Origin of the sequence: Amycolatopsis camponoti (assembly GCF_902497555.1) — a bacterium.
Classification (GTDB): domain Bacteria; phylum Actinomycetota; class Actinomycetes; order Mycobacteriales; family Pseudonocardiaceae; genus Amycolatopsis; species Amycolatopsis camponoti.
In genome coordinates this window covers 1012970-1067865 of record NZ_CABVGP010000003.1, presented here as the reverse complement: position 1 = coordinate 1067865, position 54896 = coordinate 1012970, and the positions used below count along the sequence as shown (strand labels likewise).

The window sequence follows — 54896 nt, the reverse complement described above, 5'->3', positions numbered from 1 at the left end:
CTTCCCCCAGTGAAGGCGGCCGGTACTGGCCGCCTTCGCCCACTTCGGCCCAGTCGGCCGCCCCGCAGATGTGAAGTATCACGCGCTGAATCGTCCCACCACGGCGTTCCGGCGGCGGTGTCTCGTGCGCCACATAAGGCCTGGTTGAACGCTCACCGAGACGGTTTCCGGCCACCGGAACACACCGACGGTCCGGTGCTTTCCGACGGCGGCCGGTGGGGAGCGGCAGTCCCTGGCTGGCGCGGTGGGGCGGAACGAAGCCGCCGTGAGCGAGGTCGTGGGCCAGCTCGGCGAGGTCGGAACGAGAGCGCCTCGAGCGGCGGTCGTGCGCCGGCGCGGTGAGGCCGAATCAGAACCGCCGCCGAGCGGGGTGCTCGGCGGCGGTCTTGGGCTGGTGCCCGATGGTCGTGGCGGCGCGGTCAGCGCAGGGTGAGCTGGCGGCCGATCAGGCCGTCGCGGGCGCGGCGCTCTGCCGCGTTCAGCGGTTCGGTGTCGAGGGACTTCAGGGCCGTCTCGAGGCGGATACCGAGGGCGTCCTTCGCCTCGGCCCACTCGCGGGCGTGGGCCTCGGGGTCGAGGTCCCAGACCGGGACCAGCAGGCCGTGTGCGCGGAACGAGCCGGCGTAGCGGGAGCCTTCGCCGAGGCCGAGCTCGCCGGCCGCGGACAGCCGGGCCAGGGCCTGGAGCAGCAGGTTCTCCGGCTCCGGACGGACCCAGCGCAGGTGCGCCTTCTCGCCGGCGAGGACCCAGTAGGCACCGTGGCCGAGGCGCTCGGTCGGCATGATCGCGGCGTTCGCACGCTCGAGGGAGACCGCGACGTCACCGGTGGCGTCCGCGTCCTCCGGCAGCCACCAGGCGAAGTCCTTGTGGAGCGTGACGTCGAGCTCGGCGCCCGGCGTCAGCAGATCCTGGAGGCGGGCGTGCTCGTCGGCGGACGGCGGGGTCGTCGTGTCCGGCACGCCGAGGACGTCGCCCTCCTTCGCGTCCAGCAGCCACTTCAGCGAGCGGCCGAGGTCGCGGCTGATGTCGGAGGAGCGGGTCTGCACCTGCAGGCCGACGTACCGCTCGCCGTCCGAGCGGACGAACGCGGCCGCGGCCATCGGCAGCACAGTGCCGAGGGTGACGTCGCCGCCGTCGGCGAGGGTCAGCTTGGCCGTAGCGGACGGCACGAACTCGCGCAGTGCGATCAGCTCGGGCTCCGCCGCCAGCCCCTCGAACGGCTGGCCGACGAAGACGTCGCGCACCTTCGGCTTGCGGTCCGTCGCCTGCTTGGGACCCTTCTTGCGCGCGCCCTTGCCCACTGCTGCCTCCTCTGGCTCGGCTTCGAACGCTATCGAAGGGTTAGTCTCGCGACGTGTTCGACCCCCGCGATCCCGCGTTCCTGGAAGACCCGTACCCCGCGTTCGCCGCACTGCGCGAGCAGGGCGACGTCCATTTTCACGACGAGCTCGGCCTGGCCGTGGCGGTGTCGCACGCCGCGTCGTCGGCCGTGCTGCGGCATCGCGGGCTGGGCCGGATCTGGCAGGACGCGCAGCCGCTCGAACGGTTCGCGTCGTTCAACCTGCTGCACCGCAACTCGCTGCTGGAGAACGAGCCGCCCGCGCACACCCGCCTGCGTCGCCTGATCGCGGGCGCGTTCGGCCGCGGCCACGTGCAGCGGCTGCGTCCGATGGTCGCGACGCTCGCCGACCGGATGGTCGACGACCTCGCGGCCGCGATCGCCACCGACGGCAGCGCGGACCTCCTCGAGCACCTGGCCCAGCCGCTGCCGGTCGCGGTGATCGCCGAGCTGCTGGGCGTCCCCGGCACCGACGGGCCGCGGATGGTCGAGCTGTCCAACGCGATCGTGAAGATGTACGAGTACGGCTTGCCCGAGGACGGCCGCGACGCCGCCGAGCGGGCGGCCGCCGAGTTCGTCGAGTACGTCCGGTCGGTGGCCGCGGCTCGCGCCGACGCCCCGGGCGACGACATCATCAGCGACCTCCTGCGCAGCGAGCTGACGCCGGACGAGCTGGTCGCGACCGCGGTGCTGCTGCTGATGGCCGGTCACGAGGCGACGGTCAACGTGCTCGGCAACGGCATCACGGCGCTGCTCACCCACCGGGACCAGTGGGAGCGCTTGCTGGCGGCTCCTTCCTTGCTGGATTCGTGCGTCGAGGAACTGATCCGGTTCGACGCGCCCCTGCAGCTGTTCGAGCGGACGGCGACCGAGGACGTGTCGATCTGCGGACATGTCGTCCCGCAGGGGCAGAAGATCGGCGCGCTGCTGGGTGCCGCGGCCCGAGATCCGAAGGTGTTCGACGCGCCGGACACCCTCGACATCGGACGGACGCCGAACGCGCACCTCGGCTTCGGCCTGGGGATCCACTACTGCGTGGGTGCTCCTCTCGCTCGGGTGGAGATCGCCGCGGCGTTGAGTGCGTTGGCCGCGAAGCTGCCGGGATTGCGGCTCGCCGAGACTCCGCGCCGGCGGCCCGAGTTCGTGATCCGGGGGCTGCGGGAGCTTCGCGTCACCGTGTGAGCCGGGTCCGGGGCGGATCTCGCGTGCTTGAAGGAGCATCACGTGTGATTGGGAGGGCATCACGCGTGATTGGGGAGGCATCACGGGGGTTCATGGGGTTACTCCGGTGAAGAGGTCTGTTTCCAGGTTGGGGCCTGGGGTTGGGTGGGCGAGGTGGTAGTCCTCGTAGGGCCAGGCTTCTCGTTCGATTTCGCGTGAGTGGGCGAAAAACGGATGGGCCGGGTCGACTTGGGTCGCGTGGGCCAGCAGGGCTCGGTCGCGGGTGGCGAAGTGGGATTCGCAGCGGATTCGGGTGGTGACCGGCAAAGCCGGCTCGAGCGGGAGTTCCGCCAGGACGTCCGTCATCGCGGACTCCAGGCCGGCGGCCAGGGTCGCGTCGTGGAGGGCTTGGAACCAGGCTCGGCTCAGGGTGGCTTGGTAGTAAAGCTTGGCTGGACGCCATGGGGCGCCGGTGCCTGGATAGCGGGTGGAGTCGGCGGCCGCGGTGAAGGCTTCGAGCGTTACCTCATGGGTGCGGATGTGGTCCGGGTGGGGGTAGCCGCCGGTTTCGTCGTACGTGATCACGACGTGGGGGCGGAACTCGCGGATCAGCGCGACCAGTGGGGCAGCCGCCGCGGAAAGCGGGATGGCGGCGAAGCAGCCGTCCGGTAAGGGTTCGCCTTCGCCGGGCAGGCCGGAGTCGACCAGCCCGAGGAAGCGCTGGCGAATACCGAGGATTTCGGCTGCGGCGGCCATCTCGCGACGGCGGATCGCCGGGAGGCCGGCGCGGTTTTCCGGGGTGTCGACGGCCGGGTTGAGGATGTCGCCGCGCTCGCCGCCGGTGCACGTGGCCACCAGGACGTCGACGCCTTCGGCCGCGTACCGGGCGAGGGTGGCCGCGCCCTTGCTGGACTCGTCGTCGGGGTGGGCGTGGACGCTCAGGAGGCGGAACGTCATCGGATGCTCCTTCGGGGCTTCCCCCAGAATATTGGGTCGAACCTCAGATTAGGTCCGACCCACTGAGTAGGTCAAGCACAATCTTGGGTCCGACCCACTAGAGTGACGGCATGAGCGAGGGACTCCGGGCCCAGAAGAAGCACGAGACCAGGAAGACCATCTCGGACGTGGCGACGAAGCTGTTCATCCGCAACGGCTTCGAGGACGTGACGATCGCGGACATCGCCACCGAGGCGCGGGTCGCCAAGATGACCGTCACGAACCACTTCCCGCGCAAGGAAGACCTGGTCTTCGACATCCGCGCCGACTTCGCGTCCTGGCCGGCCAGCCTGGTCCGCGACAGCGTCTTCCACGACACCCGCGAGCTCTACTTCGAAGCACTGGGGGCCGAGCACGCGCTGGTCGGCTTCTCGCGCCCGGGCTTCGTGCGGATGATCAAGGAGAGCCAGGTCCTGACGAACGCCCTGCACGAGATGCACCGCGAGCGCGAAGCGGCGCTCACGCACCTGCTGATCCGGCGTCACCCCGAGCAGGGGCTCGAGCCCGTGCTCGCCGCCGCCCACCTCGCCACCGTGCTGCGCGTGCTCTTCCAGGAGGTCTTCGACCGGACCCTCGAGGACGAAAAGGGGATCTCCGACGCGCTGTGGCCCACCGCCGAACTGGCTTTCGACCAGCTGGAACCGGTGCTGGGCCGGTACTAGCGCGCGGCGCCGGAAGGCCGTGCGGTGCGCAGCTCGGGCTCCGGAGCGCCGGCCACCTTCAGCACGCGCATCGAGCGCACGGCCCGCGCGTCCGACGGCGCCAGCAGCGCCGTGAACCGCCGCACGACCATGGCGGTCATGACCGCCAACGAGGCCGCGGCCAGGTCGGTCAGCGCGACCAGGACGACGCTGTCGGCCATCGACTGGACGTCGTCGCGGAAGCGCCAGACGATCGTCACGCCCAGCAGGACCCAGTTGAGCAGCCAGGCGCCCCACCACACGAGCACCTGCCGCGACGGCTTCGGCCGGACGTCGCGCGCGCGGCCCAGCACCGCGTGCTCCAGCTCGCCGGCGATCGACAACGCCATCGGCAGGTTGGCCAGCGGCACGAGGACGCCGACCAGCACCTGCCACACCGGCCGGGGCGGGTCGTCGCCCGAGACGTCAGCCGCCGCCCGGCGGGCGACCAGCAGCCACCAGAGCGTCAGCGCGGCGGGCAGCAGCGCGAGGATCGAAGCGAGCAGGCCGGCGGTGAGCACGAAACCGTCGGAAAACGCCACCACCGAACGGTTCAGCGCGGACTCGCGGCCCTCGACGAGCAGCACGTACCGCCAGACCTCCGCGCCGGCGGCGACCACGGCGAGGACGGCGAACGCGAACAGGACACCGATCAGGCTGCGGCTGAGCACCGGCAGCCGGTCGATCGGGCGGACCTCGTCCGACGCCGTGCCAGGCACCGAAGTCGGGCGGCGCCAGACCAGGTTGGGGAAACCCCAGCGCGGCGGCACCGGGTACGACGGCGGCCCGTAGTACCGCTCGGGCGGCGTCACGCGGCGACGCGGCCACGCGCCCGGCGGCGGGGACGCCACCCAGCGCAGCTTCGGCCGGTGCGCGGGACGGTGCTGGTACGGGTACGGCTCCGGCTGGGCGGCCAGCGTCCGGCCCCTCAGCTGCTGGGCGCTCGGCGGCGGGGTCTGGCGCGGCCAGTACCCAGGTGGAGGAGGCGGACCCGGCTGCAAGGCTAGATCACTTCGGGATCGATGCCGGGGTGCTCGCCGACCATCGGCCGGCCTTCGCGCTGCCACGCGCCCATGCCGCCGGCGACGTTCACCGCGTCCCAGCCGCTCTGGTTGAGCCACGACGTCGCCCGCGCGGACCGGCCGCCGCTGCGGCAGATCACGTGGATCGGCTGGTCGTCGGGCAGGTCGGCCAGCTCGCCTACGCGGGCGGGCAGCTCCCCCATCGGGATGTGCACCGCGCCGGGCGCGTGCCCGGCGGCCCACTCGTCGTCTTCGCGGACGTCGAGCAGCACGAGGCCGTCCTTGGGCAGGTCGCGGACCTCGGCGGTCGGCAGTTCAGCAGGGCTCACCACGATCTCCATGCTGCCATGTCGGGGCGTTGCCCGCGCGTGAGGTGGACGGACGGGCGGGCGGAACGGGGCATCACGCGTGATCCGGGAGGCATCACGCGTGATTGGAGGGGCGACACGGCGGGGCCTTCCGCGCGGTGCGGAAGGCCCCGGCCGCGGTCAGTGCTGGACGGCCTTCTCGGCGCCCGCGCCGGTCAGTGCGCGGACCTCCATTTCGGCGTACTTGGCCTTGTTGCGCTCCTTGGACAGGACCGTGCCGAGCCAGCCGAGCAGGAACGCCGCCGGGATCGAGACCAGGCCCGGGTTGTCGAGCGGGAACCAGTGGAAGTCGACGCCCTGGATCATCGACGCGCTCTTGCCCGTCTTCGCGTCGACCGGCTTGCCCGAGACCGCCGGCGAGAAGACGATCAGCACGATCGTGACGACGAGGCCGCCGTAGATCGACCACAGCGCGCCCTGCGTGTTGAACCGCTTCCAGAACAGCGAGTACAGGATCGTCGGCAGGTTGGCCGACGCCGCCACCGCGAACGCCAGTGCCACCAGGAACGCGACGTTCTGGCTCTTCGCCAGGATGCCGCCCGCGATGGCCAGCGCGCCGATCACCAGCGCCGTGATCCGGGCGACGCGGACCTCGCCGCCGGTGGAGACCTGGCCCTTCTTGATCACGCTCGCGTAGACGTCGTGGGCGAACGACGCCGACGCCGTGATCGTCAGGCCGGCGACCACCGCGAGGATCGTCGCGAACGCGACCGCGGAGATGAACCCGAGCAACACCGGCCCGCCGAGTTCCAGCGCGAGCAGCGGGGCCGCCGAGTTCGTCGTCCCCGGGGCCTTGGCGATCTTGTCCGGCCCGACGATCGCGCCCGCGCCGTAGCCGAGCACCAGCGTGAACAGGTAGAACACGCCGATCAGGACGATCGCCCAGACCACCGAACGACGGGCGTCGCGAGCAGTCGGGACCGTGTAGAAGCGCATCAGGACGTGCGGCAGGCCCGCCGTGCCGAGCACCAGCGCGATGCCGAGCGACAGGAAGTCGAGCTTCGTGGTGCCCGTCTTGCCGTACTGCTTGCCCGGGTCGAGCAGCGCCGCCCCGCCCTTGCCACCCTTGTCGACCGCGGCCTGGAACAGGTCGGACAGGTTGAAGCCGTACTTGCCGAGCACCCACAGCGTCATCGCGAACGCGCCGACGATCAGCAGCGCCGCCTTGATGATCTGCACCCAGGTGGTGCCCTTCATGCCGCCGATCAGGACGTACAGGATCATGATCACGCCGACGACGGCGATCACGACGTCCTGCCCCGCCTCGCCCGAGATGCCGAGCAGCAGGTTGACCAGGCCACCGGCGCCCGCCATCTGCGCGAGCAGGTAGAAGAACGACACGATCAGCGTCGAAACCGCCGCCGCCGCGCGCACCGGCGTCTGCTTCATGCGGAACGCGAGGACGTCGCCCATCGTGAACTTGCCGGTGTTGCGGAGCAGTTCCGCGACCAGCAGCAACGCGACGAGCCACGCGACCAGGAAACCGACCGAATAGAGGAAGCCGTCGTAGCCGTTGACGGCGATCGCGCCCGCGATGCCGAGGAACGACGCCGCCGAAAGGTAGTCGCCGGAAATCGCGATGCCGTTCTGCGGACCGGTGAACGCCCGGCCGGCGGCGTAGTAGTCCGACGCCGTCTTCGTGTTGCGACTGGCCCGGAACACGATCACCAGTGTGATCGCGACGAAGACCAGGAAAATGATGATGTTGAGGGTGGAGTTGCTGCCCTCCACGCCCGCGGCGACGGTCATTTGCGCGGCTCCCCTTCGATCTCGGCGCGGATCCTGTCGGCGACCGGGTCGAGCTTCCGGTTGGCGTAGCGCACGTAGAGGCCCGTGATGACGAACGTCGAGACGAACTGCAGGAGGCCGAACACCAGGCCGACGTTGATGTTGCCGACGAGCTTGGTGCTCATGAAGCCGTGCGCGTAGTCGGCGAGGAGCACGTACAGCAGGTACCAAAGCAGGAACAGCGCGGTCATCGGGAACACGAACACCCGCAATCGGCGGCGCAGGTCCGTGAATTCGGGACTCCCCTGGATGCTCTCCCAGTCGGTCTGCGGCTCCGCGCCACCGACGTCGTGTTCGGTGCTGCTCACAGCGGATCTCCACCTTCCCGTTTTTCGTACTGGTCGTACTGGTAGAAACCAACGGAACGTATGGGTCAGCTGTGTAGCTCGTAATCCCTCGATCGGGTAATACTTTCTTACTGACTGTCAGCGCATTACTTTCGGTGCCTACCCCGACCGGCGATTCGCGTCTTTTCTTCGGCTTGTCCGAATCGCGCGACCGCCCTGTCCCGCATGAAACCGAGCGGATCGGGGGCGTGCAGCCGCAGCATGATGTCGTGCACGTGGTCCGGGCGCCCGTACCCGGTCGCCCGGCTGACGAAGTACGTCGTCACGAAGGCGACCGGCACGGTGATCAGCGCCGGCTGGTTGACGAACCACGGCGCCCAGCCCCCGGTGTAGCCGCTCACGACGTTGACGATCAGCGCGGCCAGCACGAGACCGCCGCCGACGAACATCCCGGCCAGCGCACCCGGCCAGGACAGCTTGCGCCACCAGATGCCCAGCACCAGCAACGGGCTGAACGTCGACGCCGCGAGCGCGAACGTCAGCCCGATCGACAGCGAGATGTCCTCCGGCCGCAGCGCGACCGCCAGCGCGATCGGGAACAGCGCGACCAGCCCGGTCGCGACGCGGAAGTCGCGGACCCGGCCGGGCAGCAGGTCGGTCGACACCACCCCGGCGACGCTCACCAGCAGCCCGGACGTGCTGGACAGGAACGCCGCGAACGCGCCGGCCGCGGTGACCGCGCCGAGGATCTGGCCGCCGACCCCGGGCAGCATCGCCGAGGGCAACCGCAGGATCGCCGCGTCCGTCTTGCCGGTGACCAGCAGCTCCGGGACGTACATCCGGGACAGCGCGCCCAGCAGCGTCGGGAACAGGTAGAACAGGCCCAGCAGCAGCAGGACGTGCACGGTGGTGCGGCGCGCGGCCTTGCCGTCGGGGTTGGTGTAGAAGCGGACCAGCACGTGCGGCAGGCCCATCGTGCCCAGGAACGTGGCGAACATCAGCGAGTACGTCTGGAGCAGGTCGGTGAGGCTGCCCGACCCCGGGTGCAGCCAGTTCGCGTTGTCCGCGACCGAATCGCTGACCACCGGCACCGGCGTGCCGGCCAGGAACTTCAGCGTGGTGCCTTCGGAAACCGTGTGCGGGGCCAGCGGGGTCCAGTGCGTCGGACCGGCGGCCGGGCCGTTGTCGGTGCGGCCGTACGCGTACAGAAAGGTGTCCGAAGTGACGTGCAGGGTGACGTCGGTCTGGACGTCCACTGTGGTGTCGCTGGTGAACACCGGCGGTGCGGCCGCGCCGAGGGGACGGAAGCCGTCCGGGCCGCCGCCGGCGAAGAAGACCATGCACAGCACGAACGCGGGCACCGAGATCGCGAACAGCTTGAGCCAGTACTGGAAGGCCTGGACGACGGTGATCGCGCGCATGCCGCCGGCGATCACGTTGAACGCCACCACGATCATCACCGCGATGGCGCCGGTCCAGACCGGCACCGGCAGGATCGTCGCCAGCGTCAGGCCCGCGCCCTGCAGCTGCGGGACCATGTAGAGGATCCCGATGAACACGACGAACGCCGTCGAGAACCGGCGGAGGCCCTTCGAGCCGAGCCGCATCTCGACGAAGTCGGGCAGCGTGTACGCGCCGGAGCGCCGCAGCGGCGCCGCGACGAAGAGCATCAGGGCGAGGTAACCCGCGGTGAAGCCGATCGGGAACCACAGCGCGTCGGCGCCGTCCTTGAGCACGATCCCCGCGATGCCGAGGAACGATGCCGCGGACAGGTATTCACCGGAGATCGCGGCGGCGTTGCGGCGGGACCGTACGGTCCGCCGGGCGACCAGGAAGTCGTGCGTGCTCGTGGCCGAACGCGAAGAGCGGTGACCGAGGAAGAACGTCACCACGGCGACCAGCACGATGCCGGTCAAGGCCCACGGGTTCAGCTGCACGGGGGAATCCTCGCACGAGTCGTGCGGAAACTAGTTTTCGATCATGTCCACGAAAGCGCGTTCGTTGCGTTCGGCCAGGCGGTTGTACCAGATGCCCACGCCGAACAGGAACGGGAACGGCAGGACGCCGAGGATCAGCCAGGCCACCGGGATGCCGACCAAGCTCAATCGGGAGAACCCAGGAACGAGGTAGAACAGCACCGGCAGCGAACCGAACACGACGACGACGAGGCCGGACAGCAGCAGCGCCGTCCGCAGCTGGACCTTGACCAGGTGGTCCTTCACGAGCAGCTTTCCCCAGCTGGTCTGCTCTTCCAGCTCGACGCGGGCGCGCAGGCTACCGCTGCCGCGACGCTGGTCGTTGAGGATCACTCGCTCGCGCTTGGGCCGGGTGTGGTGTTCCGGCTTGGGCGACGGCTCGTCCTCGGGCGCCGGCGGAAGCGGCTCGACGACGGCCTGGTCCGTCGGCTGCGGGAGCGGCCGCTGCTGGCGGACGCGCCGGCCGAGCGTCGGATCGGGCTCTCGCACGCCGTTCGCGCGGCGCTCGTAGAAGTCGTCGGTCATGACCGGTTCCCGGCTCAGCCGTTCCGGCCCGAGCCGACCAGCCGGTCCTTCAGCGCCCGGGTGTGGCGCCGGCTCACCGGCAGCACCTTCTCCTCGTTGCCGATCACGACCTGGTAGCCGCCCTGGCCCATCCGCAGCTCGGTGATGAGCGGCAGCGCGACCAGGAACGACCGGTGGATCCGGACGAATCCGGCTTTCTCCCAGCGCTCTTCGAGCTGGGCCAGCGGGATGCGGACCAGGTGGCTGCCTTCGGTGGTGAACAACCGCGCGTAGTCGCCCTGCGCCTCGACCCAGCGGACCGAGGAGCGCGGGATGAGCTTGGTGGTGCCCGCCAGCTCGACCGGGATGACCTCGTCGTCGTTCTTCACGCCCGGCTCGCCGCCGAGGGCGCCCGGTGCCGGCGCCGCGGCGGAGGCCAGCTTCTCGATCACGCGCGTGATCGCGCGGTCGAGGCGGTCCTGCTGGTACGGCTTCAGCACGTAGTCCAGGGCGCCGAGGTCGAAGGCGTTGACCGCCTCCTCGGCGTGCCCCGTGACGAACACGAGCGCGGGCGAGGGCCGGAGCGCGGCGAACACGCGCGACATCTCCATCCCGGACAACCCGGGCATGTCGATGTCGGCGAAGACCGCGTCGACGATCGGCAGGCCACGCTCCTTGCGGTCGCGTAGTCTCGGGTCGTCGGTCGACAGCAGCCGCAGCGCCTCCGACGCGTCGATCGCCGGGAACACCTTCGCGACGTGGGGGCTGTTGCGCAGGCAGTGGACTAGTTCGTCCAGACCTCGAGGCTCGTCGTCCACAGCCAGGACCACGAGCTTCCGGGTGTCATCGTGAGCACTCACAGTGAAACGCATCCTGCCCATTGCCGAGTGCAATGTCCAGCCCCCGTCTGCCTGAAGTGGCGGGACCCCGCCGGTGACGCCGCCACCAGCGGGGTCCCTCGCTATCAATGCACGAACGTGAACCAGTTGAGGTTCACGAAGTCGGCGGGCTGGCCACTCGTGAAGGTGACGTACACGTTGTGCACGCCGGTCACCCCGCTGATGTTCGCCGGGACGGTCCGCCAGCTCTGCCAGCCGCCCGTGTTGCCGACGGCGAAGCTGCCGATCGGGGCGTTGGACAGGCTGTCCAGCCGGACCTCGACCAGACCGCTGACCCCGCCCGCGGCCCCGGACGCCACGCGCGCCTGGAAGTTCGTCGCCGCGGTGCTCCCGAAGTCCACGCCGGGGTAGAGCGCCCAGTCGCCGTTGCCGGCCGGGCCGATGTTCTGGCCGCCGCCGGTGTCGGTGGTCGTCTGCTTGGCCAGGCCGTTCTGCTGGGTGTAGGACTCGGCCTGGATGGTGCTGTACGCGCTGCCGCCGTTCCCGGGCGGAGTCGTAGTGGTCGGCGGGGTGGTGGTCGTCCCGCCGCCGTAGCCACGGGTGGTGACCGTCACGTAGTCGACGACCATCGGACGGCTCGGCACGATCCCCGGCCCCGGCGTGGTCGTGCCGGAGTTGTTGTTGGGGAACGCGCCGCCGATCGCCACGTTCAGCAACACGAAGTAGCCCTGGTGGCTGGTCATGTTCGCCCACGTGGTCGCGTCGACCTGGTTCTGGCTGACCGAGTGGAACTGCTGCCCGTCGACGAACCAGCGGAACACCTGCGGGCTGACGCTCGCGTCCCATTCGAAGCGGTAGGTGTGGAAGGCCGACTGGCAGCTGCTGCCGGGGCAGGCGCGGTTGGCGACGATGCCGGTGGTCTCGTTGCACGGGCCGCCCGGGTTGACGCCGCAGTGCAGCACGCCCCAGACGGAGTTGATCCCGTTGACGTTCTCCATGATGTCGAACTCGCCGACCGCGGGCCAGTTCCACCAGTTGCCGCGGTAGGGGCCGCCGAGGGCCCAGAACGCGGGCCAGTAGCCGAGCGCGGCCGCGCCGGTGACGTTCGGCATCTGGATCCGGCTTTCGATCCGCAGGACGCCGCCGGCCGGGGGCTTGAAGTCGGTGCGCTGGGTTTCGATCCGCGCGGACGTCCAGTTGCCCGAGCCGTCGCGCAACGGCGTGATGCGGAGGTTGCCGGCGCCGTCCTGGGCGAGGTTCGACGTGCTCGACGTGTAGTTCTGGATCTCGCCGGTGCCCCAGTTGCCGGGGCCGCCGGGGTAGGCGTGGCCGGTGTCGATGATCCAGTTCGAGCCCGACGGCAAGGTGTTCGCGCCGCCGGTGAAGTCGTCGGCGAAGACGGTGGTCCAGCCCGAGTCGGGCGGCGGGATGGACGCGGCGGCGGGCAGGGTCAGCGGGACCGCGATGAGCGCGGCGCCCAGCACGGCACCGATGGCGAATCTTCGGGAGTGGGGCATCGGGTACGACCTCCTCGTCGTCCGGATTTGTTGCCGATCGCAACAAAGCCCGTTCACGAGGAAACCCGACGCCCCACGTCACTTCCAGAGGCGTTACGCAGGAAGAGTGATTCAGGTCACAAAGTCTGCCCGGAAGTACTCAAACCGGACAGAGGACTCAGAGGCCGAAGCGGGACCACGCCGCCTTCTGCGTCACCGCGTCCAGGACCGCCGACGCCGCGGCCGGTGCGCCGATGCCGAGGCGCGCGAGCAGGGCCTTCTTCGGCTCCGCCACCGAGATGTCGGCGTCCGGGTAGCGCTCGGTGATGATCTGGCGGAGGCTGCCCACGCCGTCGATCAGGCCGAGCTCCTGCGCCTTGGCGCCGAGCCAGACGTCGCCGGTGAACAGGTCGTCGGTGTCGGTCAGCCGGTCGCCGCGGCGCTCCCTCACCCAGCTCACGAACAGCTCGTGGAGCTGGCTGTGCATCTTCTTCAGCCACTCGACGTCTTCGGGCTTCTCCGGCGAGAACGGGTCGAGCCGGGACTTGTTCGCGCCCGCCGTGTGCAGCCGGCGCTCGATGCCGAAGCGTTCGAGCAGGCCGGTGAACCCGAAACCGCCGCTGATCACGCCGATCGAGCCGACCATCGACGTCCGGTGCGCGTAGATCTCGTCCGCCGCGCAGGCCAGCCAGTACCCGCCCGACGCGGCGACGTCCTCGCAGAACGCCAGCACCGGGACACCCTTTTCGTCCGCCAGCTGCCGGATCCGCTCCGCGACCAGCCCGGACTGCGTCGGCGCGCCGCCCGGCGAGTTGATCAGCAGGGCGACCGCCTTCAGCCGCTCGTGACCGAACGCCCTGGTCAACGCCGTCTCGACGGTGGCGAGGTTGATCGCGCCCCTGGCCAGTGGGGACGGCGACGGCGTGATCACGCCGTGCAGCTTCACCACGGCCACGACGTCCTTGCGCTCCACGCGGTCGGCGAGCACCGGGATCCGCGAAGCCAGCTTGTCCGTAACGCTCATAACGCCAGGCTAGCCGGATTTTTCGGGGGTCCGGGTGGCGAAGCCCCCGGCCCCCGGATGTCACAGCGGGATTCAGCCCATGGGGAGGATGCCGGAGCGCGTGCCGTTGACGCCGTTCACCTCGGCACCGTTGAGCTGGGCCGGGCCGCCCTGCGATGGCACGTCGGCCGGCGCGGCGTCGTTTTCGGAGCTGTAGTCCGGCATGTTCGGGCGGACACCGGGGACGAACTTCGGCACCCGCAGCGTCACCTTCATGCCGGCCCCGGGCGCGGTCTCGACCATCACCGCGTAGTCGTTGCCGAAGACCTGCTGCATGCGCTGGCTGATGTTGCCGAGCCCGACGTGCGCGCCGGTGCTGTGCGCGTTCTTGACGTCCTTCAGCCGCCGCGGGTCCATGCCGATGCCGTCGTCCTCGACGCTGATCAGCGCCTCGGTGCCGTGGTCCTGCGCGATCACCGTGACGCAGCCGCCGCTGGGCTTGCTGGCCAGGCCGTGCTTGACCGCGTTCTCGACGAGCGGCTGGATGATCAGGAACGGCACGACGACGCTGAGCACCTCGGGCGCGATCTTCATCCGCACCTCGAGCCGGCCGCCGAAGCGGGCGTTCTCGATGGTCAGGTAGCGGTCGATGTTGCGCAGCTCCTCGGCGAGCGACGTGAACATGCCCGACGAGCGGAACGAGTAGCGCGTGAAGTCGGCGAAGTCCTGAAGCAGCTCTCGCGCCTCTTCGGGGTCCGTGCGGATCAGCGCGGAGATCGTGTTGAGCGCGTTGTAGACGAAGTGCGGCGAGATCTGCGCGCGCAGCGCCTTGATCTCCGCCTGCTGGAGCTGCTGCTTCGACTCGTCGAGCCGGGACAGCTCGAACTGCGTGCAGACGAACTGGGCGACGGCGTCGGCCATCTGCACCAGCCGCCCGCGGGTGCGGCCGACGACGATCAGCGCCGCCTCGGTCTCGCCCTCGACCAGCAACGGCACGATGACGGCGGTCTTCATCCGGCAGGTGCCACGGTGGTTGCAGGGCATCCGGTCGTGCGCGACGACCTCGCGGCGGTGCTTGCGGATGGCCGCGCCGATCGCGTCGACGAGGTCGACGTAGTGCTCGTTCGCCTCGCCGTCCCAGGACAGCAGCGTGCCCTCGCTGTCGGTGATGCCGACGGCGACGCAGTCGAGCATCTGCAGCAGCTGGGTGGTGATCTTGTCGGCGGCGTCCTCGTCCAGGCCGGAACGGAGGTTCGGCGCGGCCTTCGACATCCGGTGGACCGCCTGCAGCATGGCGTCCTCCACCACGCTCGCCGGCTTGCGCTGCTTCACGAGCAGGATGATCACCACGATGCCGAGCAGGACCGCGACCCCCCAGGGGACGACCTGCGCAAGCGGAAACCCGGACACGGCGTCCATGCTCTGCGCTCGACCAACCGGGTGCAAGGCCTGATCCCACTTTCTGTCCAACTGTGATGACCGAGGGTTGGAGTGACCCTACTAAGAGTCGGTTGACCGGCCGGCCGATCACTGTCCGCAACACGCTGGAGGGGCGTCCTGTTCCACCGGATCCGGGGAAAGTGCCAGGAAGAGGGCGGTTTCGCTGACGGCGATCACAACGCCGCCGGGGTTCGGGCGGCCGGCGGCACAGCGCGTGCGGCCGATCGGGGGAATCCCGGTGCGTGACGTGGCGACCACGGATGTCACCCGGCTATTTGAGCAGCCGCGACATCCGGCGGTCGGCCAGTGGCTTGCCGTTCGTCTGGCAGGTCGGGCAGTACTGGAACGACTTGTCGGCGAACGAGATCTCGCGGATCGTGTCGCCGCAGACCGGGCACGGGAGGCCGGTGCGCGCGTGGACGTGCAGGCCCGAGCGCTTCTCGCCCTTCAGGCGCGCTGCCTTCTGGCCGACCGAGCGCTTGACCGCGTCCGCCTCGATCTCGACGATCGCCTCGGCCAGGGTCTCCAGCGCGCCGTCGTCGAGCTTGCCGATCGTCGCGTACGGGGAGAGCTTCGCGCGGTGCATGATCTCGTCGGAGTACGCGTTGCCGATGCCGGCGATCAGCGACTGGTCGGTCAGCGCCCACTTCAGCCGGGTGTTCTTCCCGGCGAACAGCTCACGCAGCTGCACGGCGTCCAGCGAGAGGGCGTCCGGACCGAGGCGCGCGACGCTCGCGATCTCCTGCGGGTCCTTCACGACCCACACCGCGAGCCCCTTCTTCGTGCCCGCCTCGGTGAGGTCGAAGCCGGGCCCGGTCGCGGACTCGAGGTGCACCCGCAGCGAAATCGGGCCCTTGCCCGGCTTGAGCGGCGCCGCGGCCAGGCCGTCGGACCAGCGCAGCCAGCCCGCGCGAGCCAGGTGGACGACCAGGTGCAGATCACCCGCGACGACGTCGAGGTGCTTGCCGTGCCGGGTCGCGCCGGTGATCTCGCGGCCGTGCAGGTCGGTCCACGGCGGGGTCGCCGTCTTCAGGACGCTGAGCGATGCGACATCGATGCGGAAGATCGTCCGGCCGACGGCGTTCTCGCGCAGGTGGTGCGCCAGGGCTTCGACCTCGGGCAGTTCGGGCATGCCCCCAGTTTCACCCCTTCGACCGATTTCCGGTACCGGCTACTCGACCGGGTGCAGTGGCCCGTCGAAGTCCGGCAGCGAGTGGCGCTGGATCGTCTTGGAGATCTTCTTGACCTCACCCTGCACGGTGAACATGCCGCGGATGGTGCCGACCCAGCGCTCGGACGGCCGGTCGCCGGTCATGTCGCCTTCGGTCTCCGCGACGACCGTCCACGGCCGGCGCAGGATCCAGCGCAGCGGGAAGAAAAGCACTATGAGCAGCAGCGCCAGCAGCACCCACGCGGGGATGTTGACCTCGTTCGGCGTCCACACGACGAGGATCACGGCCAGCAGCGCGGTGACCACGATCATCGCGATGCCGGGACCGTAGCTGCCGGCGACGTCGTGCTCGAAGTCGTCGGCCGTCGCCGGAGCGCGCCATTCCATCTGGGCACGGACCACCCAGTCGCGGCCGTCTTCGCCGCGTACCAGCCGGTTCATTCAGTTGCCTCCCGGGGCGCCCGCAGGGTGAGCAGCACAACGGTACCGTGCCCGGGCTCGCCCGCGCGAGGGAGGAATCGGACATCCCACCCGGCGAAGATGATCACCGCAGTTCAGGGAGCCGGCGAGGTGGCGGACGTCGAATCCGCCGATTCGCCCGAACCAGTGACGCCGGACGCCCGGCTCGGCCACGGCTTCCCCGACGTCGGCGTCACCGTGGTCGACGGCTCGGTGGACGACGGCTCGCCGGCGGTCGGCTCCGGCTTGACCGGCACCGTCGTGGTCGTCGTCGTGTTCTCCGGCGACAGCTCGGGCGCGTTGGCGCTCTCCGGCACCGTCTCGTCGCTGGACTTCGTCATCTCGGTGGTGGTCGAGTCCAGCCGCGGCGAGGTCTCCGGGTGGTCGGGCGCGCTGAAGGTCGAGGACGACAGGTCCTCGCGCGGGGTCTCGCCGTTCGTGCCCGGGTCCGCCCCGGTGCCGACGCCTCCGGCCGGGACGTCGCCCGCCGGTATCGACGGCACCTCGTTCACGCCCAGCTGACGGCTGCCGGTGCGCTGCCGAGCCGGGATGGCGACCCCGGTGCCGCGGCCGTTGAGCACGCCGATGCCGATCCGCGGGTCCTGCCGTGGCTGCGGGGGCGGCTGCTGGTGCGACTCGGTCGGCGGCACCACCACGAGCTCGGGCGCGCCGCCGGTCAGCCCGACGTCCTGCACCGGCGTCGTCCCGAACAGGACGGGACCTGCGGCGACGCCGACGGCACCCACGGCCGCGGTCGACGCCAGCGCGAGCCCGACCTTGACCTTCGACCCGACCAGCACGCCCTTGAGCGTCGCGCCGAGCCCGGTCAGCACGCCGCCGCCGCTAGCCGCGGCACCCGCCGCCGGCACCAGCAGCACCAGCACGCCGGCGTGCGCACGCAGCGACGAGCAGACGTCGCGCAGCTCGTCCTGGGTCGCGCGGCACGACGGGCAGCCGTGCAGGTGCGCCTTGATCCGCTCGGCTTCGGCGCCGGTGACGCTGCCCGCGGTGAACCCGCCGAGCTTCTCGACGACCGCGCGGCACGAGTCCGGCCCGCGGTTCACCGAAAGGTGTGCCTGCAGGTACGCCGCGCGCAGGCCTTGGCGGGCCCGCCGGGCCAGCGCCGCGGTGGCGTTCGCGCTCAGCCCGAAGTGGGTGGCGACCATGGCGGGCTGCTCGCCCTCGACCTCGGTCTGCCACAGCACGGTCCGCCAGCGCTCGGGCAGGCTGGTGAACGCCGTCGTGATCAGGGTGTGCTCGGCCGTGCGGGCGTGCGTGTCGGCACCCGCCCCGGCGCGGAAGGTCAGCTCGTCGTCCGACACGGGGACGTCGCGGCGGGCACCGTGCCACTCCCACGAGACCCGGCGGGCGACGGTCAGGAGGTAGGCGCGGACGTAGTCCCTGGGGCCGGAGCCACGGCGGAGGGCCTGCAGGACGCGGAAGAACGTCTCCGCGGTGATGTCTTCGGCCTCGGACCGGTCGGAAGCCAGGCTCTGCGCCAGTCTCCGGACGGCGGCGGCGTGCAGCTCGAACAGCTCTCCGAACGCGGCGTCTTCGCCGTTTCGAAGTCGTTGCAGCAGTGCCTGCTCGTCGGATTCCGAGGCCGCTGGTGGCGGCACCGTGCCCAGCTCGGTCATCCGGCCCGGCACCTCCTCCCCGAAGGTTCTCCCCGTTCGGTCGAATGGGGACACCATACGGAGGGAATCAGCCGTCGTCACCCCTTGTACGCCAGCTGTGACACCGAAGCACCGGGTCAGGGCACCGGGGGACCCGCTCATCGGAGCAGTTTTCCGTTGGTATAGAGTTCGTCCCAACAGCAACGCAGTGCGGATGTAGCGCAGCTGGTAGCGCATCACCTTGCCAAGGTGAGGGTCGCGGGTTCGAATCCCGTCATCCGCTCAGGGTCAGGGGCCGTGTGTCGACGTAATGCGTCGACCTCGGCCCCTTCGCCATTTCACCCGGGGGCCGAGCCCCCGGACCCCCACGGTGCCGTAGCCAGACCCTGGCGCGTCCCTGGCCACGGCCGCGATGTCACCTCTTCGGGTGATGCTTCTGGCGTTTTACACCGTGTGGGTCTTGAACGGGTCGTGCTCGGCGAGGAGCTTGTCCAGCCGGGCCTGGTCGACGCGGGAGACCACCGAGGTCTCCTCCTGTCTGTCGCGCACGCACTTGGCGAGCGTGAACGTGGAGGTGACCAGGTAGAGCGCGCCGAGGGCGAGGAAACCGCGGATCCAGCCGTCGACCGGCAGGTACGCGATCCCGCCGATGACCGCTGACAGCGCCAGGCCGAACGAGATCGCCGCCTGGATGTAGAAAGCCGTCGTGGTGGGGGACGTGGTTCCGGATTTGGTCATGTGACCACGGTCTCGCCAGGGCCCGCGGGTGTCTTGAGCAGTACTACTCAGCCGCGGTTGCGAAGTGGCTACAGCTCGTAGACGTCCAGGACCGTCGGGGCCACCGGGGTCAGGTGGGGGTCTTCGCGTTCCGTCACCTGGCCGCGGGCCATGCGGTACACGCGGAACTCGTTGTCGTGCTCGGGGTCCTGGTCGTCCCAGACGTGCAGCAGCCCGTACGAGCCCGGGGCCAGCTCGCCCGCCCTGGTGAACAGCTCGAGGAGCTCCGGCGCCAGGCGGCCGCCGTGCTTGTCGAAGCCCGCGAAGTGGAGCATCGGCATGCCCGCGCTCCAGCGGAGGTCGACCAGGTCGAAGTCGCCCGCGTCGCGGATCGCGCGATGCACGCGGTCGACCAGGCGCTCCAGGAGCGCCGCGTCGTCATCGCCGCTCGCGGTCGCCTGGATGGTCACCCAGCCGTGATATTCGAACACCCGCAGAACGGTAGCAAGAGATCAACCGCGAGCTCAGCGGGCCAGCGCGGACGGCTTCCCGTCGCGGCGCAGGACGTTCGCGAGCGCCCCTTCGCCGTGCCGCTCGAACGCCGGCACCAGCTTCTCGCCGAACACGCAAAGCGTGCGCTCCCAAGGGTGGCCGAGCGTGCCGAAGGAAAAGTCCGAAGACAGGAACAGGTGGTAGTCCGCCCGCGGGAACACCGGCACCGGCCAGCGCGCGCCCGGGGTCATCAGGTGCGGGCGGACGCGGTAGGACTGGTGCTGCCAGTGCAGCGCCCACATCCAGTCGTCGGGACCGCAGACCTCGCGGAACGCCGCCAGCGCGATCGCCGAGACCTGGTGCTCCTCGACCGCGTACGGGCCGAGGCGGAACTCGGCCGAGGCGCGGTCCAGGTCGCCGGGCGAGAGGTCCCAGGTCCGCGACGGCGACGGCTCGCGGAAGCCCGGCCACGCGTGCGCGTAGGTGCTCGGCAAGAACCCCAGCTTGTCGTACACCCAGTACCAGGCGGGCTCGTCGGCGACGCGGGAGACGGCTTCCCAGGCAGCATTCACTTGTTACGACCTCTGACTTGGCCAGGCACGAAAGAACACGCGAAAGCTTCGTGTTCGTCCTCCGGTTTGTCCAGTCCTCATTCGCTCCTCGCGAACTGTCTCACTCGACCGGGTGGGTTCTGTCAGATTGTCACCATGCGAGTCCTCTTCGTCCACGGTGCGTTCGTCCGGGACGGCGCCTGGTGGTGGCGGCCGACGGCGGACGTACTCGCCCGGCACGGTCTGCGCAGCTCAGCGGCGGTGCTGCCGAGCTGCGAGGGCGAGCCGCGCGGCGATCTCCACGACGACGCCGCGGCCGTCCGCGCCCTGCTCGACGCCTCCGACGAGCCCGCTCTGCTCGTCGGGCATTCGTACGGCGGGATGGTGATCACACAGGCCGGGAACCACCCCGCGGTCCACCGGCTCGTCTACGTGACGTCGTTCCTGCCGGACGTCGGCGAGGCCCTCGCGGACTTCGGCGGCGCCGAGCCGCCGCCCCGGCACGTCAGCCACGGCGACGGCACCGCGAGCGTCCGGGAGGAGCTGGTGCGGCCGCTGTTCGCCCAGGACTTCGACGACGCCGAATACGCCGGCGCCGCGGCGCGGCTCACGCCCCAGAACGAGTCGGTGTTCGGTCAGCCGACGACGGCCGCCGCGTGGCGCGAGATCCCGTCGACCTACCTCGTCTGCGCCGACGATCGCGCGACGCTGCCGGAGCAGCAACGAGACCAAGCCCGGCGCGCGACCGACGTCGCGGAGCTGCCCGTGGCGCACCACCCGTTCGTCACGCGGCCGGAGCTGGTGGCCGAAGTGCTCCGGACGACGGCATAACCCAGCACCGGCTGCCGGGGGGAGGCGCCGGACGGCTCCGGCGCCTCCCCCGGCTCAGGCGGCGTCCCAGAGGGTGAGGAACGCCGAAGCCTCGCTGCGGGCCCAGGGCCGCAACCGTTCGCGGTCACGGGCGGACAGCTGGAACTCCTTGCTCCGGCGGACGTCGATCACCAGCGCGTGCCCGCCCGGCAGGACGTCCGGCATCGCCTGTTCCAGTACCCACAGCGCCAGCTTCGCCGAATCCCTCGTCAGCGGTTCCTCCTTGAAGTAGAGCCAAGTCGCGTAGCGGCGGCCGTCGCTCTTGCGGAGCCCGAGCTGCGGGCTGACGCCGATCTCGAGGTCGCCGATCGAGCAGCGGCCGCGCCCGACCTCGACCAGCCGCGGCGACTTCCGGCCGAGGTACCGCAGCCAGCCCTCGGCGATCGCGGCGTAGTGCGGCTTCGTCCGGTCGTCGGCGGCGTTGACGAGGGCGCGCAACGCCGTCGCGTCCTGCCCCGCCGCCCGCCCGGACCGCACGGCGTTCGCCGCTCGCCGGTAGTAGTTGAACGCCGCCCGTGCCGGGTCTTCGTACTGCCGGCGCTGCCGCCGGACGAACGACGACCGCGACGGACCGTTACTCGCGCTGTAGCCCACGAACGTGGACAGGGTGATGTAGGCCATGGCCCTGCCTTCCTCCATCACGCCACCCGCGCACGGGTGGCATCTCCCCTGGACAACGCCTATTTTAGAACATATGTACGACAGTTTCGGCGTCCGAGAAGGTGACGGAAGGCGGGGACTCCCGCAAAGAGCGGACTTGCGCTAGGTTGCCGATCAACCTCGAACCGCAACCTCGCAGGTCGGCCCCACGTGCCAGACTGATGCCCCGAATGGTGGATGGGGGTCCCAAGGATGAGCTGGCAGGAAGAGCTTCGCCGTCTCGACTCGGAGCTTGCCGAAGGCCGCATCGAGCCTGCTGAACACCGCAAGCAACGCGACGAGTTGCTCGCGCAGGCCTCCGGTTCGACCGTGCCCTCACCCGTCCCTTCCCCGTTGCGCCGTCCGGGTGACACCTGGCGGAGCGCCAACCCGGCGAGCCACCCCGGGCCGCCCCCGCAGCGCATGGAGTCGCCGCGGCCCGCGGTGCCGCACCAGAAGCCCCACCCGCCCTGGCAGCGCACCGGGCTCCCGGCGACGGTGAACGCGAGCCCGGTGCCGGCCATCCCGGACCACATGACCACGGCGCCGAGCCCGGCCGACATCGTCCCGACCCGCTACCTGCGCATCGACGGGCCGGCCGCCCACCAGCCGGGCAGCCGGTTCCCGCCGATCACCCCGCCCCGGGGCGAAGCCCACGTGCCGCCGCCGCGGGAGACCGGACCGGAAGAACCGCCGGGGAAGCACCGTTTCGGCGGTGACGGCTCGTCTTCCGGGCGCACCTGGCCGTTCGTCGCGCTCGGCGTCCTGGTGGTGCTCGGCATGATCGTCGGCGCGACGATGTGGCTCGGGCAGGACGACCCGAAGCCGAACCCGCTGTCGACGTTCGTGCCGCAGCCCCCGGCCGCCGCGGCCCAGCCGCAGCTGGAGGACCAGGTTCCGCCGCTGCCCGGCAAGCAGTACCCGGAGAGCTCGACGATGTCGCTCGCCAAGGGTCTGGACCTGAACCTCTACCCCAAGGAGAGCGCGCAGGTCTTCTCGCAGCACGGCATCACGCAGTTCGTCTACCGCGGTTCGGCCACCGGGGACACGGGGTACCTCGCGTTCGCGCTGCCGACCACGTCGCCGGACGACGCGAAGGCCGTCATCGACTACCTGCGCGCGGCCGCCGACGCCGGCGGGTTCGTCCCGCTCGCGGCCGATCCGAAGGTCGTCACCGGCCGCAACGGCGACCGGCGGATGAACGGGACCTGGTACACCTCGGGCAAGGTCGCCCTCGTCGTCTGGGCGTCGCAGCCGTTCGACAAGGACAAGACCGAGCTGAAGACCAGCCTGGACAACGCTCTCGCGGTGTTCCAGAAAGCGCTGCCACCGAGCTGATCAAGCCTGGTCGAGGAGCCCCGCCAGCGTGCCGCGGGCGACGTCGGCGCCGAAGAGGCGGTCCACCACGGTCTTCCCCTCTTCGGACAGCCGTTGCCACAGCTTGTCGTCCTCGATCAGGGTGACGATCTCCTCGGCGATCTCCTCGGCCGTGCTGCCGACGAGGACGTCGCGGCCGTGGGTCAGGTGCATGCCTTCCGCGGCCAGCGGAGTGACGACCGCCGGCACGCCGTAACCGAGGCTCTCCCCCAGTTTCCCCTTCACCCCGGCGCCGAAGCGCAGCGGTGCGACGACGACCCGGGTCTCCCGGTAAGCGCTGTCGAGGTCCGGGACCCAGCCGCGGATGACGACGCCTTCGCCGGCGAGGTCGAACATCTCCTGCGGCGGGTTGCTGCCGACGATCTGCGCCACCGCGTCCGGCCGCCGTCGCCGCACGAGCGGCATGATCTCGGTGGCCAGCCAGCGCGCCGCGTCCCGGTTGGGCAGGTGGTCGAAGCTGCCGACGAAGAGCACGCCCGAGCGGCCGTCCGGAACGGCGGGCACGGCGTCGGCGTGGTGCACGTTGGACAGCACCTCGACGCGCGCCGAGGGCACCAGCTCCCGCAGCAGCGCACGCTCCACATCGGACACGGTGAACGTGACGTCGGTGGCGCGGGTGAGGCCGAGCTCGGACTCGCGCAGCACTTCGGCCCGCCGCCGCAGCGTCAGCTCCTCCCGGGTTTCGCCGAGCTGCGCGGCCAGGTCGGCCTGCCGGTTGAGCCGGACGAAGTGGAGGTCGACGGTGTCGTAGGCGATGACGCAGTCCGGGGCGTGCTCGCGGACCTGCTCCAGCAGCTGCCACGCGACGTGGGGCCGCGACAGCACCGCCAGCCGGAGGTCGGCGCCGGCGTCGCGCAGGAACTCCTGCTGCTCGCCGAGCCCGGTCACCACCGTGACGCCCGCGCGGTACAACGCGTCCGCGTACGGCTCGGGGAGTGCGTTGTTGAGCGGCATGAACACGACCCGGTGGCCGAGGCCGACGAGCAGCTCGAGGATGCGGAACATCCGCACCGAGCCGGAATCCTTGTCCGGCATCGGCACCTGGTGGTCGGCGACGAGCACGGTGCCGCCGCGGTGGCCGTCCTTGGTGCGCTGCCGCCCGGCCCAGACCGCGCGCGGGCTCGCCTCGGGGAAGTGGTCGCGCAGCTGGACGCTCCACTTGTCGACGAAGACGCCGCGGTTGAGCTCCTGGTGGCGCTTCACTCCGGAGGAGACGTCCGTGCCGTTGGTGATGCCTTCGTGGTGCACGACGACCGACGCGGGCTGGACCATCGTGCGGTACCCGTTCGCACGGACGGCGAAGGCGAGGTCGGTGTCCTCGTAGTACGCGGGCGCGAAGCGCTTGTCGAAGCCGCCGATGCGCTCGAACAGCTCGCGGCGGACCAGGATGGCCGCGCCCGAGCAGTAGTCGACGTCGCGCAGGGCCTGGAACCACGGGGCGTCGGGCGACTGCAGCCTGCCGTAGTTCCAGCCGGTGCCGTCGGCCCAGATGATGCCGCCGCACTCCTGGAGGCGGCCGTCCGGGTACACCAGCTTCGAGCCGACGAGCCCGACGTCGGGCCGGGACTCGACCACGGCGACCAGCTCGTCGAGCCAGCCCGGCCGGACTTCGGTGTCGTTGTTGAGGAAGAAGATGAAGTCGCCGCGCGCGTTTTCGGCGCCGAGGTTGCAGGCGCCGACGAACCCGAGGTTCTTCGGCGCGCGCACCAGCCGGACCCCGGCGCAGCCGGCGACCCGGTCGGCCGAGTCGTCGCGGGAGGCGTCGTCGACGACGATCACCTCGAACGGCGTCGCGGGCAGGTGCCGCTGGATCGAGTCGAGGCAGGTCCGGGTGTACCCCCAGTTGCCGTAGACCGGGATGACGACGCTGACGATCGGCTGGTCGCTGGTGGTGACCGCGACCGGCCCCGGCACCGGCGGCGTGGCCGGAGCCGCGCCCGCCTGACGTCCGAGCGCCGTTTCGTAGAGGTCACGCCGGCGCGTGCCGCGCGGGGCGAACTTCTCGATCGACCCGCGGTACTTGCCGATCAGCCGCTGCGCGAGCGCCGACGTCTCCGCGCGGAGCTTCTCGTTCTCGGCGGCGAGCCGGCCGATCGTGTCGGCGAGCCCGGTGTTGTTGCCCGCCAGCCACGCGAGGCGCTCGGTGTCGTAGCCGGACTTGCGCTTGAGGAGGTTCAGCTCTTCGGCCGCGCGGCGCCGGTCTTCGCGGGCGCGCTCGGCCTGGCCGAGCGCCTCGTCGCGCTCGGCGGCGGCCTGCCGTCCGGTGGCCGCGGCGTCGGCCAGTTCGGCGGTCAGGCGGGTCTCGGCGGCCGCGGCCCGCTCGCGCTCGGCTTCGGTACGGGCCAGTTCGGCGCGGAGGCGACCGGCTTCGGCCGCGGCGCGCGCGACGAGCGTCAGCTTCGGGTCGAGCATCGCGGACGTCGAGGGGACCTCGACCGGCCCGGCCGACGCGACGGCGATGAAGTAGGTGTGCGGCGCCCCCGGCTCGACCACCCAGCCGTCCGCGTCGTCCGGCCGCACAGTGAGCACTTCGGCGCCGGTGCCCGCGCCGTTGTCGTGGATCAGCGAACCGACCGCGACGTTCTGGCGCAGCACGACGATGTGCTCGAAGCTCTCCGAAAGCAGCGAGCGGAACGCCGGGCCGGTCAGCTCGTGCACGTGGTACGGGTTCTCGTTGCCGTGGTCGTGGGAGTAGACCTCGACGTCCGGCGTGCTGCACAGGAAGATCCCGGACGGCGTGAGCCGGTTGCGGACCAGTTCCATGAGCCGGTCCTGCTCGTCGACGTGCTCGATCGCTTCGAAGCAGGTGATGACGTCGAAGCGTTCGCCGTCGAGGGCCGCGGGGTCGGTGATCGAGCCGGTCTCGAAGCGGACGCCCGGGTAGTTCTTCCTGGCGTGTTCGACGGTGACCGGGTCCAGCTCGAGGCCGACGACCTCGGCGCCCGCCTTCGCCATCAGCGCGCTGCCGTAGCCCTCGCCGCTGGCCAGGTCGAGCACCCGCTTGCCGGCGACGAAGCGGGCCGCGAACGCGTAGCGGTGGTAGTGCTCGTAGATCACCTGGAGATCGTCGGTCCACGGCACGCACCGCTCGCCGGTCCACTCGATCAGCCGCTCGCCGTTCGTCCCCTTGCCCATGGCGGGCAGATTAGCCGTCCGAGCAGGGACGCGGGGGCGGGCCTCACCTTTCGAGGAGGCGCAGCCCGACCAGGATGTAGGCCAGCGTCCGCCGGTCGGCGCCGGAACCCGCCGTGATCGACCAGTCGGCGTCGAACGAGAGCCGGACCTGCCGGTGCGCGTCGATCGCGACCGGCACCACCTGCTCGCGCAGTCCCGGCCCGACGTCCGCCTTCGCGACCGGCACGCCGTCGACCGCGATCGTCACGCTGCCGTGGTCGGCCGAGTCGTCCGGGACGAAGGTGCGCAGCTCGAGCGCCCCGACCGCCGCCGTGGTGAGGAGCGGGAACTCGACCGACGGCGCGGCCCAGTCGTCGTGGGCGACGCCGTTCATCCGGCCGGTCACGACGCCGGCTCCGCGCACCAGCCGGTCCCCGGTGGTGCCGCCGGGCCGAAAGGAAACGCGTCCGGCCGGATCGACGACACTCGTGTCGCGCACGGACCGCTCCGGCGTCCGGGAGCCGTGCACCCGCAGGGGCTGCTCGGTGGGGTGGAAGAGGCCGATGAGGTGCGTCGGGCTGACGACGCCGAGGTCGACGAGGGTGTCGTCGAGGGTCCCGAGGTGGTCGAGCAGCCGCACGTCGGCGGGCTCGGCGAGGTCGAAGCCCGGGCCGTAGATCCGGTCGACGAACGGGTCGATCACGTTGCCGTAGGGGAAGAACAGGCTCGGGTGCAGGTGGTCGAGCAGTACCGGGAGCACGTCCTGGGCCCGGATGCCCTCGAAGCCGTCGGCCGCGCAGTCGATGTCGACGAACTGCTCGTCGACCGCGCCGGTCATCGCGTTGCGGCGCAGCCGCGGCGGCAGCGTCGCCCAGATCCGGTCGATGACCTCCAGGGCCTCGGGCCAGCGGCGGTGGCCGTTGCGCCCGATCATGTCGTGCACGACGAGGACCCCGCTGGGATCGAGCCCGGCGCGGATCTGGCCGTAGAGGTGTTCCAGGTCGAGGACGTGGTGCAGCGCCTGATAACCGACGACGACGTCGTGGGCGGTGTCGGCGCGCCAGGTGTTGAAGTCGGCGGTGAGCAGCTCGACCCGGTCGGCGACGCCCAGCTCCCGCGCCGACGCTTCCGCGCGCGCCTGCATGTCGGGGTTCAGCTCCAGCAGCCGCAGCCGCACGTTGTGCTGCCCGGCCGCGGCCAGCGTGCGCAGCCAGCCGAGCTCCTGGTCGCCGTTGCCGCTGCCGAGCGAGAGCACGACGACGTCCCGGTCGAGCCGCTCCGCCCGCTCGGCGATCTCGCCGACGATCAGCTCTTCGATGCTCGGGACGCCGAGTGCTTCGAGCTTCGGCCGCGTGTGCCGCTCGGACCAGTGGTGCGCTGACGGCGGCAGGTTGCCGTGCACCTCGACCTGACCGGCGAACGTCTCCCGCTCGCGCGCCAGACGCTGCTCGTAGCCGGGTCCCCGGTCGCTCATCGCTATCCCCGCATCCCCGGTTCCGGCTCGTCCGGTTCCGGCCCGGCGCTAGGATACGGGCGTGCCATCCCGACTCCGTCCGCAGTCACCCGCCACCGGGAAACTGCCGCTGACGCCGGAGTCCTGGCTCCCGAAGGAGCACAACCTCTACCGCCCGCGGCACAGCAGCCGGCAGCGCACGGCGTTGACGTGCGCGATCGTCTTCTTCATGGCGCCGGTGCTGCTGTGGGTCGTGGGCGTGCAGCCGACGGCGTTCGAGAACCGGCCGCTGCGGCCGTTCCCCAGCCTCTCCGACGGCTGGGGGTTCTTCACCGGGCTGACCGGCTGGGCCACCGACCACCTGCCGTTGCGGCAGGCCGGCGTGCAGGCCGCGGACGGCATCGGCACCGGCTTCTTCGGCGACCCGCCCGGCTCCGGGCAGGGCACCAACCACGACACCGTCGGCATCGACCAGGGCCAGCACCCCGCCGGCACCGGCGACGTCCCCGGGTACGTCTACCCGCAGGTGATCCCGGGCAAGGACGGCTGGCTGTACCTCGGCGAGGACGTCAACGCGAAGTGCCGGCCGGTGATGGACGTCGACCACGTCGTCTCCGCGCTGCAGCGGCTGCGCGGGGCGGTCGAGAGCTCCGGACGCAAGTTCGTGCTGGTCTTCGCGCCGGACAAGTACACCGAAGAGCCGAGCCACCTGCCGGACGACTACGTCGGCAAGTCCTGCGCCCAGGCCAGGACCACCGACTTCTGGAACCGGGTGCCGCGCGAAACCGGCGCGCTGGACCTGCGCCCCGCGCTCGCCGACGCCAAGCAGCGGCTCGGCCGGCCGCTCTACGACCCGAACGACACGCACTGGTCCTACGACGGCGGGCTCGTCCTGACCTACGCGCTGGGCCAGGCGATCACGCCCGGCAGTACGACGAACTGGCGCGCCGCGCCCGACGGCGTCCGGCCGTGGCCGGCGGACCTGGCCCGCGTGCTCGGCCGCACCGAGCAGCGGCAGCTGCCGACGTACAGCCTCAGCACCGACGGCGGCGCGGACCGGACCCGCTACATCGCCAGCGACTTCCGGTCGCCGCTGCACCTGACGCAGCCGGACGGCGCGGCGCCGGTCGGTTCGATCGCCCCCAAGGTCGGGATCGTGGCCGACTCCTTCACCCAGTTCGCGACGCCGTACCTGGCCGCGACCTGCCAAGACGTCACCATCGTGCACGGCGACACCGTGGCGGAGAGCAACGTCGACCAGCTGGCCCAGATGTTCGCCGACCGGGACGTCGTCACCTTCGAATTCGTCGAGCGCAGCGTCACCGGCGGCTCGTCGTCGCTGCTGCGCGACCAGACGATCGGCGAGCTGGCGAACGCACTCGCCCGGCACCCGCGCTGACCTCGCCGGCGGCCCAGCGACTCACGTCGGTAACGACGGGGTGGTGGCCGCCAACGGGTGAGGGCACCCGTGCACAATGGCTGCGTGCGGCCAGGAGGGATTCGGCCGCGCACCCGCACGTTCGCATGGTTTCGGGACGACCTACCCGAAGGGGGTACCGGGGTGACCTGGCAGGAAGAGCTGCGCAGGCTGGACGAGGAGCTCGCAGCGGGGAGCCTGACCGCGGACGAGTACCGGACCCGGCGTGATCGCGTGCTGAGCATGGCCGTCACGGCCAACGACAGCCCGTCGCAGCAGCAGCCGTCGACCGCCGCGGAGACCCAGATCATCACGCCGGTGTCACCGCCGGCGCAGCAGCAGCCCAACGCCGACCCGGGGGGTTCGGCGGACGCCACGCAGGTCGTGTCCAACGCCGACGCGGGCGGCGGCGAGCGCACCCAGGTCGTGCAGCCGTGGCAGCAGCAGCACCCGAACTCGCCCTCGGGCGGGTTCCCGCAGCCGATGCAGCCGAACTACAACCAGCCTTCGCCCGCCGGCGGGTTCCCCCAGCCGGGGCAGCAGCAACAGCAGCAGCCGTGGGGCGCGGCCCCGCAGGACGTCAGCCCGCCGTGGGGCGGCTCGGACTTCCCGCCGATGGGCCCGCAGAACACCGGCAACGCGGGCTGGATCAGCCAGGGCCCGGAGACGTTCCAGACCCAGCCGTCGTCCGGCAAGGGCAAGAAGATCGCGTTCGCCGCGATCGGGCTGGTCGTGCTGGCCGGTCTCGGGTTCGGCGTCTGGGCGCTGTTCATCAAGGACAACGGCGGCAGCACCCCGGTGGCCCAGAGCTCCAGCCAGCAGCAGCCGCCACCGGCGCCGACCACCAAGCCGCTGCCGGAGCCGCCCGCGGCGAAGTCCGAGCCGAGCGACAACTCCTCGGCCCTGGTGACGCCGGCCGGCAAGACCCGCGCCGGCGGGGGCACGTTCGACATCGCGAAGCTGGAGTCGGCGAAGTTCCTGCCGGCCACCGTGACCGAGCGGCTCAAGCAGGGCGGGATGACCGAGGGTCTGCTCAAGACCACGACCGACGGCGACGTCACGCTCGGCCTCTACGCGCTCGAAATGCCGGACAAGCAGTCCACCGGGCCGGTGGTCCAGGAGTACGCGAACGCCCAGCAGGAAGGCGGCCTGACCGCCAGCCGCGACCTGTCACTGCACGGTGTGCCGGTGTTCGCCGCCCCGGACGGCGGTGACCAGACGGTCTACCGCGCGGTGTACGTCCTGTACGGCCGGGTGATCATCGTCGACGCGTACGGCAAGGACAAGGACGCGACGCTCAGCTCGTTCAAGACGCTGCTGTCCGCGCAGGTCCAGAAGGCGCCGCCGACCGAACGCACGAACAACTGAGATGCAGCTCGAGAAGCGGCTCCGCCAGCTGGTCAAGCGCTACGCCGTCGCCCGGAAGTCGTACGACGACCTCGAAGTCCGCGAGAGCAGGCTGACGGCGCGCCTCGACCAGCTGTCCGCGCGCTACGACAGCCTGATGAACCACCACGACGAGCTGCTCGCGCGCCACGCCGAGGTCGTCGAGGAGAAGCAGGCGTTCGAGGAGCAGTACCGCACGTGGGTGCCGCCCGGGCACTTCTATTCGCCGTTCGCCTCCAAGGAGGAGATCGGGAACCGGGCCGCGGCGATGTTCGACATCACCGCCCGCCCGCCGGCGATCGACCTGCGGGAAGCCGAGCAGCTCGAGCTGTTCGGCACGCTCGCGGACCTCGCCGCCGACCTGCCGTTCACCGCCGAGCGCACGGACGAGCACCGGTACTTCTACGAGAACACGGCGTACTCGTGGTCGGACGCGATCATCCTGCACACGATGCTCCGGCACCTGCGCCCGAAGCGGATGATCGAGGTCGGCTCGGGCTACTCGACGGCGATGACGCTCGACACGGCCGACGGCTGGCTCCCCGAGCTGGAGCTGACCTGCGTCGAGCCGTACCCGCAGCTGCTGGAAAGCCTGTTCCGCCCGGGTGACGAGGAGCGCGTCCGGGTGCTCGGCCAGGCGGTCCAGGACGTCCCGCTGGAGACGTTCGCCGAGCTGCAGGCCGGCGACGTGCTGTTCATCGACTCGACCCACGTGGTCAAGGCGGGCTCCGACGTCAACTACCTGTTCTTCGAGGTGCTCCCCCGGCTCAACGACGGCGTGTGGGTGCACGTCCACGATGTCTTCTTCCCGTTCGAGTACCCGATGGACTGGCTGGTCGAAGGGCGCGCGTGGCAGGAGGACTACCTGCTCCGGGCGTTCCTGATGTACAACCGGCGCTTCGAGGTCCGCTGGTACCAGCAGTTCATGTGGGCCCACCACCGTGAGCTGCTGGAGGGCCGGGTCCCCGAGCTGGCCGGCAACTCCGGCGGGAACATCTGGCTGCAGAAGGTCTCCGAGTAGCCCGAAGGTGTGACTTCCGCCGTGTCGGTGAACGCCGTCCCACTCCCGAACGCCCTGTAAGCAGAGCATCGGCCGTGGGAAGGAGGCGACATGATCTGGATCTGCCTGGTCGCCGCCCTCGCGGTGGTGTTCCTGTTCCGGGCGTTCCGCGTCGTGCGCCGGGTCAGGCGGAGTGACGCGGGGTGACCAGCCCCGACTCGTAGGCCAGCACCACCAGCTGCGCCCGGTCGCGGGCGCCGATCTTCGTCATGATGCGGCTGACGTGGGTGCGGGCCGTCGCCGTGGAGATCACCAGGTGGGCCGCGATCTCGTCGTTCGACATGCCGCCCGCCACCAGGCCCAGCACCTCGCGCTCGCGGTCGGTGATCTCGCGGACCGCGCTCGTGTCGATGCGCCGGTTCTCCGGGCGGCCGACGAACTCCTGGATCAGCCGCCGCGTCACCGTCGGCGCCAGCAGCGCCTCGCCGTCCGCCACCACCCGCAGCGCGCGCAGCAGCTCGACCGGCTCGGTGTCCTTCAGCAGGAACCCGCTGGCACCCGAACGCAGCGCTTCGTAGACGTACTCGTCGACGTCGAAAGTGGTCAGGACCAGCACCTTCGTTCCGGCGAGGTCGGGGTTCGCGGTGATCCGGCGGGTGGCTTCGAGACCGTCGACGCCCGGCATCCGGATGTCCATCACCACGATGTCCGGCCGGTGTTCGATCGCGCCGGCGACCGCCTGCTCGCCGTCGCCCGCCTCGCCGCACACCTCGAAGCCGTCCTCGGTCTCCAGCAGCACGCGGAACCCGGCGCGGACCAGGACCTGGTCGTCGGCCAGCAGGACGCGGATCATGCTTCTCCCTCGATCGGTAGCTCGACGCACACTTCGAAACCGCCGTCGACCGGCCCGGCGGTGCACCGCCCGCCGAGCGCGGCGGCGCGTTCGCTCATGCCCCGCAGGCCGTGGCCCGGCGTCGGCGGAGCGGTGCCGCGGCCGTCGTCGCGCACCCTCAGCGTGAAGGTCCCGTTTCGGCGTTCGAACCGGACGTCGACGTGTTCCGGCTGGTCGGCGTGCCGGACGACGTTCGTCAGCGACTCCTGCAGGATCCGGTACGCGGCCGCGTCGACCGGGGCCGGGAGGTCGCCGGGCTCGCCGTGGACGTCGACCGTGAGCCCGGCGTCGCGGGCGTGTGCCAGCAGTTCGGCGGCCTGGGCGAGGCTCGGTGCGGGCGCCTTGTCCTCGCCCGAGCGCAGCACGGCCAGGGTCGCGCGTAGGTCCTTGAGCGCGGACGCGCTGGCCGCCTTGATGTTGAGCAGCGCCTCCTTCGCCTGCTCGGGCCGCCGGTCGGCGACGTGCGCGGCGACGCCCGCCTGGACGTTGATCATGGCGAGGCTGTGCGCGACGACGTCGTGCACCTCGCGGGCGATCCGCAGCCGTTCCTGCTCGGCGAGCCGGTGCCGGTGCTCGTCGGCCTGCCCGCGGCGCGCGGCGAGCGCGTCGAGCTGGTAGCGGACGGCGGTCCCGACCCCGATGACGGCGACCAGCCACACGACGACGAACCCGGCGCCCGCCTCCAGCGCGAACGACCGGGTCGTGACGACGTGCGTGACGTAGGCGGCGGCCAGCGCGGCCGAGCCGGTGATGCCCGCGGTGAGCGGCCCCCGTTGCCGGGTCAGCATGAACAACGCGATGGTCGGCACGAGGATGACCGGCCCGCCGGGCAGGCCGGAGGCGTAGTAGCCGAACGCCGAGGCGGCCGTGACCAGGAAGAGCGTCAGCGGGAAGCGGTGGACGAACAGCAGCGTCAGGACGGTCGCGGCCAGCCACGCGGCGGCGGGTGGGGTCAGCGGCGTCGCCCCGGGCTGCCACCGCGAAGACGCGCTGGTCGCCCCGAGCACGAAGACCAGAACGACGACGGTGCGCGCCACGCGTCCTGCCCACGGCGGCCTTCTCATGCCGCGAAACCTACCGGGCGCGGCGCGGTGGCGCGTCCGTCTCGGAGCGTGCTCCCGGCGTACGTCGTCAGTCGAACACGAGGGGCAGCTTCGCCGCCGTTTCCTCGTCGGCCGGGGTGTAGGTCGACACCGTGATCTCCGAGCGGCGGCCCGAGTAGAGGTAGGTGAAGTTGAACTGCAGCAGCCCGACGTCCGGGTGCATGTACCGCTTGGTGCGGATCGGCTCGGAGTTGACGTCGTGGTGCGGCCAGAGCTCGGCGAACAGCGGCGACTCCGCCTTGAGGCGCTTGACCAGGTTCTTCCACGCCGGCTCGGCGACGTGCTCGGCCATCGCCGCGCGGAAGGACGCGATCACGCGCGGGATGTTCGTGTCCCAGTCGAGCATCCGCTTGCGCCACTCCGGGTTGAGCAGGCACTGGACCAGGGTGTTGCGGTCCTCGAACGGGATCCCGTCGACGTCGCCCATCAGCCAGCTGTAGCCGCGGTTGTAGCCGAGCAGGTCGCAGCGGGCGTTGCGCACCGCGACCGGGTACGGCTCGAGCTTCTTCAGCATCAGTTCCAGCTGCGGCGAGATGACCTGGCAGTCCTTCTCGTTCTCCGGCTCGGGCGCCCCGGCCAGGCGGAAGAGGTGCGTGTGCTCGTGCGGGTCGAGCCGCAGCGTGCGGGCGATCGCCTGCAGCACCTGCTCGGACGCGTTGATGTCGCGGCCCTGCTCCAGCCACGTGTACCAGGTGACCCCGACGCCGGCGAGCTGCGCGACCTCTTCGCGGCGCAGCCCCGGCGTGCGCCGGCGGCCGTGCAGCGGGAGCCCGACCTGCTCGGGCGTGATCCGCTCGCGACGGCTGCGCAGGAACCTCGCCAGCTCCTGGCGGCGGAGGTCGGATTCGACGGCGGTGGTCATGGTGCCAGGATCGCACGTCTCCGGACCTGGTACCAGGTAGTCGTGATACCTGGATAAACGACAACTGGTACCAGTTTAAATCCGGGGCGATCGTAGTACCCATGACCACGACAGAACTCGCGCCGATGACCTCCGGCGCTCCGGCCAGGCCGGGACTGACCCCCGCCGGCCTGGTCACGGTGCTGCTGGGGGCGGCACTGCCCATCATCGACTTCTTCATCGTCAACGTCGCGCTGCCGACGATCGATGCCGACCTGCACGCGTCCACCGCGACGCTGGAGCTGGTGGTGGCCGCCTACGGCATTGCGTACGCGGTGCTGCTGGTGGTCGGCGGCCGCCTCGGCGACTCGTTCGGCAGGCGGCGGCTGTTCTTCGTCGGCCTGTGGCTGTTCACGCTGACGTCCCTGGCCTGCGGAATCGCCCCGACGGCGACCACGCTGGTGATCGCCCGCGCCGCGCAGGGGGCGGCGTCGGCGTTGCTGCTGCCGCAGGTGCTCTCGATCATCCAGGCGACGACGTCCGGCGAAGAGCGTTCACGCGCGTTGGGGCTCTTCGGCGCGACGGGCGGTTTGTCGACGGTCGTCGGCCAGCTGCTGGGTGGCGCCCTGGTGGCGGCGGACGTCTTCGGGACGGGCTGGCGGCCGATCTTCCTGGTGAACGTGCCGATCGGGCTGGTGGTGCTGGTGATGGCCCGGCGGCTGCCGGAAAGCCGCGCGCACAACCCGCTGGGCATCGACCGGCTGGGGACGCTGTTGCTGGCGACCACTCTGCTGTCGTTGCTGGTCCCGCTGATGGAGGGCCGTGCCCTGGGCTGGCCGGCATGGTCGATCGTGCTGCTGGCGCTGTCGCCGTTCTCGGCCGCGGCTCTGGTGCACGTCGAGCGACGTCTGGAGCGCAGGGGTGGCACACCGCTGCTGCCGCCGTCGGTGATGCGGCTGCCGAGCGTGCGGAGCGGGTTGATGGTGGCGGTGCCGTTCTTCGTCGCGTTCGGCTCGTTCATGTTCGTGTTCGCGATGACGTTGCAGGAGGGTCTGCACTTCGGCCCGCTCGGTGCGGGCGGTGCGCTGACCCCGACGGCGGTCGCGTACTTCACGGTGTCGATGCTGAGCAGCCGCCTGGTGGCGCGCTACGGGCAGAAGGTCGTGCCGGCCGGCGGAGCCATCGTGGTGCTCGGCATGGTGGCGCTGCTGTGCACGACGCTGGCGGCCTGGCCGAACGTGACCATTCTCGACTTGGCCCCGGCGATGGTGGCGATCGGCGTGGGCAACGGCCTGGCGTCGACGACGTTGTTCCGGATCGTGCTGTCCCACGTGCCGACGGACCTGGCCGGCGTGGGTTCCGGGGTGATGACGACGAACCAGCAGACGTCGCTGGCACTGGGAGTGGCGGTGCTGGGGAGTTTGTACGCGGAGCTGTCGGGCTCGCTGGGCAGCCGGGACGCGTTCGCGTGGGTGATCGGGGTGGTGGCGCTGCTGGCGGTGGTGGTCGCGATCACCGCGCGGCGGCTGCCGGACCCCCGGGTGTGACGGTGGAGAGGAAGGCGGACCACGCGGCCGGCGGCACTTCGAGTGCCCCGGCCGTCGGGGCTTTCGAGTCCCGGGCGGCTACGGCTTTACCGATGAACGCCACCTCCACGCAGTCATCGTTGACACCGCCGCCGCTGTAGCTGCTCTTACGCCAGTTCACGATGATTGCCTCCGCTCGGATCACACCTCGGCGATCATCCTCGCGATGAGCTTGCGCGAGTCCTCGTGATCCAGGGCGCGATCGGCGAGATGGTCGAAAGTCAGCCTAGCAGCGCGAACTTCCGCCTCCTTCTCGATCTGAAGCGAGCCGAAACCGTAAGAGAGATAAGCCAAGTCGGGCTCCGCCCGGTCGGGAAAGCCCGCGAGGATGAAGTTGCTGTAGAGACCATCGTGCGAGCCGACGGTCTGCGGCAGCACTTGGATCTCGACGTTCGGCAGCTCGCCCGCCGCGAGCATGCGACGCAGCTCCGCTGCGTCGCATGGCTCGCGGCGGAGGGCGAACTCGTCAACCACCGTGTGCAGGTTCAGCACCGGCGCCTCGGTCAGGCGATTCTGACGGCGCAGCCGAACCCGCACCTGGTTCTCGAGCAGCTCACCTTCCACGGGGTCGCGGGCACCGGCGAAGGTGGCACGCATGTAGTCCTCGGTCTGCAGCAGGCCCGGCACGAAACCGAGCTGGTAGTTCCGGATCCACGACGCCTCGGCTTCCACGCTGACGAAACCGCGATCGCTCAGCCCGAACGCGTGCCACCAGCCCTTCTCCTTGGCGTAATCGAACATCCGCACGTACTCGCCGTAGTCCGAGCTGATGATGCCGTAGCGGTCGAGCAACGCCAGGAAGTCGTTGTAGCCCGGGATGTAGCCCTGCTCGATCCGGCTCATCTTCGACGTGGAGAACCGCAGCGGGCGGCCCGCGTCCTCTTGGCTCAGCCCGGCCGCCTCGCGTAGCTTGCGCAGGGTGCGGCCGAGCTGGCGCCGTCGGTAGTTCGGCTTGGCCGGCCGATCCATGGTGGTCACCCCTCGCTGTCGATCAACCACGAATCGTAGGCCGGGTGTGCCGATGTGGGATTCCCGTGTGCGGGCCGTGTCGCGCTGACTTGCGTCGAGAACCTGCAGGTCATGGACAGGTACGGCTACCCCCACGAGCTCGAGTACCGGCGCGAGGCCGGCGACCGCAGGGTGCACGAATACACCGAGCTCGTCGATGACATGGGGTTCGTCCTCGAGCACCGCAGTGAGCGCTACCAGGGGTGGACCGTCCGGTACGGGACCGCTTGCGCGCACGACTACCTGTCCCGCAAGCGCGCGAAGCCCGGGACCTTCGTCGTCAGCGTCTACCGGTTGTTTCCCGGGCGGCGGGACCACGTCGTCACCATCCGGGTGAGCTGGCCGCCGAAAAAAGGCCAAGTTCACCCGTCGGAAAAGTCGCGCGCCGGACGACTATGAGGGTGTGACGGAACCTCGGGTACGACCGGACCCGGCCTTCGCGCTGCTCGGGCTGTACGAGACGGCCCTGCCGGAGGTCTACGGGTACCTGCTGTCCCGGTGCGGTGACCGCACGCTCGCCGAGGAACTCACTTCCGAGACCTTCCTCGGGGCGGTCGCCGCCTGTCGCAAGGAGTACGCACCTCCAGTGAGCACCGGGTGGCTGATCGGCGTCGCCCGGCACAAGCTCGCCGACCACTGGCGGCGCAAAGAACGTGAGGAACGCGGGCTGCGGCTGGTGCACGACGGTGCACCGGACGTCGAGGACCCCTGGGACGAGCAGCTCGACGCCCTGCGCGCGAGACAGGTGCTCGAATCCCTCGGGTCGCACCACCGCGCGGCCCTGACCCTGCGGTACGTCGACGGCCTCGGTGTGCCCGAGGTCGCCGGCCACCTGGGGCGCAGCGTGCACGCCACCGAGGCGTTGCTCGTGCGGGCCCGTGCCGCGTTCCGGCGCGCCTACGAGGAGAAGGAGGGTCGCGATGCTTGAGCCTTTCGACGCGCTTCGCCGGCCCTCCGAGCGGGTCGGTCCCGACCCGGACTTCGCCGCCGAACTGCGCGACAACCTGCGTCGCGTCATCTTGAACGGAGCCGATATGACGACCACGACCGAAGCACCGGCGACCGACGCCGAACTGCGCTCGCTGACGCCCTACCTCGCCGTGTCCGACGCGCGGGCCGCGCTCGACTTCTACGTCGACGTCTTCGGCGCGACCCGCCGCGGCGAGCCGATCCTCATGGACGACGGCCGCATCGGGCACGCCGAGCTGGCCATCGGTGACGCGGTGCTGATGCTCGCCGAGGAGTACCCGGAGATCGGGCACGTCGCGCCGCAGCAGGGGGGCGCGTCAGTGCGGGTGGAGGTGCCGGACGCGGACGTCAGCGTGAACCGGGCGCTGGAGCTGGGTGCGACGCTGATCCGCCCGGTGAGCGACTCGCCGTACGGCCGGGGCGGCTCGTTCCGCGACCCGTTCGGCCAGCGCTGGCTGGTCTCGCAGGCCGCGCCCAAGCCCGCCGCCTCCCCGAAGCAGGGCGAGGCCATGTACTTCACGTTCCAGGTCCCGGCCGACGAGCCCGCGAAGACGTTCTACGGCGCGGTGCTGGGCTGGCAGTTCACCCCGGGTTCGGTCGAGGGCGCCTGGAACATCGAGGGCGACGGCCAGCCGGGCGGCCTTTGGGGCGGCCCGGGCCGCCAGGTCGGCTGGAAGCTGATGTTCGCGGTCGACGATTTGTCCGCGGCGCTCGCGCGGGTTCGTGAGCAGGGCGGCCAGGCGGGCGAAGTGGAGAACCACCCGTACGGGCTGACGGCCGACTGCACCGACAACCAGGGCATCGAGTTCTGGCTCTGGCAGCAGCCGAGGTCGTGAGTGAGAAACAGTGTTCTAACACTGTTTCTCACTCACGACCCCTGACCACCTACCTGCCCGAGGCGTAGCCCTGCATGCCGCGGGCGTTGGCCGCCGCCCGCAACAACCCTTCGGAGCGCGAAACCGCCGAGAGCCGGCCCAGCGCCCAGTCGCCCGCGTCCACGACCTCGTGGCCGCGGGCGCGCAGGCCGTCCAAAGTGGACGCTCCCAGCCGGGACTCCACCACCAGCTCGCGCGGGTTCCACGAACGCGGGTAGAACGAACTCGGGAACGCCGTCGTGTGCCAGGCCGGTGAGTCGATCGACTCCTGGAGGTTCAGGCCGCCGTACACGTGGGCCAGCCAGAAGCACAGCTGCCACTGGTCCTGCTGGTCGCCGCCCGGGGTGCCGAACGCCAGCGTCGGGACTCCGTCGCGTAGGGCCAGCGACGGCGACAACGTGATGCGGGGGCGCTTGCGGGGCGCCAGGGAGTTCGGCAGGCCCTGCTCCAGCCAGAACATCTGCCCGCGCGAATCGAGGCAGAAGCCCAGTGACGGGATCGCCGGGCTCGACTGCAGCCAGCCGCCCGACGGCGTCAGCGATACCAGGTTGCCCGCCGCGTCGACGACGTCGAGGTGGACCGTGTCGCCGCGGGTCCGGCCTTGGGGCCCCACCGTCGGCTCGCCCGTCGCGCCGCCTTCAGCCTGCATGCCCTGCAGCGAATTCAGGATCGCCGGGAGCCGGGCGGGGCCGCGGGCGTCGCCGGGGCGAAGCTCGGCGGACGCCGTGTCGGTGATCAGGGCCCGCCGGGAGTCCGTGTACGACGCGGAAAGCAGCACGTCCAGCGGCACGTCGGTGTCGCCGTACCACGCCTCGCGGTCCGCGAAGGCCAGCTTCGCCGCCTCGGTCGCCAGGTGGACCGTGCGCTCGGAGGGCACGCCGTCCACATAGGACAGCTCGTCGCGGAAGCCGTACATCAGCAGCGCCTGCTGCAGCAGCGCCGGACCCTGCGTCCAGCCGCCCATCTTGACCAGGCGCCAGTCGCCGACGTCCACCGAGGCCGGTTCCTCGTACGACGCCGACCACGACGCCAGGTCGTCGCCGGTCAGCAGGCCCGCGTGGTCGCGGCCGGAGTCGTCGCGGAATGCGGTCCGGCTGAACTTCTCGATCTCTTCGGCGACGAACCCCTGTGACCAGGCACGACGTCCCGCGTCAATCTGCGCTTCCCGCCCCGACACGGACTCCGCCTCGCGCAGCAGACGCTCCCAGGTGTCCGCCAGGACCGGGTTCCGGTGCACGCCCGAAGCCGGCTTGCCGTCCGGCATCCAGAGCGCCGCGGACGTCGGCCAGTGCTCGGTGAACAGCTGCGAGACGGCGCTGATCGTGTCGCTGACCCGCGACACCAGCGGGATGCCGTTGCGCGCGTACCCGATTGCGTACGTCAGGACCTCGCGAAGCGACTTCGTGCCGTAGTCGCGAAGCAGCAGAAGCCAGCCATCCCAGGCGCCGGGGACGGTCGCCGGGAGCAGGCCGCTGCCCGGGATGAGGTCCAGCCCCAGCGAGGCGAAATGCTCGGGCGTGGCCCCCGCGGGCGACGGGCCTTGACCGGCCAGCGCCCGCGGGGTCGGGTCGTCCGCCGTCACGAAGAGGCCTGGTACCTGCCCGGCCGGCCCGCAGAGGTGCGGCTCGGCGACCTGCAGGACGAACCCGGCCGCGACCGCCGCGTCGAACGCGTTGCCGCCGTCTTCCAGCACCGCCATCCCGGTGGCCGAAGCCAGCCAGTGAGTCGATGCCACCATCCCGAAGGTGCCGGCCAGCTCGGGCCTCGTCGTGAACATGCCCCGATAGTACGCATTGCTAAGGAACTTTTACCAGGATGCCGGGCGACGCCGTTCCGGCTCGTACGGCTGCGTGATGACTTCCATCCCGTTCCCGCCGGGATCGAGGAAGTAGACGCCACGGCCACCGTGGTTGTGGTTGATTTCGCCGATCTGCTTTCCCATCGGGTCGGCGTGGTACGTCACGCCGGTTTCGACGAGCCTCGCGAAGACGGCGTCGAAGTCATCCTCCGGGACCAGGAAGCAGTAATGCTGCAGGCGAAGGTCCTCTTCGGGGACGGTCGCGAAGTCCAGCCGGACGCCGTTGCGCGTCTCGACGGGGATGAACGGACCCCATTCTTCCCCGACTTCGAGGCCGAGCAGGTTCGCCAGGAATTCGGCGGATTCCCGGTTGTTCCGGGACGGGACGATCAAATGGTTCAATTCAACGGATACGGAAACTGACACGGTGAAATGCCTCCACGGGCACTCCCGCCACCTCCATGCCTCACCCAGCCGGTGACCGACACGCGATGCCGTGCCGATCACCCTAGCGGGCCCGGCGAAGTCACGACACCTTGATTCGCGCCGCCGCCCGCGGCCGCCCGACGCCCTGCCACGACAGTCCCGCGTCGACGATCACCCGCGGGTCGAGCAGGTTGCGCGTGTCGACGACGTCGATGCCGTCCATGAGCTGGGCCATCGCCGCCCAGTCGAGGTGCTTGAACTCGGCCCACTCGGTCAGCACGACGACGACGTCCGCGTCCTTCGCCACCTGGTAGGCGTCGTCGACGACGGTCATCCCGTCGATCCCGCCGTCGATGGCCGGGTCGTAGGCGGTCAGCTCGGCGCCGAGCGCGCCCAGCACCGAGGCCACGGCGAGCGCGGGCGAGTCGCGCAGGTCGTTCGTGCCCGCCTTGAACGCCAGGCCCAGGACGCCGATCCGCGCGCCGGCCAGCGTGCCGCCGACCGCGCCGGCGATCTTGGCGACGATCCGGTCGCGCTGGGCGATGTTCTCGTCGATCGCCGAGGTCAGCATCTTGAAGTCGTAGTTGACCGACTCGGCCACCTTGACCAGCGCGCTCGTGTCCTTCGGCAGGCACGAGCCACCCCAGCCCGGGCCGGGCTTGAGGAACGTACGGCCGATCCGCCGGTCGTGGCCCATGCCCTCGGTGACGAGGTTGATGTCCGCGCCGAGCCGTTCGCACAGCTCGGCGATCGAGTTGACGTACGAGAGCTTCAGCGCGAGGTAGCAGTTCGCGGCGTACTTCACGAGCTCCGCGCTGGCCGCGTCGGCGACGACCAGCGGCGCGTCCAGCTCGGCGTACAGGTCGCCGACCCACTGGGCGGCGGCGCGGTCGTCCGAACCGACGACGATCCGGTCCGGGCCCAGGAAGTCCGCGACGGCGGTGCCCTCGCGGAGGAACTCGGGGTTCGACACCACCGGGACGTCCGCGCGGCCGAGCATCTCCTCGATCCGCTTCGACGTGCCGACCGGCACCGTCGACTTGGTGACCAGCGCGCAGCCGGCGGGCAGGACGTCCCCGATCTCGGCGGCCACCGCCTCGACCGCGCGCAGGTCCGCGGACCCGCCCGCCCCCATCGGCGTCGGCACGCAGAGGAACACGGCTTCCGCGTCGCGGACCGCGTCCCGCGCGCCGACCACGAACTGGAGGCGGCCGGTCGAGATCCCGCGGGCGACCAGGTCGGCCAGCCCCGGTTCCAGGATGTCCACGCGCCCCGCACTCAGCCGGGACACCTTCGCGCGGTCGACGTCCACGCAGGTGACGGAATGCCCGAGACTGGCTAGGCAGGCCCCCGTGGTCAAGCCGACGTAACCGGTACCTACCACCACGATCCGAGCTGGCGTCATGGTGCTGAAGGTGACAGCCGGAGTTGACCACGACGCTAACGGAACCGGTCGTACCCGAAAGCGGTGAGCGAAGACACGAACCACCCGTGCGAACGAGCGTTAACCTGGGTCCCGAGTCAGAGCAGCGAAGGGAACCGCACAGATGCAGATCACCGACACCGCGGCGCTCGTCACCGGGGGCGCTTCCGGCCTCGGCGGAGCGACGGCGAAGGCTCTCGCGGCCAAGGGCGCGCGGGTGTTCGCGCTCGACCTGGCGTCGTCCATCGAGAAGGCCGAGCAGGTCGACGGCATCACCTACGTCGAGGCCGACGTGACCGACGTCGAGCAGGTCGAGGCGGCCGTCGCGACCGCGTCGGGCTCGGGTGTCCCGCTGCGGACGGTGGTGAACTGCGCCGGCATCGGGCCGTCCGCGCGGATCCTGTCCAAGAAGGGCCGTCACGACCTCGCGCTGTACGCGAAGGTCATCCAGATCAACCTGATCGGCACGTTCAACGTGCTGACGGTCGCGTCCGAAGCGATCGCGAAGACCGAGCCGCTCGAGGACAACGCTCGCGGCGTCATCATCAACACCGCGTCGATCGCGGCCTTCGACGGCCAGATCGGGCAGGTCGCGTACTCGTCGTCCAAGGGCGGGGTCGTCGGCATGACGCTCCCCGCGGCCCGTGACCTGGCCTCGCACGGCATCCGCGTGCTGACGATCGCGCCGGGCATCGTCGACACCCCGATGCTCGCGACGGTCAGCGACGAGTTCCGCGCGACGCTCGCCGCCGGCATCCCGTTCCCTAAGCGCCTCGCGCGGCCGGACGAGTACGCGCAGCTCGCGCTGTCGCTCATCGACCACGACTACCTGAACGGCGAGGTCGTCCGCATGGACGGCTCGCTGCGGATGGCCCCGCGCTGACGCTTCCCGCCGGGGCACCCCCAGGTGCCCCGGCGGTCGCGGTCAGCGGGTGAGGCGGACCTCCAGGCCGACGCCGTCGGCCGTCACCGACCAGCCGCCGAAAGCGCTTTCGGCGGCCAACGCCTCGAACTGCTCCCGGGTGAACGCCCGGCGCCGCAGCCACCCGAGCGTCTGCCGGACGGTGAACCCGGCGACCGCACCGACGTTCATCCCGGCTACCTCGCGGTCGATGTCCGCGCCCGTGGCCTCGTGGTTCAGGTCGTGGATCACCGCGAACCCGCCCGGGCGCAGCACCCGGTGCATTTCGTCGAGAGCGGCCACCGGCTGCCGGAAGTTCTTGAACGCGGCCTGGCAGACCAGGAAGTCGAACGACTCGTCGGCGAACGGCGCGTGCGTGATGTCGCCCTGCCGGAAGTCGATCTCCAGGCCCGCGCCGTTTTCCCGGGCGATCTCGACCATCGTGTGGCTGATGTCCAGCCCGGTGACGCGGAAGCCGCGCTTCGCCAGCTCGACGGCGAAGAAGCCCGGCCCGGGCGCCACCTCCAGGACCTCGGCGCCGTCGGGCAGCCCCGCTGTCACCTCGGCCGCTTGGCGGCGGTACTGCGCGAGCTGCGCCTCGGTGCCGCGGTTCTTGGCGTACCAGCGGGCCTGGAGGCCCTCCATTTCGGGCACCTTGTGCTTGCGGGTCGTCTCCATCGGTTCCTACCTCTCCACGAACTCCCCCAGGTCGTCCGGGAATTCGCCGGTTTCGTGGTAGCGCCGCCAGGCGTCGATGCCGGGCAAGGCGCCGGTGGTCAGTTCTTCGAGGAAGCCGCGCACCCAGCGCGCTTCGGCTTCCGTCATCGCGAGGTCGTACTCGACCTCGATCAGGAACAACCGCGGCATCAGCGGGCGCAGCTGCTCGAGCTGCGCCCGGTGCGCCTCGGCTCGTTCGTCGAGCTGCGCCAGCCGCTCGCGCAGCCGGCTGATCGTCTGGTCCGGGCCGAGCACGCCCAGCATCGACAGCCCCGCCTTGAACCGCGGGGGTTCCCGGTCGAGCGTGCCGACTAGCTCGCGGACCCAGTCCTCGAACTCCTCGCGCCCGGCCGGAGCGATCCGGTAGACGGTCCGTTCGGGCCGCCCGCCGTCCTTCACGCTCTCCACGGCCTCCAGGAAGCCGTGCTTCTCCAGGTTTGCGACGACCGTGTAGAGCGAGCCCCACTTGATCGGCATGTCGGCGTCCTTGCCGCGCTCCTTGAGCACGGCTGCCATTTCGTACGGGTGCATCGGCCGCTCGGCCACGGCGGACAGCACGGCCAGCCCCAGCAGGTTGCCGACCTTCCGCTTCTTCAAACTGGCTCCTCGTTCACGAGTACTCGCAGACGAGTATACGCAAGACGTGCCAGTAGGCAAGTGTCTTAGTCGATGAACTACTCAGAGATCGAACATGTACGGGACTTCGGCCTGCGCGCGGGCGTCGATCCACTCCCGGAGCGCGTGCGTCGCCAGGACGTCGTCCTCGTTGTAGCGCAGCAGCCGCTCGCGCTGCTCGGCGTCGGGTACCTCGCCGTCCATGCCGACCGCGTCGCGGTACCAGCGCATCGATGCCTCGCCGCCCGCTTCCGGGTCGCGCCAGGCGAAGCCGGCCACCGGGGCGATCACCTTCAGGCCCTTGCCCTGGGAGCACAGGAACTGGTCGGTGACGCTGCGGAAGAGGTCGACCCACTCGTCCGAGTCCACAAAGGACTGGATTTCCTTCTTCGCGGGGATGCCCGGGTGGTCGCCGAAGCGCTCGACCGAGCCGAAGAGCCAGCGGTTCTCGGCGAGCGCGTTGTAGCAGTACGCGCGGAACGTCAGACCGGCCGCTTCGGTGCGCTCGCGGACGTCGGTGAGCCAGGCCCAGAACTCCGCGAAGGACCGGGCTTCGTCTTCGGTGGGCAGCGGATCCCAGGTCGCGAAGGCCCGGTAGCCCGGCGAAATCCCGATGTCGGCGCCGGTCAGCAGGCAGCCCCAGAGGTACGCGCCGGCGTCGCCGAAGCTCTCCATGTCGACGTCGACCTCGACGTCGGCGCGCGGTACCTCGACGCGGTCGACGCGGCGCACCAGCGTCAGGTCCGCCAGCCAGGCGCGGGCGAGCACGACGGCGTCCGGGAACGTCACGCCGGTCCAGTTGATCTCCGGCGCGTCGCCGGTGGGGTCGAGCGCGGCCAGTTTGTCCACAGTGGACACGCCGGCGCGGCGCAGCTCCACCGCGTCCTCGCCACGGACGACGAGGCTGACGTCGCGGGTCTCGGTGAGCACCTTCTCGCACGTCGGCCACCACGGGCAGCGGCGGCACTCCAGCACGCGCGACGGCTCGGCCAGCGGCTCCTCGCCGTTCGCGGCCGCGCTGGCGATCGCGAGCCGGTCGGCGAACCGGACCTGGTACTCGGTGAGCGCGCTGCGCCCGCCCGGCCAGGTGCCCGCGGTGAGGTCGTGCCAGACGACGACGTCGGCGTCGAGGCCGATGACGCCGCCGAGGGTGAGGCTCTCGTCGGCCTGCCCGAGCGTCTGCAGCATGCGGCGGATGTGCACGAGCCGCAGCTGGTCACGCGGCTGCGACCGGACCTTGCGGCTCTCGTCGGCGGCGCGGTGCGCCGGGTCGAGGTCGGTCAGGTCGGTGACGATGGCGCCGGTGCCGCGGTCGGAGATCCGGTGGCGGACGACGAGCACCGGGACGTACCCGCGGCCGGTGCGGACGAGCAGGTCGATGCCGCCGCGCCGGTGCCCGGCCGGGTCGACCGGCAGCAGCGCGCCCCAGATGTAGCGGGCTTCGGCGGCGAAGGCCTGTTCGGTGAGCTCGACGCGCTCGTGGGCCGGGAGATCGCGGGGGACCTTCACCCAGCTGCCGGGGTTGGCCGCCATCAGCCGGGTGACGATGTCCTCGCGGTGGGCGGTCGCGTCGTCGATCCGCTGCTGCGCGGTGGGGTCCGGCGGGGAAAGCGGTACCTCGCGCATCGTGGGGTCGTGCTCCAGGTGCACACGCCGGCGGCAGCGGCTGACCGCTCCCGCGTCGAGTACCACCTCGCCCTTCATGGAGATCACTCTAGATTCCCACCGCCGAGCCGACATGCCCGCCACCCGGGCGACCAGTAAGTTCGACCTCGACACGTCGTTGGAGGTGCCATGGCGCGCAAGGCCAAGGTCGAGGGTGATGCCAGGTTCACCCCCAAGAAGGCGAAGAACGCGATCGCGGTGGCGAAGGTGCTCGGCCCGGTCGTGATCCCGGTGGTCGCGCCGTTCGCGGTGCGCGCGGCGGGCAGCGCGCGGGAGCTGTACGACCGCTACCAGGCACGCAAGCTCGGGGTTTCGGTCGACAAGCTGGGCGAGTACACCGGCCGAGGCGCGGCGCTGCACGCCCGCATCGCGGGGGTCGCCGAAGGCTGCCGCGATCTCCAGAAGTCCGAGAAGGCGTCGAAGGCCGACCAGGAGTTCGCGAAGGAATCGCTGAACACGCTGGAGCAGCTGTCGGCGTCGGTGCGGGCGGCGGAGCGGATGCCGGCGGCACGGCGCAAGTCCGTGCACCGCGCGGTGCACGGCGAGCTGGAGCGGCTGGAAGGCAACCTGCTGCACCGGCTGGGGATCTGACCCGGCTGCATCTGACCCGGAAGTGGAAACGGCCCCCGGTGCGCGCACCGGGGGCCGTTTCGCGGCGAGCTACTTCACGAAGCCCTTCTTGACCATCCACTCGTGGGCGACCTTGCCCGCGTCCTGGCCGTCGACGTCGACCTGCTTGCACAGCTGGACCATCTGCTCGTTGTCGAGCGCCGCGGCGATCTTCTCGAGTGGGCCGCGGATGTCCGGGTGCGCCTTGAGGTACTCCGTGCGCAGCGTCGGGACCGCGTTGTACTGCGGGAACGCCTTCTTGTCGTCCTCGAGCACCCGCAGGTTCAGCCCGGAGATCCGGCCGTCGGTGGTGAACACCTCGCCCACCGGGCAGGTGCCGCTCGCGACCGCCGAGTAGATCGTGCCGATGCCGAAGTTCTCGATCTTCGGGTTCTGGAAGCCGTAGGCCTTCACCGCGGCCGGGAACCCGTCCTGGCGGCTGGTGAACTCCGTCTCCAGGCAGAACACCGCCTGGTCCGGCTTCTGCTTGATGAACGCTGCGAGGTCCGACGTCGTCTTCAAGTTGTTCTTCGCGCCGTACTCCTCGGTGACGGCGAACGCGTACTGGTCGTTGAGCGGCGAGTAGTTCAGCCACGTGACGCCGAACTTCTCTTCGTCCGCCTTGGCCGTCGCCTCGTACTGGGCCTTCTCGCCGCCGGGCACCGGGAGCTCGTTGCCCTGGTAGTTGATCCAGCCCGTGCCGGTGTACTCCCACGTGACGTCCGTCTGACCGGACAGCAGCGCCTGCCGCGACGAGTTGGACCCCTTGATGTCCGACAGGTCGACGACGTCCGCGCCCGACGCGGTCAACGCCATCTCGGCCATGTAGGCCAGGATGATGTTCTCGGTGAAGTCCTTCGACCCCACCGTGACCTTGAGCCCGCTCAGCGACGGGATCGGCTGGATCGTGCCCGGCTGGATGTCGTAGGGCACCCCCTGGTTGATCGACAGACCGCACGCCGAGAGCGTGCCGCAGAGCAGGGCCACCCCGGCGAGTGCCTTCATCCGGCGGAGTTTCATCGCAGCCCCTTCGGTCCGAAGAACTGTTCCGCGACCGCGCCCAGCCAGTCGACCAGCAGCGCGAGCGCCACGGCCAGCACCGAGCCGGTGACCAGCACCGAGGTCAGGTTCAGCTTGTACCCGGTGTCGATGAGCAGCCCGAAGCCGCCGGCGTTGACGAACATGCCGAACGTCGCCGTGCCGACCGCCAGCACCAGCGAGGTGCGCAGGCCGGCCAGGATCAGCGGAACGGCCAGCGGCATCTCGACCCGCCACAGCACCGCGGCCGCCGACATGCCGATGCCGCGGCCCGCGTCGATCAGCGCCGGGTCCACCTGCTGGATCCCGACCATCGTGTTCCGCAGCACCGGCAGCAGCGAGTAGAAGGCCAGCGGCAGCGCCGCCACCCACAGCCCGCCGACCGAGCCGGTGACGATGAACCACAGCACCAGCACACCGAGCGCGGGCGCGGCTTGGCCGATGTTCGCGATCGCCAGGAAGATCGGCGCGAGGAAACGTGCCCACGGGCGAGTCACGATCACCCCGAGCGGCACCGCGACCACCACGACGATCGCGACCACCACGAGCGTCATCAGCACGTGGTCCCACAACGCCGTGAACAGCGAAGAGGCGTTGAGCGTCTCCTTCTCGGTCGCGGTCAGCCCGCTGGAGAACACCCAGATCAGCGTGACGGCGACGATCACCAGCACCACGGCGGGCTGGGCGAACAGCCGGACGCGTTCCGCGCGCTTGGAGCCGGATTCGGTGCTGAAACCGGTATCGACGGCAGCCGTCATGCGGACACCTCCTCGCCGTTCGTGTGCTCCTCGCGCAGCTGCTGGATGGTCGCGATCACGGTGTCCAGCTGGATGGTGCCCGCGTACTCGCCGCGCGCGCCGGTCACCGGCACCGAGCCGCCTTCGGCGAGCATCGCCTCCAGCGCGTCCTGCAGGGTCGACTGCAGGCTGACGATGTCCCGCAGCGGCTTGCCGGCGTTGGCCAGCGACGCCCCCGCCTTCAGGTCGCGCGAGTGCACCCAGCGCGTCGGACGGCGGCGCGCGTCCAGGACCAGCGCGAAGTGCTTGCGCTGGTCTTCGAGCTTCTTGCGGAGCTCGGCCGGGTCGTCGTCGACCGACGCGGTCAGCGCGTCCTGCGCCAGCTCGACGTCCCGGACCCGCAGCAGCGTCAGCTGCTTCAGCGACGCGCCCGCGCCGACGAAGCCGGCGACCGTGTCGTTCGCCGGGTTGGCCAGGATTGCCTCGGGCGTGTCGTACTGCATGATCGACGACTGGTTGCCGAGCACCGCGATCTTGTCGCCGAGCTTCACGGCCTCGTCGAAGTCGTGCGTGACGAACACGATCGTCTTCTTCAGCTCGCTCTGCAGCCGCAGCAGCTCGTCCTGCAGGTTGCCGCGGGTGATCGGGTCGACCGCGCCGAACGGCTCGTCCATCAGCAGGACCGGCGGGTCCGCGGCGAGCGCCCGGGCGACGCCGACGCGCTGCTGCTGCCCGCCGGAGAGCTGGCGCGGGAAGCGGTCGCGGAAGTCGGCCGGGTCGAGCCCGACCAGGTCCATCATCTCCTCGACCCGGTCGTTGACCTTCTTCTTGTCCCAGCCGAGCAGACCGGGCACCACGCCGATGTTCTGCGCGACGGTGAAGTGCGGGAACAGCCCGGCCTGCTGGATCGCGTAGCCGATCCGGCGGCGCAGGGTGTCGACGTCGAGGCTGAGCGCGTCCTCACCACCGATGGTGATCTTGCCGGAGGTCGGCTGGACCAGCCGGTTGATCATCCGCATCGTCGTCGTCTTGCCGCAGCCCGACGGGCCGACGAAGACCACGATCTTGCCGGCGGGCACGACCATGGAGAAGTCGTCGACCGCCGCTTCGCGGGTGCCGGGGTACCGCTTGGTCACGTGCTCCAGCTCGATCTCGACGCCGGAGACTTCCTCGTTCTCAGCCACGGACACCCCTAGAAATGGTGAAGCGCTTGATCAGGACGTAGATGCCGTCGAGGATCAGGGCGAGGATGACGACCCCGACCGTGCCCGTGACGGCTTGGTTCAGGGAGTTCGTGCTCCCCGCGTTCGTGAGCCCGGAGAAGACTTCGGCGCCGAAGCCGGGACCCTTCGCGTAGGCGGCGATCACCGCGATGCCCATCAGCATCTGCGTGGCCACCCGCATGCCGGTGAGGATCGCCGGCCAGGCGAGCCGCAGCTCGACGCGGGTGAGCACGCCGAAGCGGCTCATGCCGATGCCGCGCGCGGCATCGGTGATCGCCGGGTCGACGCCGTCGAGACCCACGATGGTGTTCCGGACGATCGGCAGGAGGCCGTAGAGCACCAGCGCGATGACGGCCGTGGTCGGACCGAGCCCCGAGATCGGGATCAGCAGGCCCAGGAGGGCGAACGACGGGACCGTCAGGATCGTGCTCGCCAGCGCCGTGGCCACCGCCGAACCGATCGGGCTGCGGTAGACCGCGACCCCGATCAGCACGCCGAGGACCGCCGCGAGGATGGTGCACTGCACCACCATGCTGGTGTGCAGGTAAGCCTCCAGCCAGAGCTTGCTCGCCCGGTCGGAGATGTAGTCGAAGAGGTTCATCCGTGTCCGCTCTCCCGCCTTTGTGCAGGCCTTCACCCGATCGGGCTAGTTCCTGACCGACGGCTCAGTACCCAGCGCGAGGCCGGGCCAAACCCCCGTTTCGGCCCACCGGTTCCGCCCACCTTGGCCTTTCCGGACGTGATCGGCAAGAAATGACCTGAACCACGGCGTGGCGTGGTCCGTGAACTCGGTGTGTGCTCACTTCACGGGATCACACGTTCACGCGGGAACAGGTCCCTTAGGCTGCTCCTCATGAGCGTTCCGGCACGGCGTCCCGCCGTGCTCGGTGCTACCCGCGGTGTGTTGCTCGCCGTGTGCGCCGCGGCGCTTTCCGTGACCGCCCACCGGCTCGCCGACGGCGGCCTGCCCGACCCGGCGATGACCGTGCTGCTCACCGGTCTCTTCGGCTGGACCGCGACCGCGCTGGCCCGCAAGGCGCGCGGGGCGGTCGCCACGCTCACCCTGCTCGGTGCCGCCCAGCTCGTGATGCACCTGCTGCTCACCACGCTCGCCGGCCACGAGGGCCACGCCGGTCACGACATGGGCGCGATGCCCGGCGGCACCGGGCTCGGCATGGTCACCGCGCACGCCGTCGCGACCGTGCTGACCGCACTCCTGCTCGCCCGCGCGGACGCGACGCTGCTGACGGTCCTGGCCGTGCTGCGCGCGTTCCTGCCGCGGCTGCTCACCCCGCTGCCGATCGCGGCGGCCCCCGCGCTCGTCCCGGTGCGCGTCGACGCGCCGGGCCACCTCGTCGGCGTCGACCTGCGCCGGATCCGCGGGCGGCGCGGCCCGCCCGTCCACTCCTGAACCCAGCTCGACCCCCACACCAGCCCGGTCCCCGAACCGAGCTGTCCCGATCTTTGCGTTCATCAGGAGTGAACCCATGTCCCAGCACGTCTTCAAGCGCGCCGGTTTCCTCGCCGCCACCATCGGTGTCGCCGGTCTCCTCGGCACGGGCGTCGCCTCCGCGCACGTCACCGCCAACGTCTACGGCCCGCAGCCGACGAAGGGCGGGTACGCGGCGATCGTGTTCCGCGTGCCGAGCGAGGAACCGACCACCATGACCACCAAGGTGGCCGTCGACTTCAAGGCCGACTACGGCATCGGCAGCGTGCGGACCAAGCCGCTGCCCGGCTGGACCGCCGAGGTGACCAAGTCCAAGCTGCCCACCCCGATCACCAAGGACAACGGCACGCAGATCACCGAGGCCGTCACGGCGGTGACGTGGACCGCGCAGCCGGGCAACGAGCTGAAAGCCACCGACTACCAGGAGTTCTCGGTGAGCTTCGGTCCGCTGCCGACCAACGTGGACGAGGTCGAGTTCCCGGCCCACCAGACCTACAGTGATGGCAAGGTCGTCGACTGGAACCAGCCGACCCCGGCGGGCGGCGAGGAGCCGGAGCACCCGGCGCCGGCCGTCAAGCTGGCCGCGAAGGCCGCGGGCGACGGCGACCACGCCGCGATGGACGCGAACACCGCGTCCACCAACGGGGAGCACACTGAAGCCGCGGCGGCGACCTCGGACAACACGGCCCGCTGGCTCGGCGGGGCCGGCCTGCTCGTCGGGGCCATCGGCCTCGGCGTCGGAGCCGGCGCGACCATCCGGGCCCGCAAGGCCACCGCGAAGCCGGGAGGCAACAGCTAAATGCGGAAGGCGCTCGTCGCGCTGGCGTTGACGGTGGTGGCCGTGCTCGGCACGGCCACCCCGGCGCTGGCGCACAACGTGCTGATCTCCTCGGACCCGGCGAACGGCTCGTCCGTCGCCGCCGGTCCGCAGAAGGTCAGCCTGACTTTCGACCAGTACGTGCAGGGCGCCGACGTCAACCAGATCGCGGTGACCGGACCCGGCGGCGGCCAGTGGGCCGAGGGACCGATCAGCGTGGTGAACAACGTCCTCACCGCGCCCCTGCGGCCGCTCGGCCCGGCCGGGAAGTACACCATCGGCTACCGGGTGCTCTCGGCGGACGGCCACCCGGTGACCGGTGAGCTCACCTTCACCCTCACCGCGGCGGGCACCGGCACGCCGGCGACCGTCGACGCGGCGAAGTCGCCGGGCAGCTCGTCGTCGGCCGCGCCGCAGCCGGGCTCGACCGGGGTGCCGATCTGGGTCTGGATCGCCGGCGCCATCGTGCTGCTGGCGATCGGGCTCACGGTGGCCCTGCGCTCGGGCCGGTCGGTGGAAGAGAAGAACTGATGACCCAGGCCGAGACCACCGCGAAACCCCGCTATTCGACGCTGCTGTGCGTCGTGACGGCGGGGCTGCTCGGTGCCCTCATCGGCGTCGCGCTCATGTCCACCACCCCGGTCCCCGGTGTCGTGGAACCCGACGCGGTGGTCTCGGCCGGCATCCCGGTCGTGCGGGTCCTGCTCGACCTCGCCGCGGTCACGACCATCGGCCTGGCGCTGCTGTCGGTGCTCGCCGGCTACGACCGGCCGAAGCTGACCGAGCCGATCATGCGGCTGGCCCGGCCGGCCGGCGTCGCGGCCGCGCTGGTCTGGGCGACGGCCGCCGTCGTCGCGCTGATCCTGCAGACCGCGGAGTACAAGCCCGGCTCGTCGACGCTCTCGCCGGGCGACCTCGGCGACTACATCGCGAACGTCGGCGCGGGCAAGGCGCTCGTCATCGTCGCGGCGCTCGCGCTCGTCCACGCCGGGATCGGTGCGCTGGCGCTGCGCTTCGGCGAGAAGGTGCCCGCCGAGGTCCGCGTCGGGCTCGGCCTGTTCGCGCTGCTGCCGTTGCCGGTCACCGGGCACGCGTCGAACTGGAACTACCACGACTACACGATGATCTCGATGGAGCTGCACGTCATGAGTGCCGTCGCCTGGACCGGCGGCCTCGGCGCGATGACCGTGCTCCTCGTCGCGAACCGGACGCTCCTGGCGCACGCGCTGCCCCGGTTCTCGAAGCTCGCGACGCTCTGCCTGGTCCTTTCCGCGGCGACCGGGCTGTTCAACGGGCTGGTCGAGATCTCGCTCAACCCGACCATCGGATTCTGGGCGGCCCTCTTCACGACGCCGTACGGGCAGCTCTTCCTCCTGAAGTTCCTCTGCACCGGCGTCATCGCGCTGCTCGGCGCGTACACCCGCTTTCGGCTGATGCCGCAGATCGTCCGGCACAACCGGACGGCCCTCGCCGCGTGGGCGACGCTCGAGCTGACCGTCATGGGATTGGCGTTCGGCTTCGCCGTGGCGCTGACGCGGGCGCCGGTCGTCGCGTCCTGAAAGCCCTTCCCCGCTGGTAGAGCGATCCCAGGTCACGGCGAGTAGCTGCAACTTGCGCATTGGGATGAGGGGTAGACCATTGGGGGCGACCCGTCGGGCCGAACTTTCTACCCAGAGACGAGCCCATTTCGGAAGCGACGAACGGTCATTTGCCATCGTCGAATGCACGTGCAGATTGTGGCGCCGGTCACACGAAGTGACAGATCCGGCTCAGCGGTAACGGGTCCACCGCGTGTCCGCCCGGCCGCTCCGGAGGTCGTCCAACCGGCGGTGGAGCTCGGGCCGCACCTGCGGCCGGCTGCGCAGGATCGGCAGCACGCTCGTCGTCAGCTTCAGCTCGCGGATCGCCCGGAGCACGGCGAACCCGGACCACGACGTCACGTCGAAGCCGTACGCCGCGGCGAACGTCCGGTAGCGCACCGGCGGGTCGCCGAACCGCTCGCGGCCGACCGCCAGCGGCGTCAGGTCCCACTCCGGCGGGCCGACGCACGACGAGTCGAAGTCGCAGAGCACCGGACCGTCCGGGCCAGGGATGACGTTGCCCGGGTACGCGTCACCGTGGACCAGGCCCCTGGGCAGCGGAAACTCCAGCTCGGCCAGCGCGGCCTCCAGCTCGGCGCAGCGCTCGAGCAGGAACGCGCGATCGCCGGCGGTGAGCTCTTCGGCGTCGGACACCCGGGCCCGCACCGCGGCGAACGGCGCCCATTCGGCGAGACCGTCGGGCGCGGGCAGCGCGTGCACCCGGCGCAGCAGCTGGGCCAGGTCGGTGGACGTCGCCGGCCGGCCGATGCTCGGCACCTGGTGCCACACGGTCACCAGGTGCCCGCCGACCGGCAGCGGCTGCTCGACGGTGTCGAGCAGCCGGATGGCGGGGACGTCGTGAAGCTCGAAGTGCCGGGCCACGCGGACCACGGTTTCGACGCGGTGCCGGAGCCGGGTGGAACCGACGATCCGAATCACGAAAGGTGCGGTGACCAGCGCGTACACCGCGTTGTTGGTGAACCGCAGCAGCCGTGCGCCCGCCGGGTCGAAACCCAGCAGGGCGCACGTCTCGGCCAGTACGCCACGCAACTTGCCGGAGGTGAACCGGCCGTCCAAGACGCCGGCGCCTTCGACGCTATGCGGCGTAGAAAGCGTTGAGCCGGTCGGCGAGGTCACGGGCGTCGGCGTTGTTGCGGCGTCGCTCGGCCTCGTCCTGCAGGGGCCGCATGCGGTCCTTGACCCGCTCGGACTTGATGCCCTCGGCGCAGTCGATGGCCTTGCCGCCGACCTTGGCGCCGTGGTCGAGGTCGCCGTCCAGCAGGTGGTTGGTGGCCAGTGCGCTCAGCATGAACGTCTTGGAGCGGGCCATCTCGTCGTCGTAGGACTCGACGGCCCTGGTCAGCGCCGGGATGGCGTACTTCGTGTGCTCGGAGTTCTGCTGCGCGAGCACCGTGTGGACGGTGCCGACCATGGCGTAGACGTCGGTCTCGGTGAAGAACTT

The 54896-nt window shown here is 70.6% G+C and carries 56 protein-coding genes and 1 tRNA gene (2 of these 57 running past the window's edge); 18 read left to right on the top strand and 39 right to left on the bottom strand.

The genetic code is table 11. The features are described 5' to 3' along the window. Together AA23TX_RS41520 and AA23TX_RS41515 are read right to left on the bottom strand one after the other, a co-directional pair. Positions 1-82, bottom strand: partial view of a DUF952 domain-containing protein gene (locus AA23TX_RS41520; protein ID WP_196425824.1) — the start only. The gene continues 269 nt to the left of window position 1, outside the view; the window shows 82 of its 351 coding nt (coding positions 1-82); the start codon lies at positions 80-82; the stop codon falls past the left edge of the window. A 337-nt stretch (positions 83-419) separates the two neighbouring features. Then, entirely contained in the window at positions 420-1301 is an 882-nt protein-coding gene (locus AA23TX_RS41515; RefSeq protein ID WP_155548418.1) for a DUF5926 family protein, read from the bottom strand. A 53-nt stretch (positions 1302-1354) separates the two neighbouring features. On the opposite strand from AA23TX_RS41515, the gene AA23TX_RS41510 reads away from it, so the two are divergent. Continuing rightward, positions 1355-2521 carry a cytochrome P450 gene (locus tag AA23TX_RS41510; protein ID WP_155548417.1) on the top strand — a complete coding sequence of 389 codons (1167 nt, stop codon included), beginning with the start codon at positions 1355-1357 and terminating at the stop codon, positions 2519-2521. Positions 2522-2611: 90 nt separating this feature from the next. On the opposite strand, the gene mca is transcribed toward AA23TX_RS41510, so the two are convergent. Beyond that, positions 2612-3457, bottom strand: coding sequence for a mycothiol conjugate amidase Mca (gene mca, locus AA23TX_RS41505; RefSeq protein WP_155548416.1), 846 nt, complete (start codon positions 3455-3457; stop codon positions 2612-2614). A gap of 110 nt (positions 3458-3567) precedes the next feature. Here mca and AA23TX_RS41500 point away from each other — a divergent pair, with 110 nt between their 5' ends. Further along, positions 3568-4158, top strand: a complete 591-nt coding sequence (locus AA23TX_RS41500; RefSeq protein ID WP_155548415.1) for a TetR/AcrR family transcriptional regulator — start codon at positions 3568-3570, stop codon at positions 4156-4158. Here the strand turns inward: AA23TX_RS41500 and AA23TX_RS41495 are convergent. From AA23TX_RS41495 to AA23TX_RS41435, 13 genes are all read right to left on the bottom strand, one after another. After that, positions 4155-5177, bottom strand: a complete 1023-nt coding sequence (locus AA23TX_RS41495; RefSeq protein WP_155548414.1) for a DUF4328 domain-containing protein — start codon at positions 5175-5177, stop codon at positions 4155-4157. The genes AA23TX_RS41500 and AA23TX_RS41495 overlap by 4 nt on opposite strands. 2 nt (positions 5178-5179) lie before the next feature. Then, entirely contained in the window at positions 5180-5539 is a 360-nt protein-coding gene (locus AA23TX_RS41490) for a rhodanese-like domain-containing protein (RefSeq protein ID WP_155548413.1), read from the bottom strand. Positions 5540-5686: 147 nt separating this feature from the next. After that, positions 5687-7315: a monocarboxylic acid transporter gene (locus AA23TX_RS41485; protein ID WP_155548412.1), complete on the bottom strand. Its 1629-nt coding sequence runs from the start codon at positions 7313-7315 to the stop codon at positions 5687-5689. Continuing rightward, positions 7312-7662: a DUF485 domain-containing protein gene (locus tag AA23TX_RS41480; protein WP_155548411.1), complete on the bottom strand. Its 351-nt coding sequence runs from the start codon at positions 7660-7662 to the stop codon at positions 7312-7314. Before AA23TX_RS41480 ends, AA23TX_RS41485 begins: the two co-directional genes overlap by 4 nt. A gap of 125 nt (positions 7663-7787) precedes the next feature. Further along, positions 7788-9578 (bottom strand): sodium/solute symporter, encoded by a 1791-nt coding sequence (locus AA23TX_RS41475; RefSeq protein ID WP_155548410.1) that lies wholly within the window; start codon positions 9576-9578, stop codon positions 7788-7790. Between the two features lie 30 nt (positions 9579-9608). Then, a complete protein-coding gene (locus AA23TX_RS41470; protein ID WP_155548409.1) occupies positions 9609-10142 on the bottom strand; it encodes a hypothetical protein in 534 nt (177 codons plus the stop codon). A 14-nt stretch (positions 10143-10156) separates the two neighbouring features. After that, the gene (locus tag AA23TX_RS41465) at positions 10157-10993 is read right to left on the bottom strand and encodes a LytR/AlgR family response regulator transcription factor (RefSeq protein WP_196425823.1); all 837 of its coding nucleotides are present in this window, start codon (positions 10991-10993) and stop codon (positions 10157-10159) included. Between the two features lie 92 nt (positions 10994-11085). Then, positions 11086-12477, bottom strand: coding sequence for a carbohydrate-binding protein (locus AA23TX_RS41460; protein WP_155548408.1), 1392 nt, complete (start codon positions 12475-12477; stop codon positions 11086-11088). Between the two features lie 157 nt (positions 12478-12634). Next, positions 12635-13480: a S49 family peptidase gene (locus AA23TX_RS41455; protein ID WP_155548407.1), complete on the bottom strand. Its 846-nt coding sequence runs from the start codon at positions 13478-13480 to the stop codon at positions 12635-12637. Between the two features lie 72 nt (positions 13481-13552). Next, positions 13553-14878, bottom strand: a complete 1326-nt coding sequence (locus tag AA23TX_RS41450; RefSeq protein WP_155548406.1) for a histidine kinase — start codon at positions 14876-14878, stop codon at positions 13553-13555. A 292-nt stretch (positions 14879-15170) separates the two neighbouring features. Next, positions 15171-16031, bottom strand: a complete 861-nt coding sequence (locus AA23TX_RS41445) for an Fpg/Nei family DNA glycosylase (protein WP_155548405.1) — start codon at positions 16029-16031, stop codon at positions 15171-15173. 39 nt (positions 16032-16070) lie between these two features. Next, positions 16071-16511, bottom strand: a complete 441-nt coding sequence (locus AA23TX_RS41440; RefSeq protein ID WP_155548404.1) for a DUF983 domain-containing protein — start codon at positions 16509-16511, stop codon at positions 16071-16073. A 113-nt stretch (positions 16512-16624) separates the two neighbouring features. Then, on the bottom strand, positions 16625-18166 hold the full coding sequence (locus AA23TX_RS41435) for a sigma-70 family RNA polymerase sigma factor (RefSeq protein WP_155548403.1): 1542 nt from the start codon (positions 18164-18166) through the stop codon (positions 16625-16627). Positions 18167-18355: 189 nt separating this feature from the next. Between AA23TX_RS41435 and AA23TX_RS41430 the strand changes: the two genes are divergently transcribed. Next, a tRNA-Gly gene (locus AA23TX_RS41430) sits at positions 18356-18428 on the top strand. A gap of 161 nt (positions 18429-18589) precedes the next feature. On the opposite strand, the gene AA23TX_RS41425 is transcribed toward AA23TX_RS41430, so the two are convergent. The 3 genes from AA23TX_RS41425 to AA23TX_RS41415 all read right to left on the bottom strand — a co-directional run bounded on the left by AA23TX_RS41425 (position 18590) and on the right by AA23TX_RS41415 (position 19926). Next, positions 18590-18883: a YiaA/YiaB family inner membrane protein gene (locus AA23TX_RS41425; RefSeq protein WP_155548402.1), complete on the bottom strand. Its 294-nt coding sequence runs from the start codon at positions 18881-18883 to the stop codon at positions 18590-18592. A 68-nt stretch (positions 18884-18951) separates the two neighbouring features. Next, a complete protein-coding gene (locus tag AA23TX_RS41420) occupies positions 18952-19353 on the bottom strand; it encodes an immunity 7 family protein (protein WP_155548401.1) in 402 nt (133 codons plus the stop codon). 33 nt (positions 19354-19386) lie between these two features. Then, positions 19387-19926 carry a DUF2716 domain-containing protein gene (locus AA23TX_RS41415; protein WP_155548400.1) on the bottom strand — a complete coding sequence of 180 codons (540 nt, stop codon included), beginning with the start codon at positions 19924-19926 and terminating at the stop codon, positions 19387-19389. Between the two features lie 135 nt (positions 19927-20061). On the opposite strand from AA23TX_RS41415, the gene AA23TX_RS41410 reads away from it, so the two are divergent. Then, positions 20062-20736, top strand: coding sequence for an alpha/beta fold hydrolase (locus tag AA23TX_RS41410; RefSeq protein WP_155548399.1), 675 nt, complete (start codon positions 20062-20064; stop codon positions 20734-20736). Positions 20737-20790: 54 nt separating this feature from the next. Here the strand turns inward: AA23TX_RS41410 and AA23TX_RS41405 are convergent, their stop codons facing one another. Beyond that, positions 20791-21414: a hypothetical protein gene (locus AA23TX_RS41405; protein ID WP_230863040.1), complete on the bottom strand. Its 624-nt coding sequence runs from the start codon at positions 21412-21414 to the stop codon at positions 20791-20793. A gap of 213 nt (positions 21415-21627) precedes the next feature. On the opposite strand from AA23TX_RS41405, the gene AA23TX_RS41400 reads away from it, so the two are divergent. Then, positions 21628-22752 carry a hypothetical protein gene (locus tag AA23TX_RS41400; RefSeq protein ID WP_155548398.1) on the top strand — a complete coding sequence of 375 codons (1125 nt, stop codon included), beginning with the start codon at positions 21628-21630 and terminating at the stop codon, positions 22750-22752. On the opposite strand, the gene AA23TX_RS41395 is transcribed toward AA23TX_RS41400, so the two are convergent. Next, on the bottom strand, positions 22753-25926 hold the full coding sequence (locus AA23TX_RS41395) for a glycosyltransferase (RefSeq protein ID WP_155548397.1): 3174 nt from the start codon (positions 25924-25926) through the stop codon (positions 22753-22755). It lies immediately after the preceding gene. Positions 25927-25969: 43 nt separating this feature from the next. Beyond that, entirely contained in the window at positions 25970-27379 is a 1410-nt protein-coding gene (locus AA23TX_RS41390; protein WP_155548396.1) for an SAM-dependent methyltransferase, read from the bottom strand. Positions 27380-27440: 61 nt separating this feature from the next. Here AA23TX_RS41390 and AA23TX_RS41385 point away from each other — a divergent pair, with 61 nt between their 5' ends. The 3 genes from AA23TX_RS41385 to AA23TX_RS41375 all read left to right on the top strand — a co-directional run bounded on the left by AA23TX_RS41385 (position 27441) and on the right by AA23TX_RS41375 (position 31182). Beyond that, on the top strand, positions 27441-28757 hold the full coding sequence (locus tag AA23TX_RS41385) for an alginate O-acetyltransferase AlgX-related protein (protein WP_230863039.1): 1317 nt from the start codon (positions 27441-27443) through the stop codon (positions 28755-28757). Positions 28758-28919: 162 nt separating this feature from the next. Next, the gene (locus tag AA23TX_RS41380) at positions 28920-30143 is read left to right on the top strand and encodes a DUF1707 domain-containing protein (protein WP_155548395.1); all 1224 of its coding nucleotides are present in this window, start codon (positions 28920-28922) and stop codon (positions 30141-30143) included. A gap of 1 nt (position 30144) precedes the next feature. Next, positions 30145-31182, top strand: a complete 1038-nt coding sequence (locus AA23TX_RS41375) for a class I SAM-dependent methyltransferase (RefSeq protein WP_155548394.1) — start codon at positions 30145-30147, stop codon at positions 31180-31182. A 163-nt stretch (positions 31183-31345) separates the two neighbouring features. On the opposite strand, the gene AA23TX_RS41370 is transcribed toward AA23TX_RS41375, so the two are convergent. The 3 genes from AA23TX_RS41370 to AA23TX_RS41360 all read right to left on the bottom strand — a co-directional run bounded on the left by AA23TX_RS41370 (position 31346) and on the right by AA23TX_RS41360 (position 34018). After that, a complete protein-coding gene (locus AA23TX_RS41370; protein ID WP_155548393.1) occupies positions 31346-32014 on the bottom strand; it encodes a response regulator in 669 nt (222 codons plus the stop codon). Next, the gene (locus AA23TX_RS41365; protein ID WP_196425822.1) at positions 32011-33117 is read right to left on the bottom strand and encodes a sensor histidine kinase; all 1107 of its coding nucleotides are present in this window, start codon (positions 33115-33117) and stop codon (positions 32011-32013) included. Before AA23TX_RS41365 ends, AA23TX_RS41370 begins: the two co-directional genes overlap by 4 nt. A 67-nt stretch (positions 33118-33184) precedes the next feature. Then, positions 33185-34018 (bottom strand): helix-turn-helix transcriptional regulator, encoded by an 834-nt coding sequence (locus AA23TX_RS41360; protein ID WP_155548392.1) that lies wholly within the window; start codon positions 34016-34018, stop codon positions 33185-33187. Positions 34019-34119: 101 nt separating this feature from the next. Between AA23TX_RS41360 and AA23TX_RS41355 the strand changes: the two genes are divergently transcribed. Continuing rightward, entirely contained in the window at positions 34120-35544 is a 1425-nt protein-coding gene (locus tag AA23TX_RS41355) for an MFS transporter (protein ID WP_155548391.1), read from the top strand. On the opposite strand, the gene AA23TX_RS41350 is transcribed toward AA23TX_RS41355, so the two are convergent. After that, positions 35510-35704: a DUF397 domain-containing protein gene (locus tag AA23TX_RS41350; protein ID WP_155548390.1), complete on the bottom strand. Its 195-nt coding sequence runs from the start codon at positions 35702-35704 to the stop codon at positions 35510-35512. The two genes, AA23TX_RS41355 and AA23TX_RS41350, sit on opposite strands and share 35 nt — an antisense overlap. Positions 35705-35724: 20 nt before the next feature. Beyond that, positions 35725-36552 (bottom strand): helix-turn-helix domain-containing protein, encoded by an 828-nt coding sequence (locus AA23TX_RS41345; RefSeq protein ID WP_155548389.1) that lies wholly within the window; start codon positions 36550-36552, stop codon positions 35725-35727. A gap of 111 nt (positions 36553-36663) precedes the next feature. Here AA23TX_RS41345 and AA23TX_RS41340 point away from each other — a divergent pair, with 111 nt between their 5' ends. The 3 genes from AA23TX_RS41340 to AA23TX_RS41330 are packed head-to-tail and all read left to right on the top strand — an operon-like array spanning position 36664 to position 38396. Next, positions 36664-36990, top strand: a complete 327-nt coding sequence (locus AA23TX_RS41340; RefSeq protein WP_155548388.1) for a hypothetical protein — start codon at positions 36664-36666, stop codon at positions 36988-36990. 4 nt (positions 36991-36994) lie between these two features. After that, complete coding sequence (locus AA23TX_RS41335; protein ID WP_155548387.1) at positions 36995-37519, top strand: RNA polymerase sigma factor; 525 nt, start codon at positions 36995-36997, stop codon at positions 37517-37519. After that, the gene (locus tag AA23TX_RS41330; protein ID WP_155548386.1) at positions 37512-38396 is read left to right on the top strand and encodes a VOC family protein; all 885 of its coding nucleotides are present in this window, start codon (positions 37512-37514) and stop codon (positions 38394-38396) included. Before AA23TX_RS41335 ends, AA23TX_RS41330 begins: the two co-directional genes overlap by 8 nt. Before the next feature lie 49 nt (positions 38397-38445). Here the strand turns inward: AA23TX_RS41330 and AA23TX_RS41325 are convergent, their stop codons facing one another. The 3 genes from AA23TX_RS41325 to AA23TX_RS41315 all read right to left on the bottom strand — a co-directional run bounded on the left by AA23TX_RS41325 (position 38446) and on the right by AA23TX_RS41315 (position 42064). Continuing rightward, a complete protein-coding gene (locus AA23TX_RS41325; RefSeq protein ID WP_155548385.1) occupies positions 38446-40212 on the bottom strand; it encodes a gamma-glutamyltransferase family protein in 1767 nt (588 codons plus the stop codon). Positions 40213-40242: 30 nt separating this feature from the next. Continuing rightward, a complete protein-coding gene (locus tag AA23TX_RS41320) occupies positions 40243-40635 on the bottom strand; it encodes a VOC family protein (RefSeq protein ID WP_338422543.1) in 393 nt (130 codons plus the stop codon). Between the two features lie 124 nt (positions 40636-40759). Beyond that, the gene (locus tag AA23TX_RS41315) at positions 40760-42064 is read right to left on the bottom strand and encodes a UDP-glucose dehydrogenase family protein (RefSeq protein WP_155548383.1); all 1305 of its coding nucleotides are present in this window, start codon (positions 42062-42064) and stop codon (positions 40760-40762) included. A gap of 142 nt (positions 42065-42206) precedes the next feature. Between AA23TX_RS41315 and AA23TX_RS41310 the strand changes: the two genes are divergently transcribed. Then, on the top strand, positions 42207-42965 hold the full coding sequence (locus AA23TX_RS41310; RefSeq protein ID WP_155548382.1) for an SDR family NAD(P)-dependent oxidoreductase: 759 nt from the start codon (positions 42207-42209) through the stop codon (positions 42963-42965). A 42-nt stretch (positions 42966-43007) separates the two neighbouring features. Here the strand turns inward: AA23TX_RS41310 and AA23TX_RS41305 are convergent, their stop codons facing one another. The 3 genes from AA23TX_RS41305 to AA23TX_RS41295 all read right to left on the bottom strand — a co-directional run bounded on the left by AA23TX_RS41305 (position 43008) and on the right by AA23TX_RS41295 (position 46019). Further along, the gene (locus AA23TX_RS41305; RefSeq protein WP_155548381.1) at positions 43008-43661 is read right to left on the bottom strand and encodes a class I SAM-dependent methyltransferase; all 654 of its coding nucleotides are present in this window, start codon (positions 43659-43661) and stop codon (positions 43008-43010) included. A 6-nt stretch (positions 43662-43667) separates the two neighbouring features. Beyond that, a complete protein-coding gene (locus tag AA23TX_RS41300) occupies positions 43668-44297 on the bottom strand; it encodes a PadR family transcriptional regulator (protein ID WP_155548380.1) in 630 nt (209 codons plus the stop codon). A gap of 81 nt (positions 44298-44378) precedes the next feature. Beyond that, positions 44379-46019: a TM0106 family RecB-like putative nuclease gene (locus tag AA23TX_RS41295; RefSeq protein ID WP_196425821.1), complete on the bottom strand. Its 1641-nt coding sequence runs from the start codon at positions 46017-46019 to the stop codon at positions 44379-44381. Positions 46020-46109: 90 nt separating this feature from the next. Here AA23TX_RS41295 and AA23TX_RS41290 point away from each other — a divergent pair, with 90 nt between their 5' ends. Further along, the gene (locus AA23TX_RS41290) at positions 46110-46571 is read left to right on the top strand and encodes a DUF6474 family protein (protein ID WP_155548378.1); all 462 of its coding nucleotides are present in this window, start codon (positions 46110-46112) and stop codon (positions 46569-46571) included. 69 nt (positions 46572-46640) lie between these two features. Here AA23TX_RS41290 and AA23TX_RS41285 read toward each other — a convergent pair whose 3' ends face one another. From AA23TX_RS41285 to AA23TX_RS41270, 4 genes are read right to left on the bottom strand one after another with little or no spacing between them, the layout of a single operon-like run. Continuing rightward, positions 46641-47609, bottom strand: coding sequence for a glycine betaine ABC transporter substrate-binding protein (locus AA23TX_RS41285; protein ID WP_155548377.1), 969 nt, complete (start codon positions 47607-47609; stop codon positions 46641-46643). After that, positions 47606-48385 (bottom strand): ABC transporter permease, encoded by a 780-nt coding sequence (locus tag AA23TX_RS41280; RefSeq protein WP_155548376.1) that lies wholly within the window; start codon positions 48383-48385, stop codon positions 47606-47608. Before AA23TX_RS41280 ends, AA23TX_RS41285 begins: the two co-directional genes overlap by 4 nt. Beyond that, positions 48382-49548, bottom strand: a complete 1167-nt coding sequence (locus tag AA23TX_RS41275; RefSeq protein WP_155548375.1) for an ABC transporter ATP-binding protein — start codon at positions 49546-49548, stop codon at positions 48382-48384. Before AA23TX_RS41275 ends, AA23TX_RS41280 begins: the two co-directional genes overlap by 4 nt. Continuing rightward, positions 49541-50188, bottom strand: coding sequence for an ABC transporter permease (locus tag AA23TX_RS41270; protein WP_155548374.1), 648 nt, complete (start codon positions 50186-50188; stop codon positions 49541-49543). The genes AA23TX_RS41275 and AA23TX_RS41270 overlap by 8 nt, the downstream gene beginning before the upstream one ends. Before the next feature lie 303 nt (positions 50189-50491). On the opposite strand from AA23TX_RS41270, the gene AA23TX_RS41265 reads away from it, so the two are divergent. From AA23TX_RS41265 to AA23TX_RS41250, 4 genes are all read left to right on the top strand, one after another. Beyond that, positions 50492-50998 (top strand): hypothetical protein, encoded by a 507-nt coding sequence (locus AA23TX_RS41265; RefSeq protein WP_155549403.1) that lies wholly within the window; start codon positions 50492-50494, stop codon positions 50996-50998. 76 nt (positions 50999-51074) lie between these two features. Beyond that, positions 51075-51836 carry a YcnI family copper-binding membrane protein gene (locus tag AA23TX_RS41260; RefSeq protein ID WP_155548373.1) on the top strand — a complete coding sequence of 254 codons (762 nt, stop codon included), beginning with the start codon at positions 51075-51077 and terminating at the stop codon, positions 51834-51836. Then, entirely contained in the window at positions 51837-52385 is a 549-nt protein-coding gene (locus AA23TX_RS41255) for a copper resistance CopC family protein (protein ID WP_196425820.1), read from the top strand. Next, entirely contained in the window at positions 52385-53413 is a 1029-nt protein-coding gene (locus AA23TX_RS41250; protein WP_155548372.1) for a CopD family protein, read from the top strand. Before AA23TX_RS41255 ends, AA23TX_RS41250 begins: the two co-directional genes overlap by 1 nt. Before the next feature lie 210 nt (positions 53414-53623). Here the strand turns inward: AA23TX_RS41250 and AA23TX_RS41245 are convergent, their stop codons facing one another. Both AA23TX_RS41245 and AA23TX_RS41240 read right to left on the bottom strand, forming a co-directional pair. After that, a complete protein-coding gene (locus tag AA23TX_RS41245; RefSeq protein WP_155548371.1) occupies positions 53624-54511 on the bottom strand; it encodes a phosphotransferase family protein in 888 nt (295 codons plus the stop codon). A gap of 19 nt (positions 54512-54530) precedes the next feature. Further along, positions 54531-54896, bottom strand: partial view of a helix-turn-helix transcriptional regulator gene (locus tag AA23TX_RS41240; RefSeq protein WP_155548370.1) — the 3' portion only. The gene runs 1020 nt beyond the window's last position; the window shows 366 of its 1386 coding nt (coding positions 1021-1386); the start codon falls outside the window, past its right edge — the gene reads right to left on this strand; it ends in the stop codon at positions 54531-54533.

Bases quoted from the DNA above. Each gene is read 5' to 3' on its own strand.
- mca (WP_155548416.1), bottom strand. From the start codon at position 3,457: ATGACGTTCCGCCTCCTGAGCGTCCACGCCCACCCCGACGACGAGTCC.
- AA23TX_RS41500 (WP_155548415.1), top strand. From the start codon at position 3,568: ATGAGCGAGGGACTCCGGGCCCAGAAGAAGCACGAGACCAGGAAGACC.
- AA23TX_RS41490 (WP_155548413.1), bottom strand. From the start codon at position 5,539: ATGGAGATCGTGGTGAGCCCTGCTGAACTGCCGACCGCCGAGGTCCGC.
- AA23TX_RS41485 (WP_155548412.1), bottom strand. From the start codon at position 7,315: ATGACCGTCGCCGCGGGCGTGGAGGGCAGCAACTCCACCCTCAACATC.
- AA23TX_RS41470 (WP_155548409.1), bottom strand. From the start codon at position 10,142: ATGACCGACGACTTCTACGAGCGCCGCGCGAACGGCGTGCGAGAGCCC.
- AA23TX_RS41465 (WP_196425823.1), bottom strand. From the start codon at position 10,993: ATGCGTTTCACTGTGAGTGCTCACGATGACACCCGGAAGCTCGTGGTC.
- AA23TX_RS41460 (WP_155548408.1), bottom strand. From the start codon at position 12,477: ATGCCCCACTCCCGAAGATTCGCCATCGGTGCCGTGCTGGGCGCCGCG.
- AA23TX_RS41455 (WP_155548407.1), bottom strand. From the start codon at position 13,480: ATGAGCGTTACGGACAAGCTGGCTTCGCGGATCCCGGTGCTCGCCGAC.
- AA23TX_RS41450 (WP_155548406.1), bottom strand. From the start codon at position 14,878: ATGGACGCCGTGTCCGGGTTTCCGCTTGCGCAGGTCGTCCCCTGGGGG.
- AA23TX_RS41445 (WP_155548405.1), bottom strand. From the start codon at position 16,031: ATGCCCGAACTGCCCGAGGTCGAAGCCCTGGCGCACCACCTGCGCGAG.
- AA23TX_RS41440 (WP_155548404.1), bottom strand. From the start codon at position 16,511: ATGAACCGGCTGGTACGCGGCGAAGACGGCCGCGACTGGGTGGTCCGT.
- AA23TX_RS41435 (WP_155548403.1), bottom strand. From the start codon at position 18,166: ATGACCGAGCTGGGCACGGTGCCGCCACCAGCGGCCTCGGAATCCGAC.
- AA23TX_RS41425 (WP_155548402.1), bottom strand. From the start codon at position 18,883: ATGACCAAATCCGGAACCACGTCCCCCACCACGACGGCTTTCTACATC.
- AA23TX_RS41410 (WP_155548399.1), top strand. From the start codon at position 20,062: ATGCGAGTCCTCTTCGTCCACGGTGCGTTCGTCCGGGACGGCGCCTGG.
- AA23TX_RS41405 (WP_230863040.1), bottom strand. From the start codon at position 21,414: ATGGAGGAAGGCAGGGCCATGGCCTACATCACCCTGTCCACGTTCGTG.
- AA23TX_RS41400 (WP_155548398.1), top strand. From the start codon at position 21,628: ATGAGCTGGCAGGAAGAGCTTCGCCGTCTCGACTCGGAGCTTGCCGAA.
- AA23TX_RS41395 (WP_155548397.1), bottom strand. From the start codon at position 25,926: ATGGGCAAGGGGACGAACGGCGAGCGGCTGATCGAGTGGACCGGCGAG.
- AA23TX_RS41390 (WP_155548396.1), bottom strand. From the start codon at position 27,379: ATGAGCGACCGGGGACCCGGCTACGAGCAGCGTCTGGCGCGCGAGCGG.
- AA23TX_RS41375 (WP_155548394.1), top strand. From the start codon at position 30,145: ATGCAGCTCGAGAAGCGGCTCCGCCAGCTGGTCAAGCGCTACGCCGTC.
- AA23TX_RS41370 (WP_155548393.1), bottom strand. From the start codon at position 32,014: ATGATCCGCGTCCTGCTGGCCGACGACCAGGTCCTGGTCCGCGCCGGG.
- AA23TX_RS41365 (WP_196425822.1), bottom strand. From the start codon at position 33,117: ATGAGAAGGCCGCCGTGGGCAGGACGCGTGGCGCGCACCGTCGTCGTT.
- AA23TX_RS41360 (WP_155548392.1), bottom strand. From the start codon at position 34,018: ATGACCACCGCCGTCGAATCCGACCTCCGCCGCCAGGAGCTGGCGAGG.
- AA23TX_RS41355 (WP_155548391.1), top strand. From the start codon at position 34,120: ATGACCACGACAGAACTCGCGCCGATGACCTCCGGCGCTCCGGCCAGG.
- AA23TX_RS41345 (WP_155548389.1), bottom strand. From the start codon at position 36,552: ATGGATCGGCCGGCCAAGCCGAACTACCGACGGCGCCAGCTCGGCCGC.
- AA23TX_RS41340 (WP_155548388.1), top strand. From the start codon at position 36,664: ATGGACAGGTACGGCTACCCCCACGAGCTCGAGTACCGGCGCGAGGCC.
- AA23TX_RS41330 (WP_155548386.1), top strand. From the start codon at position 37,512: ATGCTTGAGCCTTTCGACGCGCTTCGCCGGCCCTCCGAGCGGGTCGGT.
- AA23TX_RS41325 (WP_155548385.1), bottom strand. From the start codon at position 40,212: ATGTTCACGACGAGGCCCGAGCTGGCCGGCACCTTCGGGATGGTGGCA.
- AA23TX_RS41315 (WP_155548383.1), bottom strand. From the start codon at position 42,064: ATGACGCCAGCTCGGATCGTGGTGGTAGGTACCGGTTACGTCGGCTTG.
- AA23TX_RS41310 (WP_155548382.1), top strand. From the start codon at position 42,207: ATGCAGATCACCGACACCGCGGCGCTCGTCACCGGGGGCGCTTCCGGC.
- AA23TX_RS41305 (WP_155548381.1), bottom strand. From the start codon at position 43,661: ATGGAGACGACCCGCAAGCACAAGGTGCCCGAAATGGAGGGCCTCCAG.
- AA23TX_RS41295 (WP_196425821.1), bottom strand. From the start codon at position 46,019: ATGAAGGGCGAGGTGGTACTCGACGCGGGAGCGGTCAGCCGCTGCCGC.
- AA23TX_RS41290 (WP_155548378.1), top strand. From the start codon at position 46,110: ATGGCGCGCAAGGCCAAGGTCGAGGGTGATGCCAGGTTCACCCCCAAG.
- AA23TX_RS41285 (WP_155548377.1), bottom strand. From the start codon at position 47,609: ATGAAACTCCGCCGGATGAAGGCACTCGCCGGGGTGGCCCTGCTCTGC.
- AA23TX_RS41280 (WP_155548376.1), bottom strand. From the start codon at position 48,385: ATGACGGCTGCCGTCGATACCGGTTTCAGCACCGAATCCGGCTCCAAG.
- AA23TX_RS41270 (WP_155548374.1), bottom strand. From the start codon at position 50,188: ATGAACCTCTTCGACTACATCTCCGACCGGGCGAGCAAGCTCTGGCTG.
- AA23TX_RS41260 (WP_155548373.1), top strand. From the start codon at position 51,075: ATGTCCCAGCACGTCTTCAAGCGCGCCGGTTTCCTCGCCGCCACCATC.
- AA23TX_RS41255 (WP_196425820.1), top strand. From the start codon at position 51,837: ATGCGGAAGGCGCTCGTCGCGCTGGCGTTGACGGTGGTGGCCGTGCTC.
- AA23TX_RS41250 (WP_155548372.1), top strand. From the start codon at position 52,385: ATGACCCAGGCCGAGACCACCGCGAAACCCCGCTATTCGACGCTGCTG.